At 64.0% G+C, this 57,671-nt stretch carries 47 protein-coding genes (2 of these 47 running past the window's edge); 13 read left to right on the top strand and 34 right to left on the bottom strand.

The window, feature by feature from the left end:
* Positions 1-659, top strand: partial view of an ArnT family glycosyltransferase gene (locus SLT36_RS12585; protein WP_432287856.1) — the 3' portion only. 1,030 nt of this gene lie to the left of the window's left edge; only the last 659 of its 1,689 coding nucleotides appear in the window; its start codon lies beyond the left edge, outside the window; it ends in the stop codon at positions 657-659.
* Positions 660-914: 255 nt separating this feature from the next.
* Here the strand turns inward: SLT36_RS12585 and SLT36_RS12580 are convergent, their stop codons facing one another.
* From SLT36_RS12580 to SLT36_RS12545, 8 genes are all read right to left on the bottom strand, one after another.
* Positions 915-1,889 carry an ABC transporter substrate-binding protein gene (locus tag SLT36_RS12580; protein WP_432287855.1) on the bottom strand — a complete coding sequence of 325 codons (975 nt, stop codon included), beginning with the start codon at positions 1,887-1,889 and terminating at the stop codon, positions 915-917.
* 51 nt (positions 1,890-1,940) lie between these two features.
* On the bottom strand, positions 1,941-3,074 hold the full coding sequence (locus SLT36_RS12575; protein WP_432287854.1) for an ABC transporter permease: 1,134 nt from the start codon (positions 3,072-3,074) through the stop codon (positions 1,941-1,943).
* On the bottom strand, positions 3,071-3,949 hold the full coding sequence (locus SLT36_RS12570) for an ABC transporter permease (protein ID WP_432287852.1): 879 nt from the start codon (positions 3,947-3,949) through the stop codon (positions 3,071-3,073). The genes SLT36_RS12575 and SLT36_RS12570 overlap by 4 nt, the downstream gene beginning before the upstream one ends.
* A gap of 6 nt (positions 3,950-3,955) precedes the next feature.
* Positions 3,956-4,777: an ABC transporter ATP-binding protein gene (locus SLT36_RS12565; RefSeq protein WP_432287850.1), complete on the bottom strand. Its 822-nt coding sequence runs from the start codon at positions 4,775-4,777 to the stop codon at positions 3,956-3,958.
* 258 nt (positions 4,778-5,035) lie between these two features.
* Entirely contained in the window at positions 5,036-6,487 is a 1,452-nt protein-coding gene (gene hydA, locus SLT36_RS12560) for a dihydropyrimidinase (RefSeq protein WP_432287848.1), read from the bottom strand.
* A gap of 156 nt (positions 6,488-6,643) precedes the next feature.
* A complete protein-coding gene (locus tag SLT36_RS12555; protein ID WP_432287847.1) occupies positions 6,644-7,894 on the bottom strand; it encodes a Zn-dependent hydrolase in 1,251 nt (416 codons plus the stop codon).
* Between the two features lie 11 nt (positions 7,895-7,905).
* Positions 7,906-8,205: a cupin domain-containing protein gene (locus tag SLT36_RS12550; protein ID WP_310317013.1), complete on the bottom strand. Its 300-nt coding sequence runs from the start codon at positions 8,203-8,205 to the stop codon at positions 7,906-7,908.
* The gene (locus SLT36_RS12545) at positions 8,202-9,530 is read right to left on the bottom strand and encodes an aspartate aminotransferase family protein (protein ID WP_432287845.1); all 1,329 of its coding nucleotides are present in this window, start codon (positions 9,528-9,530) and stop codon (positions 8,202-8,204) included. The genes SLT36_RS12550 and SLT36_RS12545 overlap by 4 nt, the downstream gene beginning before the upstream one ends.
* A 239-nt stretch (positions 9,531-9,769) precedes the next feature.
* Between SLT36_RS12545 and SLT36_RS12540 the strand changes: the two genes are divergently transcribed.
* The gene (locus SLT36_RS12540; RefSeq protein ID WP_432288314.1) at positions 9,770-10,405 is read left to right on the top strand and encodes a TetR family transcriptional regulator C-terminal domain-containing protein; all 636 of its coding nucleotides are present in this window, start codon (positions 9,770-9,772) and stop codon (positions 10,403-10,405) included.
* Positions 10,406-10,545: 140 nt separating this feature from the next.
* Here SLT36_RS12540 and SLT36_RS12535 read toward each other — a convergent pair whose 3' ends face one another.
* From SLT36_RS12535 to SLT36_RS12465, 15 genes are all read right to left on the bottom strand, one after another.
* Positions 10,546-10,767 (bottom strand): hypothetical protein, encoded by a 222-nt coding sequence (locus SLT36_RS12535; RefSeq protein ID WP_432287844.1) that lies wholly within the window; start codon positions 10,765-10,767, stop codon positions 10,546-10,548.
* Positions 10,740-11,141: an EF-hand domain-containing protein gene (locus SLT36_RS12530; RefSeq protein ID WP_432287842.1), complete on the bottom strand. Its 402-nt coding sequence runs from the start codon at positions 11,139-11,141 to the stop codon at positions 10,740-10,742. Before SLT36_RS12530 ends, SLT36_RS12535 begins: the two co-directional genes overlap by 28 nt.
* Before the next feature lie 408 nt (positions 11,142-11,549).
* Positions 11,550-11,927: a DoxX family protein gene (locus SLT36_RS12525; RefSeq protein ID WP_432287841.1), complete on the bottom strand. Its 378-nt coding sequence runs from the start codon at positions 11,925-11,927 to the stop codon at positions 11,550-11,552.
* A 70-nt stretch (positions 11,928-11,997) separates the two neighbouring features.
* Entirely contained in the window at positions 11,998-12,456 is a 459-nt protein-coding gene (locus SLT36_RS12520; RefSeq protein ID WP_432287840.1) for a carboxymuconolactone decarboxylase family protein, read from the bottom strand.
* Positions 12,457-12,460: 4 nt separating this feature from the next.
* On the bottom strand, positions 12,461-12,979 hold the full coding sequence (locus SLT36_RS12515; protein ID WP_432287839.1) for an RrF2 family transcriptional regulator: 519 nt from the start codon (positions 12,977-12,979) through the stop codon (positions 12,461-12,463).
* A 91-nt stretch (positions 12,980-13,070) separates the two neighbouring features.
* Complete coding sequence (locus SLT36_RS12510) at positions 13,071-13,478, bottom strand: AprI/Inh family metalloprotease inhibitor (RefSeq protein WP_432287838.1); 408 nt, start codon at positions 13,476-13,478, stop codon at positions 13,071-13,073.
* An 89-nt stretch (positions 13,479-13,567) separates the two neighbouring features.
* Complete coding sequence (locus SLT36_RS12505) at positions 13,568-13,957, bottom strand: nuclear transport factor 2 family protein (protein WP_432287837.1); 390 nt, start codon at positions 13,955-13,957, stop codon at positions 13,568-13,570.
* Between the two features lie 12 nt (positions 13,958-13,969).
* Positions 13,970-15,283 (bottom strand): NAD-dependent dihydropyrimidine dehydrogenase subunit PreA, encoded by a 1,314-nt coding sequence (gene preA, locus SLT36_RS12500; protein WP_432287835.1) that lies wholly within the window; start codon positions 15,281-15,283, stop codon positions 13,970-13,972.
* Positions 15,284-15,294: 11 nt separating this feature from the next.
* Positions 15,295-16,647 (bottom strand): NAD(P)-dependent oxidoreductase, encoded by a 1,353-nt coding sequence (locus tag SLT36_RS12495; RefSeq protein ID WP_432287834.1) that lies wholly within the window; start codon positions 16,645-16,647, stop codon positions 15,295-15,297.
* 639 nt (positions 16,648-17,286) lie between these two features.
* The gene (locus tag SLT36_RS12490) at positions 17,287-19,422 is read right to left on the bottom strand and encodes a dipeptide ABC transporter ATP-binding protein (RefSeq protein WP_432287832.1); all 2,136 of its coding nucleotides are present in this window, start codon (positions 19,420-19,422) and stop codon (positions 17,287-17,289) included.
* Between the two features lie 11 nt (positions 19,423-19,433).
* Entirely contained in the window at positions 19,434-20,591 is a 1,158-nt protein-coding gene (locus SLT36_RS12485) for an ABC transporter permease (RefSeq protein ID WP_432287830.1), read from the bottom strand.
* A 12-nt stretch (positions 20,592-20,603) separates the two neighbouring features.
* A complete protein-coding gene (locus tag SLT36_RS12480; protein WP_310316974.1) occupies positions 20,604-21,638 on the bottom strand; it encodes an ABC transporter permease in 1,035 nt (344 codons plus the stop codon).
* Between the two features lie 101 nt (positions 21,639-21,739).
* Positions 21,740-23,392 (bottom strand): ABC transporter substrate-binding protein, encoded by a 1,653-nt coding sequence (locus tag SLT36_RS12475; protein WP_432287829.1) that lies wholly within the window; start codon positions 23,390-23,392, stop codon positions 21,740-21,742.
* Positions 23,393-23,666: 274 nt separating this feature from the next.
* Positions 23,667-27,836 carry a translocation/assembly module TamB domain-containing protein gene (locus tag SLT36_RS12470; RefSeq protein WP_432287827.1) on the bottom strand — a complete coding sequence of 1,390 codons (4,170 nt, stop codon included), beginning with the start codon at positions 27,834-27,836 and terminating at the stop codon, positions 23,667-23,669.
* Between the two features lie 11 nt (positions 27,837-27,847).
* On the bottom strand, positions 27,848-29,782 hold the full coding sequence (locus SLT36_RS12465) for an autotransporter assembly complex protein TamA (protein ID WP_432287825.1): 1,935 nt from the start codon (positions 29,780-29,782) through the stop codon (positions 27,848-27,850).
* Positions 29,783-30,116: 334 nt separating this feature from the next.
* Here SLT36_RS12465 and SLT36_RS12460 point away from each other — a divergent pair, with 334 nt between their 5' ends.
* From SLT36_RS12460 to SLT36_RS12420, 9 genes are all read left to right on the top strand, one after another.
* Positions 30,117-35,552: an alpha-2-macroglobulin family protein gene (locus SLT36_RS12460; RefSeq protein ID WP_432288312.1), complete on the top strand. Its 5,436-nt coding sequence runs from the start codon at positions 30,117-30,119 to the stop codon at positions 35,550-35,552.
* A gap of 165 nt (positions 35,553-35,717) precedes the next feature.
* Positions 35,718-37,814: a penicillin-binding protein 1C gene (pbpC, locus tag SLT36_RS12455; RefSeq protein ID WP_432287824.1), complete on the top strand. Its 2,097-nt coding sequence runs from the start codon at positions 35,718-35,720 to the stop codon at positions 37,812-37,814.
* A gap of 129 nt (positions 37,815-37,943) precedes the next feature.
* Entirely contained in the window at positions 37,944-38,675 is a 732-nt protein-coding gene (locus SLT36_RS12450) for a YadA C-terminal domain-containing protein (RefSeq protein ID WP_432287823.1), read from the top strand.
* A gap of 11 nt (positions 38,676-38,686) precedes the next feature.
* The gene (locus SLT36_RS12445) at positions 38,687-39,289 is read left to right on the top strand and encodes an invasion associated locus B family protein (RefSeq protein ID WP_432287821.1); all 603 of its coding nucleotides are present in this window, start codon (positions 38,687-38,689) and stop codon (positions 39,287-39,289) included.
* Positions 39,290-39,382: 93 nt separating this feature from the next.
* On the top strand, positions 39,383-39,775 hold the full coding sequence (locus SLT36_RS12440; protein ID WP_432287819.1) for a DUF7674 family protein: 393 nt from the start codon (positions 39,383-39,385) through the stop codon (positions 39,773-39,775).
* A 218-nt stretch (positions 39,776-39,993) separates the two neighbouring features.
* Positions 39,994-41,022, top strand: a complete 1,029-nt coding sequence (locus tag SLT36_RS12435; protein ID WP_432287817.1) for a sulfate ABC transporter substrate-binding protein — start codon at positions 39,994-39,996, stop codon at positions 41,020-41,022.
* A 16-nt stretch (positions 41,023-41,038) separates the two neighbouring features.
* The gene (gene cysT, locus SLT36_RS12430) at positions 41,039-41,890 is read left to right on the top strand and encodes a sulfate ABC transporter permease subunit CysT (RefSeq protein ID WP_432287816.1); all 852 of its coding nucleotides are present in this window, start codon (positions 41,039-41,041) and stop codon (positions 41,888-41,890) included.
* A complete protein-coding gene (gene cysW / locus SLT36_RS12425; protein WP_067960211.1) occupies positions 41,883-42,767 on the top strand; it encodes a sulfate ABC transporter permease subunit CysW in 885 nt (294 codons plus the stop codon). Before cysT ends, cysW begins: the two co-directional genes overlap by 8 nt.
* Before the next feature lie 13 nt (positions 42,768-42,780).
* On the top strand, positions 42,781-43,830 hold the full coding sequence (locus SLT36_RS12420; RefSeq protein ID WP_432287814.1) for a sulfate/molybdate ABC transporter ATP-binding protein: 1,050 nt from the start codon (positions 42,781-42,783) through the stop codon (positions 43,828-43,830).
* 136 nt (positions 43,831-43,966) lie between these two features.
* Here the strand turns inward: SLT36_RS12420 and SLT36_RS12415 are convergent, their stop codons facing one another.
* From SLT36_RS12415 to SLT36_RS12365, 11 genes are all read right to left on the bottom strand, one after another.
* The gene (locus SLT36_RS12415; RefSeq protein WP_432287812.1) at positions 43,967-44,260 is read right to left on the bottom strand and encodes a DUF1236 domain-containing protein; all 294 of its coding nucleotides are present in this window, start codon (positions 44,258-44,260) and stop codon (positions 43,967-43,969) included.
* A gap of 496 nt (positions 44,261-44,756) precedes the next feature.
* Positions 44,757-45,149: a hypothetical protein gene (locus tag SLT36_RS12410; RefSeq protein WP_432287810.1), complete on the bottom strand. Its 393-nt coding sequence runs from the start codon at positions 45,147-45,149 to the stop codon at positions 44,757-44,759.
* A 111-nt stretch (positions 45,150-45,260) separates the two neighbouring features.
* Entirely contained in the window at positions 45,261-46,355 is a 1,095-nt protein-coding gene (locus SLT36_RS12405) for an amino acid ABC transporter permease (RefSeq protein ID WP_432287808.1), read from the bottom strand.
* A 1-nt stretch (position 46,356) separates the two neighbouring features.
* Positions 46,357-47,505, bottom strand: coding sequence for an amino acid ABC transporter permease (locus SLT36_RS12400; RefSeq protein WP_432287807.1), 1,149 nt, complete (start codon positions 47,503-47,505; stop codon positions 46,357-46,359).
* Between the two features lie 88 nt (positions 47,506-47,593).
* Positions 47,594-48,616: an amino acid ABC transporter substrate-binding protein gene (locus tag SLT36_RS12395; RefSeq protein WP_432287805.1), complete on the bottom strand. Its 1,023-nt coding sequence runs from the start codon at positions 48,614-48,616 to the stop codon at positions 47,594-47,596.
* 198 nt (positions 48,617-48,814) lie between these two features.
* Positions 48,815-49,303, bottom strand: coding sequence for a universal stress protein (locus SLT36_RS12390; RefSeq protein WP_432287803.1), 489 nt, complete (start codon positions 49,301-49,303; stop codon positions 48,815-48,817).
* A 108-nt stretch (positions 49,304-49,411) separates the two neighbouring features.
* Positions 49,412-51,715 (bottom strand): right-handed parallel beta-helix repeat-containing protein, encoded by a 2,304-nt coding sequence (locus SLT36_RS12385; RefSeq protein WP_432287801.1) that lies wholly within the window; start codon positions 51,713-51,715, stop codon positions 49,412-49,414.
* Between the two features lie 149 nt (positions 51,716-51,864).
* On the bottom strand, positions 51,865-53,037 hold the full coding sequence (locus tag SLT36_RS12380) for a Gfo/Idh/MocA family protein (RefSeq protein WP_432287800.1): 1,173 nt from the start codon (positions 53,035-53,037) through the stop codon (positions 51,865-51,867).
* 94 nt (positions 53,038-53,131) lie between these two features.
* Positions 53,132-54,190, bottom strand: coding sequence for a sugar phosphate isomerase/epimerase family protein (locus tag SLT36_RS12375; protein WP_432287798.1), 1,059 nt, complete (start codon positions 54,188-54,190; stop codon positions 53,132-53,134).
* 94 nt (positions 54,191-54,284) lie between these two features.
* Complete coding sequence (locus SLT36_RS12370) at positions 54,285-54,539, bottom strand: DUF2087 domain-containing protein (RefSeq protein WP_432287797.1); 255 nt, start codon at positions 54,537-54,539, stop codon at positions 54,285-54,287.
* Entirely contained in the window at positions 54,527-55,837 is a 1,311-nt protein-coding gene (locus tag SLT36_RS12365; RefSeq protein ID WP_432287796.1) for an amidase, read from the bottom strand. Before SLT36_RS12365 ends, SLT36_RS12370 begins: the two co-directional genes overlap by 13 nt.
* A 134-nt stretch (positions 55,838-55,971) precedes the next feature.
* On the opposite strand from SLT36_RS12365, the gene SLT36_RS12360 reads away from it, so the two are divergent.
* The gene (locus SLT36_RS12360; protein ID WP_432287795.1) at positions 55,972-57,072 is read left to right on the top strand and encodes an NADH:flavin oxidoreductase/NADH oxidase; all 1,101 of its coding nucleotides are present in this window, start codon (positions 55,972-55,974) and stop codon (positions 57,070-57,072) included.
* 119 nt (positions 57,073-57,191) lie between these two features.
* Positions 57,192-57,671, top strand: partial view of a peptidase M14 gene (locus tag SLT36_RS12355; protein WP_432287793.1) — the 5' end (the start) only. Its footprint extends 579 nt past the window's final position; only the first 480 of its 1,059 coding nucleotides appear in the window; its start codon is at positions 57,192-57,194; its stop codon lies beyond the right edge, outside the window.

Here is a 57,671-nt window from a genome sequence, read left to right as displayed (position 1 = left end):
TGATCCTGCTGATGGCCTGGCTGCTGACCTCCAAATCGGCCGCCAGAATCGAGCTGTCGCGCTGGCAGCTCTGGCTGCGCCGCGCTTGCGCCTTCGGCATGTTCGGCATCAGCATCGGCCTCGCGGCAATCGCTTTCGGCATCACGCCCTACTTCCTCGGCTATGTCTCCTGGTGGGGGCTGCTGGCCGCCGTGCTCGTCCTGATCGCCGCCCGCTACGGCATCGGCGCGCCTGATGGCATGGATCCGGTCAAGCGCATCGCCTTCGCCGCGGCGGCGGCTGCTGCGGTCTTTGGCGTGCTGACGCTGAAGATCCTGCCGCCGCTCAAGCCGCTCTGGCTCAGCCCTGAGATCGCCGAGCGCTTCGAGAGGCTGAAGCCCTGCCCGAATTCCGTGCTGGCCTCGGCCGGCTATGGCGAGCCAAGCCTCGTTTTCCTCGCCGGCACGAACACCCAGCTGACCGACGGCAAGGGTGCGGCAGCGGCACTCATCGCCGATCCCGCCTGCGCCATCGCCGTCGTCGCAGAAGCCGAGAGCAAAGCCTTCCTCGCCGCCATTCCCGGTGGTGCCGACGCGCTCCGGCAGCGCGGTATCATAGAAGGCATGAACTATTCCAAGGGCGAGCCGCGCACGCTGACCTTCTACACGCTGGCGAAGTAGCGTCCGGTTGCCCGACGGGCGCACCTTGGTCGTGCGCGGGTCCTTCGAGGCCCGCTTCAAAGGCACTCAGGACGCGGGAGTTGGCCCCGCTCTCCTGACGGCGCTACGCCCTTCCGAGAAGCGCCTCTGCCACAACGGTCCACGTCCTGAGGTGTTCGCCTGAAAGGCGACCCTCGAAGGACGCACCTCGAGCGCCAACCTCAAACAAAAAAGGGGCGGTCGCCCGCCCCTTTCCGATTTCGATCAGCCCAAAGCTTACTTGATCGCCTTGTCGGTGATTGCCGAAGTCCAGGCGCCCGAAGGCTCCTTGGTGATGATTTTCTGTGCCAGCAGCGCCTCGGCGGTGCGCTTGTAGGCCGCCTCGATCAGCTTGCCGTCGGCATTGTCGATCAGCTTGGCCACCTCGCCCATCATGCGCTTCTGGTGGTTTTCGTCCTGGCCGCCATTGTCGACGACGATACCGGCAGCCTCGTCGGGATTGTCGACGGCATATTTCCAGCCCTTCATCGAGGCGCGCACGAAGCGAACCATCTTGTCTTCGAAAGCCGGATCCTTGAGCTTGTCTTCCATGGCATAGAGGCCATCCTCGAGCAGATCGTTGCCCATGGCGGTGTAGTTGAAGACAGTCAGCTCTTCCGGCTTGAATCCGGCGTCGATCAGCTGCCAGTACTCGTTGTAGGTCATGACCGAGATGCAGTCGGCCTGCTTCTGAATCAACGGCTGCACGTCGAAGCTCTGCTTCAGCACCGTCACGCCATCGGCGCCGCCCTCGGTCTTGAGGCCAAGTTTGTTCATCCAGGCGAAGAACGGATATTCGTTGCCGAAGAACCAGACGCCCAGCGTCTTGCCCTTGAAGTCGGCTTCGGTCTTGACCGGGCCGTCCTTCGGGCAGACCAGCTCCATGCCGGCCTTCTTGTAGGGCTGGGCGATGTTGACCAGGCCGACGCCCTTTTCGCGGGCAGCGAGCGCGCCGCCCATCCAGTCGACGATGACGTCGGCGCCGCCGCCGGCGATCACCTGCTCGGGCGCAATGTCGGGACCGCCCGGCTTGATGTCGACGTCGAGGTTTTCCTCGCCATAGAAGCCCTTCTCCTTGGCGACGTAGTAGCCGGCGAACTGCGACTGGGTCACCCATTTGAGCTGCAGCGTCACCTTGTCGGCGGCGAGTGCCGCTTGTGCTGCGGCCAGCGACATCGCTCCCGCCATCAACGATACCATCAGTCTTTTCATCTTCTTCTTTCCCTCTGAAGTTGGACCGCGGCCCCGCCCAAGGAGCTCAGGTCACGCCCGCCCACCACGGACAGACGGATGCCAGAAAGTGGTGGCCCTCTCGATCAGGGCGACCACGCCATAGAAGACGGAACCGGCCAGAGCCGCAACAGCGATCTCCGCCCAGACCATGTCGACATTCATGCGCCCGATCTCGGTCGAGATGCGGAAGCCCATGCCGACGATCGGCGTGCCGAAGAATTCGGCGACGATGGCGCCGATAAGCGCCAGCGTAGAGTTGATCTTCAACGCATTGAAGATGAAGGGGGCGGCTGCCGGCAGGCGCAGCTTGAACAGCGTCTGCCAGTAGTTGGACGCATAGGTGCGCATCAGGTCGCGCTCCATGTGGCCCGAGGCAGTGAGGCCGGCAACGGTGTTCACCAGCATCGGGAAGAAGGTCATGATGATGACCACGGCGGCCTTCGACTGCCACTCGAAGCCGAACCAGATCACCATGATGGGCGCCACGCCGATGATCGGCAGCGCCGATACCATGTTGCCGATCGGCAGGAGCCCGCGGCGCAGGAACGGCACGCGGTCGGCCAGGATCGCGACGACGAATCCCGAGGCGCAGCCGACGACGTAGCCGAACAGAACCGCCTTGAAGATCGTCTGGCGCACGTCGGCGGCAAGGGTCGGCAGAGATACGCCGATGCGCGCGGCAATTGCGCTCGGCGGCGGCAACAGGATGAAGGGGATGCCCGCTCCGCGGGTCACCGCCTCCCATATGATCAGAATCCACGCCCCGAAGATTGCCGGGATCAAAAGCCTGAGCAGCGTCTTCACCTGTTTCGACACCGGGCGGATCGCCGACAGCACGGCGACGCAGCGCCAGGCCAGCAGCCAGGCGGCGGCAAGCAGCAGGAAGTATGGCAGCCGCGCCATGCCTTCATTGCCCGCAATACCCGCGATCAGCAACCAGGCAGCGCCATGCGCGCCGACGAACAGCACGGCGGCACTGGCGATGCCGGTAAACATGGCGAAGGAGGCAACGCCGCTCAATGCGATCAGCCCGATGACAAGTGACGTCGTACCTCTCGACATCGGTGCGGTAGCCTCGGTGGCGAGCATCGGCATCGTCGCCATGGCCACGGCGCAAAGCAGCACCGCCAGCCCGACCTGCCAGGACGGCTTAGAATTCATCATGCTGGCCTCCCGCCCATCGAGCGTTCGACAATCTTGCCGACGATCCCCACCAGCACCACCAGCAGTGCCGCCACCACCGAGCCGGCGACGAGTGCCGCCCACATGTCGATGGTCTGGCTGTAATAGGAGCCGGCGAGCAGTTTGGCGCCGATGCCTGCCACCGCCCCGGTCGGCAGCTCGCCGACGATGGCGCCGACCAGGCTTGCCGCCACCGCCACCTTCATCGACGCGAACAGGAACGGCACCGAGGCCGGCACGCGAAGCTTCCAGAAGGTCTGCGACGCACTCGCATTGTAGGTATGCATCAGGTCGAGGTGCATGAGATCGGGCGAACGCAGCCCCTTCACCATACCCACGGCGACAGGAAAGAACGACAGATAGGTCGAGATCAGCGCCTTCGGGATCAGCCCGGTGACGCCGATGGCCGCCAGAACGACGATGATCATCGGCGCGACTGCAAGGATCGGGATCGTCTGCGAGGCGATGATCCACGGCATCAGGCTGCGGTCGAGCGCGATCACATGCACGATGCCGACGGCGATCAAGATGCCGAGTGCCGTGCCGAAGGTGAAGCCGAGCAGCGTCGAAGACAGCGTCACCCACGAGTGGTAGACGAGACTGCGGGCGCTGGTGACCTTCCTGAGAAAGGTATTTTCGAAGAAGTTCTGCGCCACCTGGTGCGGCGCGGGCATCGTCGGCTTGGGCTGCGACAGCGTCTTGCCGATGAATTCCATTGTCGTCGGCGTCTCGCCCGCCCGTCGGTCGAGATCGCGCTGGAACGGTGCGTTCATGAAGACGGCGAAGGCATACCAGGCGACGACGATGACCGCGAGGATGGCGATGACGGGCACGACCCGGTCTCGAACACGATCCATTGTGGCTCAATCCTCGTAGGAATGGCCGGCGCGCAGCCCGTCGCGGACGCGCGCGGCGATCGCCAGGAATTCCGGGCTCTCGCGGATGTCGAGCGGCCTTTCCCTGGGCAGCGTCGACTCGATCACGTCGGTGACCCGGCCCGGGCGTGGCGACATGACGACGATGCGGGTCGAGAGGTAGACAGCCTCGGGGATCGAGTGGGTGACGAAGCAGATCGTCTTGTTGGTCTGCCGCCACAACCGGAGCAGCTGTTCGTTGAGATGGTCACGCACGATCTCATCGAGTGCGCCGAACGGCTCGTCCATCAGCAATAAGTCGGCGTCGAAGGCGAGCGCGCGTGCGATCGAGGCGCGCTGCTGCATGCCGCCGGAAAGCTGCCAAGGGTACTTCTTCTCGAAACCCGAGAGGTTGACGAGGTCGAGCGTGCGCTTGATGCGCTCCTGCTGCTCGGCCTTGGGCAGGCCGATGATCTCGAGCGGCAGGCCGACATTGCTCTCGATCGTCCGCCACGGGAAAAGTGCGGCCGCCTGGAACACGTAGCCATAGGCACGCGCCTCGCGTGCCTGCTCGGGCGACATGCCGTTGATCGAAATCTTGCCTTCGGTCGGCTGCTCGAGATCGGCGATGACGCGCAGAAATGTCGTCTTGCCGCAGCCCGAAGGCCCGATGAAGGAGACGAACTCGCCCTTGTTGATGGTCAGATTGACGTCTGACAGCGCCCTGACCGGGCCGTCATTGGTCTGGAAGGTCAGCCCCAGTTGTCTGGCTTCGACGACGGCGTTCTGATCGACACGCGTCGCCGTGGCTTGATTGACTGTCATGAGCATTGCCCGACTTTACCCCACATCATGCCATCCTCTCCGAAGTTGAGGTAGGCGTCCACTTGATCGGGATGTTTTTCCTGGCACGGGAGACCGCTCGTCTTCTGCCGTCACCCTTGCAACCGCGAGGCGCGGCAGCCATCCCTGTTCGGTACATTAGGAAACCGCCCGCGCATCTACGCGGGCCTATTGCAGCCACCGCAAAAGACGGCAGCAGCCGCAGGCATAGCCCGACGGCCATAGAAGCTGGCCGCCTCAAGCCGCTCACACCCCCGTAGCCGGGATGCCCGTGCGTTCGACCTTGCGCGGCGCGGTGATCTCCTTCCACTGCGACAGCGCTCGGTTGACCGCCGCATGCGGCTCGCGGGCGACGAATTCGCCATGGCCGGGATGCACCTTGACCTCGTGCTCCTGGATCGCCAGTTCGCCGCGGGTGAAGACGAAGCGCGGCAGGCCGGTCAGCTCGATGCCCTCGAAGACATTGTAGTCGATGACCGACTGCTGGCTCTTTGCGGCGATGGTCTTCTTGCGCTTGGGATCCCAGACGATGACGTCGGCGTCCGCGCCTTCGACGATGGCGCCCTTCTTGGGATACATGTTGAGGATCTTGGCGATGTTGGTCGAGGTCACTGCCACGAACTCGTTCATCGTCAGCCGGCCGGTGTTGACCCCCTTGGTCCACAGGACCGGCATGCGGTCCTCAAGACCACCGGTGCCATTGGGAATCTTGGTGAAATTGCCGACGCCGGTGCGCTTCTGCGCCGTCGTGAACGAGCAATGGTCGGTCGCCACCACCTGGAGAGAACCCGCCTGGAGGCCGGCCCACAGCGAATCCTGGTGCAGCTTGTTGCGGAAGGGCGGGCTCATCACCCGGCGTGCGGCGTGATCCCAGTCCTTGTTGAAATATTCGGTCTCATCGAGCACCAGATGCTGGATCAGCGGCTCGCCATAGACGCGCATGCCCTTCTGGCGGGCCCGGCGGATCGCCTCATGCGCCTGCTCGCAGGAGGTGTGCACGACATAGAGCGGCGAGCCCACCATATCGGCGATCATGATGGCGCGGTTGGTCGCCTCGCCCTCGACCTCGGGCGGACGCGAATAGGCATGCGCCTCGGGGCCGTTGTTGCCTTCGGCCAAAAGCTTGGCCGACAGCTGGGCGACGACGTCGCCGTTTTCGGCATGGACCAGCGGCAGCGCGCCGAGCTCGGCGCAACGCTTGAACGACGAGTACATCTCGTCGTCGTCGACCATCAGCGCGCCCTTGTAGGCCATGAAGTGCTTGAACGAGGTAATGCCGTTGTCGACCACCTGAGCCATCTCGTTGAACACCTGTTCGCCCCACCAGGTGATCGCCATGTGGAACGAGTAGTCGGAGCAGGCCTTGGAGGTCTTGTTGTCCCACATCTGAAGCGCTTCGAGCAGCGACTGGCCCGGCGACGGCAGGCAGAAATCGACGACCATGGTCGTGCCGCCGGACAGCGCCGCGCGTGTGCCGCTCTCGAAATCGTCGGCCGAATAGGTGCCCATGAACGGCATTTCGAGATGGGTATGCGGATCGATGCCGCCGGGCATGATGTAGCAGCCGGTCGCATCGAACTCATGATCGGCATGCAGATTCTCGCCAATGGCGACGATCTTGCCATGCTGGATCAGCACGTCGGCCTTCCACGTCCGGTCGGCCGTGACGATGGTGCCGTTTCGGATGACTTTGGTCATTTGTCAGTTCCCCTATTTTCGTGCCGCGCCTCTTTTGTGCGCTTTGGCATTGTTCAGATCAGTTCAGCAGCGCTACCCCGCATCGGCCGTGCCACGCAAAGCACCCCTCCCCGGCAAGGGGAGAGGCCAGATGCGCAAGGGTATGAGCGCAAAAGCTCACGCAACGATCTCCGCCGTCTCGACCACGGCGTGGAACAGCACGTCGCAACCGGCGGCGGCCCATTCCGGATAGATTTCCTCGTCTTCGTTGTGGCTCAAACCGTCGACGCAAGGACAAAACACCATCGCCGTCGGCGCCACCCGGTTGATCCAGCAGGCGTCATGACCGGCGCCCGAGATGATATCGCGATGGCTGTAGCCGAGCCTGTCGGCAGCGTCGCGCACCGCCTTGACGCAATCCTCGTCGAAGGTGACCGGGTCGAAATGACCGACCTGCTCGATCTCATAGGAGATATCCAGCGCCTCGCAGATCAGCGCCACGCCCTCTCGGATGCGGCTGTCCATGGCGTCGAGCACTTCCTTTTCCGGCGAGCGGATGTCGATGGTGAAGACGGTGCGCCCGGCAATGATGTTGCGCGAGTTTGGGTAGACCTCCATGTGGCCGACCGCGCCGACGGCGTCGGGCTGGTAGTCCATGGCGATCTCATGCACCAGCTCGGTCACCCGCGCCATGCCAAGGCCGGCGTTACGGCGCTTGTACATCGGCGTAGAGCCGGTATGCGCCTCGGTGCCGGTCAGCGTTACCTGCAGCCACTTCAACCCTTGCCCATGGGTGACCACGCCGATTTCGATCTCTTCATCCTCTAGGATCGGGCCTTGCTCGATATGCAGTTCGAAGAAGGCCCTCATCTGGCGGGCGCCGACCTTTTCGGTGCCCTTCCAGCCGATGCGCTCCAACTCGTCGCCAAAGCGCGCGCCATGCGCGTCCGTGCGGGCATAGGCGAAATCCTGCTCAAGCACACCGGCGAACACGCCCGATGCCAGCATGGCCGGGGCAAAACGGGTGCCTTCCTCGTTGGTCCAGTTGGCGACGACGATCGGATGCCTGGTCTTGATGCCGAGGTCGTTGAGCGTGCGCACAACCTCAAGACCGCCGAGAACGCCCAGCACGCCGTCGAACTTGCCGCCCGTCGGCTGGGTGTCGAGATGGCTGCCGACATAGACCGGCAGCGCCTCGGGATCGGTGCCTTCGCGACGGGCAAACATCGTGCCCATCTCGTCGACGCCCATTTCAAGCCCGGCCGCGTCGCACCACTTCTTGAACAGGTGGCGGCCCTCGCCGTCCTCGTCGGTCAGGGTCTGGCGATTGTTGCCGCCGGCAATGCCGGGGCCAATCTTCGCCATTTCCATCAGCGAATCCCACAAACGCTCTGAATTGATTCGCAGATTTTCGCCTGGTGCGGACATGGTTCGGACCCTTATGCTTTCAACTCGACTTCAACGAACGACATAGGCTTGTCGCCGGCATTGACCACATTGTGCTCGACGCCCTCGTCGCGCCTATAGGCGACGCCGGCAGCCATGTCGACGCGTCGCGTGCCTCCGCCGGGCTCTTCCAGCAGGAAAGCGCAAGGCGTGATCGTCGTCACGACATAGTCCATGCCATGGCGGTGCCAACGTGTTTCCGCGCCGGGATCGAAATCCCAGCGCGTGACGCGGACCTTGTCGTCGTCGACGAGCACTTCGCTCGTCGCCTGCTGCCGCGCCTGGTAGGTCAATCCACCATCCTCAGCACTTCGCGGACGTGGTCGATCAGCTCATTGATCTGGCCCTTGGTGATGATCAGCGGCGGCGACAGGGCGATGATGTCGCCGGTCGTGCGGATCAGCGCGCCACGCTCGAACGCCTTGACGAAGGCCGAGAAGGCACGTTTGGTCGGCGCGCCAGCCATCGGCTGCAGCTCGATCGCGCCGATCAGGCCGATGTTGCGGATGTCGATGACATGCGGCTCGCCCTTGAGCGAATGCAGCGCATCCTCCCAGTAGGAGGCAAGCTCCGCGCCGCGGGTCAAAAGGCCCTCTTCCTTGTAAGTGTCGAGCGTGGCGAGTGCCGCGGCCGAAGCAATCGGATTGCCCGAATAGGTGTAGCCGTGGAAGAACTCGATCATATGCTCGGGGCCGGTCATGAAGGCGTCGTGAATTTCCTTCTTCACGAACACAGCACCCATCGGGATGACGCCGTTGGAGACGCCCTTGGCGGTGGTGATGATGTCGGGGATGACGCCGAAATAGTCGGCCGCGAACGGCGTGCCGAGACGGCCGAACCCGGTGATGACCTCGTCAAAGATCAACAGGATGCCGTGTTTGGTGCAGATGTCGCGCAGCTTCTGCAGATAACCCTTCGGCGGGATCAGCACGCCGGTGGAGCCGGCGACCGGCTCGACGATGACGGCGGCGATTGTCGAGGCATCATGCAGCGTGACGATGCGCTCGAGTTCGTCGGCCAATTCTGCGCCATATTCCGGCTCGCCCTTGGTAAAGGCGTTCTTGGCCGGCAGGTGGGTGTGCGGCATGTGGTCGACGCCGCCAAGCAGCGTGCCGAACATCTTACGGTTGGTGACGATGCCGCCGACCGAGATGCCGCCGAAATTGACGCCATGATAGCCGCGTTCGCGGCCGATCAGGCGGGTGCGCGCGCCGTCGCCCTTCACCCGGTGATAGGCCAGCGCCATCTTGAGCGCGGTTTCGACCGATTCCGAACCGGAATTGGTGAAGAAGACGTGGTCCATGCCCTTGGGCGCGATGTCGACGAGGCGGTTGGCCAGCTCGAAGACGATCGGGTGACCCATCTGGAAGGCCGGCGCATAGTCGAGCTCTGCCGCCTGCTTCTGGATCGCCTCGGTGATCTTGGGCCGGCAGTGGCCGGCATTGACGCACCAGAGACCGGCGGTGCCGTCGAGAATCTTGCGGCCGTCGCTCGAGGTGTAATGCATGTCCTTGGCCGCAACCATCATGCGCGGCGCCTGCTTGAACTGCCGGTTCGAGGTGAACGGCATCCAGAATGCGCTGAGATCGTTGGGCGTAACTTTGAGCCTGTCCGACATGACCAAGCTTTCCTTTCTTCCCCTGTTTAGGTACGGCCAACGCTTGGTCTTCGGTGCGTTTTCATGCTACGCAATTTTTTGACCGAATGGACAAACGTTAGCACCGCCGCATTGGCGGTCAAGGGATTACTACCGGAAATGCGGCTTCTGAGGCGCGCTCCACAGGTCGGCAAGAACTGGTCCAGCGGATTGGTCCAGATGCGATCTCCGTCCACCCTCAAATGCGGGATGTCATGACCATGGAAGGCTCGACACCGCGCGGCCGCACCCGCATCCAGAAAGAGAAGCGCGAGGTCATCCTCGAGGCCGCCCTGGAGGTGTTTTCGACCAACGGCTTCCGTGGCTCGACCATCGACCAGATCGCCGAGGCGGCGGGCATGTCGAAGCCCAATTTGCTCTATTACTTCAGGCGCAAGGAAGACATCCACGAGACGCTGATGCACCGGCTGCTCGACACTTGGCTCGCGCCGCTGAAGGAGCTCGACAACATCGGCGACCCGATGACCGAGTTGCGCGGCTACATCAGGCGCAAGCTCGAAATGGCGCGCGACTATCCGCGCGAGAGCCGGCTCTTCGCCAATGAAATCCTGCAAGGCGCGCCGCGCATCATGCCGATGCTGGAGGGTGAGTTGAAGGAACTCGTCGACGAGAAGGCCGAGGTCATCAAAGGCTGGATGCGGGCCGGCAAGATCGCCAGGACAGACCCCTGGCACCTGATCTTCTCGATCTGGGCGACGACCCAGCATTATGCCGATTTCGACGTCCAGGTCCGCGCCGTGCTCGGCCCGGACCGTGGCGGCGACGGCCGCTTCGAGGATGCCGCCCGGTTTCTCGAACAGCTGTTCCTCGAAGGGCTCAAGCCGAAGGCTGGCTGACAGCGTTATCACGCCACTTCCGTGTCGTTTCCAGCGATCCTGCTCGAACACAAGGCCGGGGGTCTTCTCTCGGAGGCGCGATTGCGCGTCCTTGGGACGGTTTGGCACTCCAGCCACGGCGGCCGGAGCGCAGTCACCCACTACTCCTTCGGCGCCATGAACTCCGGGGGCGACAACCTGCCGTCGGCGTCGCGGTCGAACGCGGCAACGAGATCAGCGCGATCGCCGTCACCACCGACCTCTCCCGGCGACAGGAAGCCGTCCTTGTCAGCGTCGACGGCAGCGAAGGCCCGGTCGACCAGCGCCCGGTGATGCGCCTCGAACTCCTCGAAGTTCAGCTTGCCGTCGCCGTTGAGATCCATTGTCCTGAACTGGCCGGCGCGATCCTTGGCGCCGCCGCTGTCGGGCACGCGCACCGACATACCACCGGCTTGTCCCCCGTCTCGGGTGCCGCACGCATGACGAACATCAGTCCCGGCTGGGCCTTGTCAGCCTTGGGCGGTGCCGGCGGTTCGGCCGTATTGGCCGCTGGCCCGATCCGGAAGGTTCTTGACAATGTTCCGCCGAACTCGTCGGGGCTGAGCGCGCCATTGCCATCGGCGTCGGCTTCCTTGAAAGCGGCCTGCAGGTCCGGCAGTGCGGTGGCTGGCGAGACGGCGAGGCCTATGCCGCCTACGGTGACGAGGGTGGCAAAAAGGGCCATGGATGGCCGGGCGTAGAGGCGAAGTCTGGTCATGTTTCTGTCCCATGCTGAGGGGATTGAACATGCCGCCTCAGTCAGATAGGCGTCGATGAAACCGCGCACGACCTCGCTGGTCGGCCTCCCCTCGGCCCGACTGCGGGCCATCAGGGCCTGCTTGGTGTCGTGCGGAATCCGGATTTCCAGCGTTTCGCTTTTCTTGGGCGTTCTGGGTGTCTCGTCTTCGCCGTCGGCTTGGCGGCTCGCCAATGAGGACAGGCTGCAGCGTTCATTGAAACATGAGAGGCGTCCCGATGCAGGCGTTTTCGTGTCCGGACAAGGTGATTTCACCTTGTTTGAAGAGCGCAACGCCGCTGACCACAGGCCTCTCTCAAATCAGGAAAGCACTTTTTCTGGCATGACTTGGCAGCACAGGTTGAATCTGTTCCTTTGCTGCAAAGCGGCTTAACCACCTGTTGCGATCACCAGCAGAAAACTGCCGGCAAGCGCCACATTGCTGACCACGCCATTGATCCGCGAGGCGCGATCCGGGCCCTGATGATCCCAGAAATTGTTGAACATCAGCGTCCCGGCAATTAGGAACACGATCAGGGCCGCGGCCGCATAGGCGGCGTGAAAGCCGACGACCAGCATCAGGCCGGCGACGATCTGCAGCACGATCCCTGCCCACAGCACCAGGTCTGCCTGCGGCACGCCTCGCGCCGTCATGATGCCCGACAACAGCTTGGTGTTGGCAATGTTGCGCAGACCGGCAAAGACGAAGGCACCACCAAGCAAAAGGCGGCCGATGGCGGCCAATGCCGAAGCATCCGTATCGAACATGAACAGCTCCTTGCGCGGCCGCCATCGGCGACCACTGATAATGCTTTTGATTTTGGGAGAGTTGGTAGGGTTAGGCGGCCTTGGTGGCCTCGACCGGATGGATGGCGTGGAACGTCACGCAGAGCCGGTTCCAGGTGTTGATCATGCCAACGGCCAAGGTCAGCTTGACCAGTTCCTCGGCCGAGAAGTGCCGGAGCGCCTCGGCGTAAAGCTCGGCTGACACGCCGGCATCGGCGATGCTGGTCACCGTCTCGGTCCATTTCAAGGCCATGCGCTCACGCTCGGAAAACAGCGGCGATTCTTTCCAGGCGGCGACCAGCCACAAGCGCTGCTCGGTCTCGCCATCCTGCTTGGCCTCGCGGCTGTGCATGTCGACGCAATAGGAACAGCCGTTGATCTGCGATGCCCTGAGCTTGATCAGGTGCAGCAGCATATGGTCGAGCCCGCAGTCGTTGATGGCGGTGTTCAAGGCCACGACCTGCTTCATCAGATCGGGAGCGGTGGCGAAGAAATTCAGTCTCTGTTTCATGGTCTCAGCCTTTCATCTTGGGTCGGGAATTCTGCGGCCGCTGGTTCTGGGCCACGAAGGCGCAGCTGGCGGCAACGATGCGTTGGTCGGTGTTCTCGGTGAAGTCGGTGACGATGTCGGAGAGACGCGTTCCGGCAAGCGCCATCCGGTAGGCGCGCTCAGCCTTGAGCATCGCGACATTGATGCCGCAGGGTTTTACATAGGCCGAGGGGTCGAGCGCATATTTGCCCTTCTGCCTGATCTCGCCGCAGCGGAACGCCGGCTCCCTACCCTCGATCGCCAGCACGATGTCGAGCAGCGTGATCTGGTCGGCCGGCCGCGCCAGCCTGTAGCCGCCGCTCGGACCCGGCACCGATTCCAGCACCTTTGCCGCCGTCAGTGCCTTCAGGTGCTTGAGCAGGTAGCTCGGGGACAGGCCGAAGGCTTCCGCCATGGCGTTCCCAGGCAGCGTGCCGTCGCCATCGACGCCGGCCAGCATCGCCGCACAATGGATCGCCGCCTCCACGCCATCACCGAGCTTCATCGTGGTCTCCTTATCGTGGATATTTGATATCATGGATAAATCTTATCCGCAATAGGCGCATGCGAACAATCTGGGAAAAACCGTCCACGGCTCACTTCTTCGGCAGTTGCTCGATGGTGAAGATGCCATCGATCTCCTGTGCCGCGATGTAGGTCACGTCGGGTGTGTAGAAACGCAGGCGCATCTGCCTGACGGCGTCGACGAGGTCGATGGCCCAGCCTTCCTTGAGACGCCAGGCGGCAATCTCGTCCATAACAGGAAAGGCTTTGGCGCAGGCCGGGTCGACATCGATCTGCATGCCGCCGATGGTCATCTCGCGCTCGAGCACGACATCGCAGCTCCTGTCGCCGGCCTCGTTGCGGATCCGCCATCTGCCGAGAAAGCCGTCAACCTCGGCCTTGTCGAGCGCATCGAGGTCGAGCGACTGAAGATCGTCGGCCCACGCCCCACGCGAAAGCAGGCTCGCAGCGACCATCACCCCAGCCCCGATCAGACGCATCGCCTGTTCCCTCTCGCTCGCCGCGACGATATCGACACAAGCGCGCCTCTGTCGAGCAGGGCACTCAGCCGGGTTGGCCGGAGCGAGAGTCAGTCGATGTCGGCCGGGCCTTGCGCTGCCGGCGTCACGTGGCTGAGCACGCATTTCCAGCCGGTTCCGTCGTGGACAAAGAAGTCGCTCGTCCATTCGTCGGCATTAAAACGCTGTCCGCGAATATGACCGCTGTTGACCACCCGGGCGGTGTAGACCGCAGTCGCACCGTAAAACGCGACCCTGGCATCGCCGACCGTACGCATCATGTCGTGGGTGAGATCGCCCGAGGCGACAAGGCCAAGAAAATCCGCCCTGTCGGTCGCGCCGTCGGGGCCGATGATCACCCAGTCGTCGGCCATGAAGCGGCCGATGGCGGTAGCATCGTTGGCAACGATCGCCTCCGCCCAGGCAAGAGCGAGTTCAACGATCTCGCTCCTGTCGTCCATGGTTTGCCGCCCCTACTCCGCCGCCACCTTGGCCATCGGATTGTTGGGGTGCGTCGTCCAGTTGGCATAGTGCGGCGACACCGGCTTTCCGGTGCGCTTGTCCATGGCGCCCACGGCCAGCGGTTCCATGGTGATGCAGCCGTCGACCGGGCAGACATTGACGCAGAGATTGCAGCCGACGCACTCTTCCTCGATCACCTCGAAATGCCTGATACCGTCGAGCATGCTGGTAATTGCCTGGTGCGAGGTGTCCTCGCAGGCGATGTGGCAGCGGCCGCACTTGATGCAGGCGTCCTGGTCGATATGCGCCTTGGCGACGTAATTGAGGTTGAGATACTGCCAGTCGGTGACATTGGGCGTGGCGCGGCCGACGATGTCGTCGAGCGACTTGTGGCCCTTCTCGTCCATCCAGTTTTCGAGGCCGGCGATCATCTCCTGCACGATCTTGAAGCCATAAGTCATGGCGGCGGTGCAGACCTGCACGTTGCCGGCGCCCAGCGCCATGAATTCGGCCGCATCGCGCCAGGTGGTGATGCCGCCGATGCCGGAGATCGGCAGGCCCGCCGTCTCGGAATCGCGCGCGATCTCGGCCACCATGTTCATGGCGATCGGCTTGACCGCCGGGCCGCAATAGCCGCCATGCGAGCCCTTGCCGTCGATGGTCGGTTGCGGTGCGAAGCTGTCGAGATCGACGCCGGTGATCGAGTTGATGGTGTTGATCAGCGACACGGCGTCGGTGCCGCCGGCAAGGGCTGCCCGCGCCGGCTTGCGCACATCGGTGATGTTGGGCGTCAGCTTGGTGATGACGGGCATGCGGGTGTTGGCCTTGCACCAGCGCACCACCATCTCGATATATTCGGGCACCTGGCCGACGGCTGCGCCCATGCCGCGTTCCGACATGCCGTGCGGGCAGCCGAAATTGAGCTCGATGCCATCGGCGCCGGTCTCCTCGACGACAGGCAGGATCGCTTTCCAGGCCTCCTCGATGCAGGGCACCATCAGCGACACGACGATCGCCCGATCGGGCCACTCCATCTTGGTCTGCTTGATCTCGCGCAGATTGGTCTGCAGGTCGCGGTCGGTGATCAGTTCGATGTTGTTGAGGCCGAGCAGGCGCCGGTCGGCCCCCCAGATCGCGCCATAACGTGGACCGTTGACGTTGACGACAGGCGGGCCTTCCTCTCCCAGCGTCTTCCAGACCACGCCGCCCCAGCCCGCCTTGAAGGCGCGGACGACGTTGTAGGCCTTGTCGGTAGGCGGCGCGGACGCCAGCCAGAACGGGTTGGGCGACTTGATGCCGACGAAATTGTTGCGGATGTCTGCCATCTTGTCCTCCCTCAGCCGACCAGGGCGCGGTGGATGGATTCAGCCGCGTCGCGCCCTTGCGCCACGGCCGAGACGGTCAGGTCGTCGCCTCCTGCGATACAGTCGCCACCGGCCCAGACCTTGGCGAGCGAGGTACGCCCTTCGCCGTCAACCTTGATGCGGCCGCCTTCCATGGCAACCGATGGGCCGCTGCCGTTGAGCGCCGAAGGCTCGAAACTCTGGCCAATCGCCTTGAACACCTGATCGGCGGCAAGCCTGACGATCTCTCCGGTGCCGGCGAGCTTGTCGCCCTTCATGGCGGTGTATTCGAGCTCGATGGCGACCACCTTGCCGTCTTCGGAGATGACCTTCTTCGGCTGCAGCCAGTGGCGGATGACGACGCCGTTGGCAGCCGCCAGATCCTGCTCGAATTCCGATGCGTTCATATGCTCCTGGCCGCGGCGGTAGCAAATCGTCACCTCCTCGGCGCCGAGCAGCTTGGACTGCACGGCAGCATCGACCGCCGTCATACCGCCACCGATGACGACGACGCGGCGCCCGACCGGCAGGCCGGCGAGATCGCTCGACTGGCGAAGCACAGAGATGAAGTCGACGGCATTGGAGACGCCGGAGGCATCCTCGCCTTCGGCGCGCAGCGCGTTGACGCCGGCGAGGCCGAGGCCGAGGAACACTGCGTCGTAAGAAGCAGTCAGGTCGGCGAGATGGTAGTCGCGCCCAAGCGCCTTATCGTTCTCCGTGTTGATGCCGCCGATCGCGGTGACGTAGTCGACTTCGGCCTGGGCGAAATCGTCGGTGCTCTTGTAGGCGGCGATGCCGTATTCGTTGAGGCCGCCTGACTTGGGCCGCGCCTCGAGGATTGTCACGTCATGCCCGTGACGCGCCAGCCGGTGCGCGGCGGCAAGGCCGGCCGGGCCGGCGCCGACGATGGCGACCTTCTTGCCGGTCGGCTCGGCACGACTGTAAAACTGCTTGCCCTGCTGCATCGCCACATCGGTGGCGTAACGCTGCAGGCGGCCGATCTGCACCGGCTTGCCTTCGGCAACCTCGCGGACGCAGACCTCCTCGCACAACGTTTCGGTCGGGCAGACGCGCGCACACATGCCGCCGAGGATGTTCTGGTCGAAGATCGTCTTGGCCGATCCGATCGGATTGCCGGTCGAAATCTGGCGAATGAACATCGGGATATCGATCGATGTCGGGCAAGCCTGCATGCAGGGCGCGTCGTAGCAGAAATAGCACCGATCGGACTCCACCAGCGCCTCGTGATGGTCGAGCGCGGGGTGCAGGTCGGAGAAATTGTCGGTGTATTGTGCTGGCGCAAGGCGGCCGCCGACGATGCCTTCCTTGAAGTGACCTTCTGCCATTCCAGTTCCCCAATTTATTCTCATTTTGAGGAAGCGTAGCACGTTCTATTTTTTATCAATTGGTCAATTTTTTGCGTAAGTATCTGATTTTACACAAAAATAATATGAATATTTTGGTCAGGATTTGATGGTTCAGGGGCCTTCGCTTCCGTAGGGATAGGTGAGGCGTTGGCGAGACTTTCATCCGATGCGGGAGAAGGCAGCTCATCCGGGCGCGCGAGCGCGGCCGGGCTATCCACGCCGTTTGGACGTGTTGGCCGTGCCTCTACGCAAACCTTCAGCTTTGCGATCCTTCGCACCCCCTCTGCCCTGCCGGGCATCTCCCCCACAAGGAGGGAGATTAGCCGCGCCGCCGGCGGCACCCCTCCTGCGGCGTCAGATAGGACAAGCCTTGCTACATTGGCGATTGGCCGAGGCGGCGATGCAGCTTGATCTCCCCCCTTGTGGGGGAGATGCCCGGCAGGGCAGAGGGGGGGTGTGACGGATCGCGGCCAAGGCGATCTTCGGGAGTTCCGCTTGGCGATTGTTGTTCAAAAATTGGGCGTGGAGAACTTCTCCACGCCCTCATCCGTTCAAGCCAACGTAACCTGCCCTCATATTCCGGGCATCACGCGGCTCAAGCCTCCAACCGCCCGCCCCTCACGCCTCCGGCGTAATGTCGTGCGCGCCTGGTGCCGCGCCTTTGCCGAGGCTGATGACCGGCTCCATGGCGTCGAAGGCGCTCGGCGGGAGGTGGCATTTGATCTGGTGGCCGTCGCCGAACTCGCGCATCGGCGGCACCTGGGTTTCGCAGAGATTGCCCGGCACCTGGCTCTTGTAGCGGCAGCGGGTCTGGAATGGGCAGCCGGACGGCGGGTTCATCGCCGAGGGAATGTCGCCTTCCAGCACGATGTGCTTCTTGACGACGGACGTGTCGGCGATCGGGATCGCCGAGAGCAGTGCCTCGGTATAGGGGTGATAGGGCGGGGAAAAGATCTGGTCGGTGGTGCCCTGCTCGACGATGTGGCCGAGATACATGACCACGACGCGGTCGGCGATATAGCGCACGACGGAGAGATCGTGGCTGATGAACAGCATCGTCGTCTTCGACTTGCGCTGAATGTCCATCAGGAGCTCGGTGACGGCCGCCTGGACGGAGACGTCGAGCGCTGAAACCGGCTCGTCGGCAACGACGACCCTGGCCTGTCCGGCGAAAGCGCGAGCGACGCCGATGCGCTGCTTCTGGCCACCCGAGAGCTGGCGCGGCATGCGCTCGGCGAAGGCGCGCGGCAGCTTGACGAGGTCGAGCAGTTCCAGCATGCGTTGCTTGCGGTCGCCTGCGGTCTTGCCGACCTTGAACTTTTCGAGTGTACGAACGATCTGCGAGCCCACCGAATGGCTGGGATTGAGCGTGTCGAACGGGTTCTGGAACACCATCTGGATCGACGCGACGGTGCCGACGTCACGGTCTTCGATGCCAGTCGACTGGATTTCCTTGTTGCCGAGCAGCACCTTGCCGGAACTGGCGGTTTCGAGGCCGAGCAGCACCTTGGCGAGCGTCGACTTGCCACAGCCACTTTCGCCGACGATGGCGACGGTTTCGGATTCGCGCGCCTCGAAGCTGATCGTCTCGTTGGCCTTGACCACCCTGCCTTCGCTGGAGCCGAAGACCTCGCTGCCGCCAACGCGGTAATATTTCCTCAGGTCGTCGATCTTGAGCACCGGGGCTCCCGGCTTGACCGGCTCGTGCTTCTTTTCGGCGCCCGGCGGCATCGCTGCCCAGTCGATCTCGTTGAAGCGCACACAGCGGCTGAAATGGCCCTCATGGCCGGCCACAGGGATCATCGGGATCTCGGCGGCGTTGCAGACGCCTTCGACGAAATGGTGGCAGCGCGGGCCGAAATTGCAGCCCTTGGGACGCTGGTGCGGCAAGGGCAGCTGGCCGGGAATGGCAACCAGCGGGCGCGAGTTCTTGTCGGCGCCGGGCAGCGGGATCGAGCGGAACAGCCCTTGCGTATAGGGGTGGCGCATCCGGTCGAAGACGTCCTTGATCGAGCCGGTTTCCACTGCCTCGCCGGAATACATCACCGTGATGCGGTCGCAGGTCTCGAGGATCAGGCCGAGATTGTGCGACACGAAGATCATCGAGGTGCCGAACTGCTTGCCCAACCCCTTGACCAATTGGACGATGCCGGCCTCAACGGTGACGTCGAGCGCTGTCGTCGGCTCATCGAGCAAAAGCAACGCCGGATTGGACAGCAGCGCCATGGCAATGACGATGCGCTGCTGCTGGCCGCCGGACAGCTGATGCGGGAAAGAGCGCATCATGCGCTCGGGGTCGGGCAGCTTAACGGAGCGGACCATTTCGAGTGCGCGTTTGTAGGCCTCCTCCTTCGACACCTTGTCGTGGATCATCGGCACTTCCATCAGCTGCTGGCCGACCTTCATCGCCGGGTTCAGGCTGGCCATCGGCTCCTGGTAGATCATGGCGATCTTGTTGCCACGGATGGAGCGCAGCTCGTCCTCGGACATGTCGCCCATGTCCTTGCCTTGGAACCTGATGCGGCCGCCGACGATCTTTCCGATGTTGGAAAGGTCGCGCATGATGCCGAGCGACACTGTCGACTTGCCGCAGCCGCTTTCGCCGACGATGCCCATCGCCTCGCCCGGCATGACGGTGCAGGAGAAGTCCATAACGGCGGGGATCTCGCCGCGACGGGTGAAGAACGAGATCGACAGGTTTTCGATCTCGATGATCGGTTCCTGGGCGGTGGCGTTTCTGACGGTCTCGTTCATGACGCTCTCCTTCAGTCCTTCATCGATTGTTCGCGCAGCGCATCGGCAAGAAGGTTGAGGCCGAGCACGAAGGACATCAGCGCGATTGTCGGCGGCAATGCCGGGTGGATGAAGGAGCGCAGCAGGCGGCTGGCGTCCTTGATCGCGGTACCCCAGTCCGGGCTTTCGGGTGCCAAGCCGAGGCCGAAATAGCCGAGCGTGCCGAGCAGGATGGTGGTGTAGCCGATGCGCAGGCAGGCATCGACGATCAGAGGGCCGCGCGCATTGGGCAGGATCTCCCACAGCATGATGTACCACGGGCTCTCGCCGCGGGTCTGGGCGGCGGAGACGTAGTCGCGCGTCTTGATGTCCATGGTCAGGCCGCGGACGATGCGAAACACGCCCGGGCTGGAAGCGAAGACGACGGCGACGAAGATGTTGAGCTGGTTGGGATCGATCGAGATGATGCCGAGCGGGTCTGCGTTGAAGACCAGTCCGACATAGACCCAGCCGCCGAGCAGCAGGGTGAGCCCGAGCAGCAGATAGATCCGCTCTGGCCGGCTCTTGAAGCGGGTGTAGAACAGCACCGAAAAAAAGATGATCGGGAACAGGAAGAACACGCCGGCCATGGCATAGGGGATCGGCGTGTCCATGATGCCGGGGGTGACCAGCAGGTAGAACAGCAGGATCACCGGGAAGGCGAGCACGAGGTTGGCGAGGAAGGACAGGAACGAGTCGATACGCCCGCCATAATAGCCGGCCGGCAGGCCGAGCGTGATGCCGACCATCAGCGCGAAGGCGGTGGCGGCAGGTGCGATAATCAGCACGATCTGGCTGCCATAGACCATGCGCGAGAACACGTCGCGGGCGAGCTTGTCGCCGCCGAACAGATAGACCTGCTTCGACGCGGGTTCGATGGCACCGGGCAGCGCGTCCTTCATGACAGGGATCTGGCTGAGCGGATCGAAGGGCGCGACCTTGGCCGCGAAGATCGCCGTGAACAGCCAGAAGAAGCAGATGCCGACGCCGGCGATGCCGACGCCACTGTCGAAGAGTTGGCCGTAGAGGCCTAGATGTTTGCGGAAGTTGAAGCTGGCGACCAGCACGATGGCCATGGCCAGCCACACCGGCCAGAAGCGGGCGAGCACGCCGAGGAAGGTCTGGAAGGCGCCGATATATTCGATCTGCATGCGGCCGTCTCCCTACTGAACGCGGATGCGTGGATTGAGGTAGGCATAGCCGACATCCGAGATCAGCTGGGTGATCAGCACGATGAAGACCGAGACCAGCGAGCAGCCGAGCAACAGGTCGATGTCGTTGTTGCCGGCGGCTTCGACCAGCGTGTAGCCGAAGCCCTGGTAGCGGAACATCACCTCAACGATGACGACGCCGGTGAGCAGCCACGGGAACTGCAACATGATGACCGTGAACGGTGCGATCAGCGCGTTGCGCAGCGCGTGCTTGACCACGACATTGCCGAAGGACAGGCCCTTGAGGCGGGCGGTGCGGATATATTGCTGGGTCATCACCTCGACCATTGAGGCACGCGTCATGCGAGCGATGTAGCCGATGCCGTAGATGGCCAACGTCATCACGGGCAAGGTGAAGTTGTAGAAGGTGATGCCCTGGCTGGCTGAAGCAGCCGAGCCATTGAGCCAGCCCAGCCACGAGGCGAAGATGACGGTGAAGATGACGCCCGAGACATATTCGGGCGTCGCCGTCGTGGCGATCGATGCGACGGACAGGGTGCGGTCGGTGCGCGAGCCCTCGCGCATGCCGGCGAGGATGCCGATCAACAGCGATATCGGCACCATGGTGACGAGCACCCAGAACATCAGGATGCCGGTGGCACCGAGTGCCGGGAAGAGCTTGGTCGCGACGGGTGTCTTGAACTTGGTCGAGCAGCCGAAATCGCCCTGCAGGATGCCGGAATAGGTCGGCTCCGCTGCCTCGTTGCAGAAGCGGAAACGCGGCACCGCCTGGCCGGTGGCCGGGTCGATATTGGGCTGTTTCTGGACGACGCCGAGCCACTGGCCGTAGCGGATGAAGAAGTTCTGGCGATAGCCGTTGCGCTGCAGCCAGCTTTCGAGCTGGTCCGATGTCGTGCGCATTTCGGTCTGGCTGATCGCCAGCTTCTTCAGGTTGGGCTCGAGATTGATGAGGAAGAACACCACGAGGGTCAGGCACAGCATGGTCAATGCCATGGTGCCGAGGCGGCGCGAGATGAAGGATAGCATTGGCGTCCCCTGCCTTTGTGGGTTTGGGGTCCGTGGCGATCAACCCGGTTGCGGAAGGCGGGAGGGGTGCAGGACACCCCTCCCCGAATTGCGGCCCTGGCTCAGGCCTCGTCGAGCCACACCTTGCCGTAATCGTGCTCGAAGGTCGGGTGCATGCCGCCGCCCTTCACCGCGGCGACCGAGTGGTTGTAGAGCTTGCGCCAGAACGGCTGGATGATGATGCCGGAATCCTGCAGCGTCTGCTCGATGTCCTTCATCATTTCCTTGCGCTTGGCGACGTCGGCGACGGCAAGCGCTGCATTCAGCTTCTTGTCCCACTCCGGGTCCGACCAGGCGCTTTCGTTCCAGGCTTCGCCGGTGCGGTAGGCCAGCGCCAGAACCTGCACGCCGAGCGGCCGCATGTTCCAGTTGGTCATCGAGAACGGGTACTTGGTCCAGTCGTTCCAGAAGGTCGAGCCCGGCAGAACGGTACGCTTGACCTTGATGCCGGCCTCGCGCAGCTGGGCGGCGATCGCGTCGCCGGTGTTCTTGTGCCAGTCCTCGTCGACGGTGATCAGCTCGTGCTCGAAGTCGGCCTGGCCGGCTTCCGCCATCATCGCCTTGGCAGCTGCCGGATCGCGGGTCTGCTTGGGCAGCTCGAAATACTCCGGATGGATCGGCGCGACGTGGTGGTTTTCGGCGACAGCACCGGCATTGCCGTAGCCGAGCTGCAGCACGACGGCGTTGTCGACAGCCTTGTGCAACGCCTGGCGCACCTTCTGGTCGTCATAAGGCTTGTTGGCGACGTTGGTGCGGGCAACGATGGTGGCAGCGGTGACGACTTCCGACTTGACCAGGCCGAGGCCGTCGAGGATCGAGACGTAGTCGGCCGAGGTTTCGAAATTGGTGTGGACTTCATTGGCCTCGAAGGCGCTGACCATGGCAGCCGGATCGGTGCCGTAGTCGATGAGCTCGACGCCGTCGAGATAGACCTCGCCGTTCCACCACTTGTTGTCCTCGCGGCGCTTGTAGACCACCTTCGAACCGACATCGTAGGAGACGAGCTCAAACGGGCCGGTGCCGATCGGGCAGGCTTTGAAGTCGCCGCCCTTCTCGTCGAAGGTCTTGTGGACGATGAGGCCGGGGTAGTCGGTAAGGTTCGGGATGATCGAGATGTCCGACGTGGTCAGCTTGAGCTTGACCGTCATGTCGTCAACCTTCTCGATCGACCCTTCGCGCAGCTTGCCGGACTTCTCGTCGACCAGGCTACCCAGGCGGCCCGGCATCGAATTGCCTTCGGCGCTCTTGTCGGCCCAGCGGGTGAAGTTGAAGATCACGTCGTCGGCGTTGAACGCGTCGCCATTCGACCAGGTCACGCCCGGACGGACATGCAGGACATATTCGGTGGCGTCGTCATTCACTTCCCAGCTGGCCAGCAGATAGGGTTCGAAAGTGTACTTGTCGGTGTACTTGACCAGCGGCTCGATCGCCTGGCGCTCGGCGTTGGCGATCTCGGACCAGTCCGCCTTGCGCGGATCTTTCGGGTCCTTGATCCACTGCGCGACTTTCAGGATGCCGCCTTTCTTGGCTTCCTGCGCCTGAGCCTCGACGGGCATGGCGAGGCCGATCATGCCATAGGCCATGGCCGCCGATGCGCCGAAGGTCGTTGCCATCGCGAGGAACTCGCGACGGTCCATCTTGCCGTCTACGACAGCATCGGCCAGCTCACGGATGTGGCCGGGAACAAGATCAGAGTTGCTCTTGTAGAATGTCATTTCCGTCTCCCATTGAAGCTGTAACGTTACCATTTCGCATCCGATTGCCGTTGTCAAAACGGTCGGACGTCATCGTTCCCATAGGTAAGTCTGCAATTTTGAACGGAGAGCAGTTCGCGTGATAGCGACAGAGTTGGCGCAAAAATGGTAGTGCGCAGCGGATTCGTCGGAATCTTCGCTCCGAGCTGATATGCCCGGGTTCCGACAACCGTCGGCAGTGCCACGACACATCGCCTGATATGTCAGTGCAGGGGTTACCCGAGCGGCAGCCCGCTCAGTATTCCTTCTCGTAGAAGATACCGCCCTTGGCCTCGCCGGCGTCGGTGGCCGTGCCACGCAACTTGACGCCGCGGCCGACATTCAGGTCGATCGTCGCTTTGCCCGAGCCGGGCTGGTCGCCTGCCTCGATCGACAGATAGGTACGGTCGTTCAGATACTTGCCGACGGCAACTGAAGTGTCGCCCTGCTCGTTGGTCTTGATGTCGAGGTCGTCGACGCCGAGCGTCGCGCGCAGGCTCGACAGCAGCGACGTCGAACCGCCGATGCCGGCCATCTGGGCGGCAGCGTCGGCGAGCTGGGCGATCTGCAGCGGCGACAGGTTGGACATCGACCTGCCGAAGATCAGTCGCGCCAGCACTTCATCTTCAGGCAACGCCGGCACTGACGAGAAGGCGAATTTCGGATTGTTGGCTTCGCCGGTAATGCCGATGGTGACGGTGGCGTCGCCGGCTGTCGTCTCGGCGGCGAAGTTGATCGTCGGCACGAGCGAGCCCGAGAAGCCGACCGAACCCTGTGTGAAGTTGAGTCGCTTGCCGAGGATGGAGAGACGGCCACGGCGCAGCGTGAACTCGCCCACCGCCTGCGGCGATGCCGACGAGCCCGACAGGCGCAGCGAACCGCCAAGCTCGGCGTCAAGACCACGGCCCTGGACAAAGATCTGGTTGGGCGCGTTGACGGTGACGTCGAGCATCAGCGCGCCGCTGCCGCCGCTGGCCTTCGCCGGCGGACGCATCGCGTCCTGCTGGGCGACGACCGCCTTGGGCGCGTTCTTGTGCTTGACGTCGACGGCGGTCAGTGCGCCGGGGAACTTTTCCGGAATGCTGATGACGGTGCGCGCCAGATTGATCGTGCCTGACAGCACCGGCGCCGAAACCAGCGGTCCTTTGATCGCGATGTCGCCGCCAAGATTGGCGGTGACGACGCGGCCGTCGGTGTAACGACCGTCGGTCAGCTTGATGGAGATGTCGGCCGGGAACCCCTGCGCCGCATTGGTGCCGACAGTACCACTCGCGGTGAGCTGGCCGCCCGTCGACAGCGCGCCGGTCAGGCGGTTGATTCGGGCAACGCCGGCGGTAATGCCGATGTCGAGATTGATGTCGTTGATGGCGATGCCCGACTGGGCAATCAGAAGCCGCGCGCCGGAAGCGCGGATGCTGCCGCCGATGACAGGTGACGTGGCGGGGCCGCGCACCTGGACGTTGACGTCGGCGGAACCGTTCAGCGCCATGCCCTGGGCGGCCAGCGTGCGGCCAAGGAACTGGAATGGCACAGGCCCCGAGAAACTGAGGTCGAGCGCCACCGGCTTGGCAGTGGTGACGACACTGCCGCCCCCCTTGATCGCGAGGCCCGCCCCTTCGCTGATCGTCGACTGGAAGGTGAGCTTGCCACCGGCGAAGGTGCCGGTCGAGCCGATGTTCATGGCACCGAAGCCGGCCCCCGTGGTCTGTGCGGTCGCGGCACCCGCGACCTTGAGGTCGTAGCCGACCGTCGGATTGGCGGCAGCGCCCGAGACCTTGACCGTACCCGAGATCGAACCCGCGGCACCAAGACCAGGCGCGAAGGAATTGGCAAGCGAAGCCGGCACATTGGCCAGCGTGGCGTTGAGGTCGAGCGCCGAGCCCGCCGTGCCGGAGACCGTCGCCGTGCCGCCGCCGAGATTGAGCGCAAGCCTGTTGAGCGTCGTCGTACCGCCTGATATCGAAACCGTCGTCGGCCGCGCGATGGCGGCCTTGATGCCGCGCATGACGGCTTCGCCCGAGGCGAGCTCGATGGTGGTGGTGCCGCCAGCGAGCTTGACGCGACCGGCGGCCTTGGCCGGAATGTCGGCAACGGTGGCGCCACCGGAGAAGCCGGTCCATTCGCCATCACGCTTGAGGTCGACATCGATGCCGGAAATGACCGTCTTGCCCGAGGTCACCGACTTGGCCTTGATCGTACCAGAGATAGCCGGCGCCTTGAGGTAGTTGAGGATGTCGGCGTTGATGGAAACGCCATTGGCGGCGAGATCGCCACGCTTGAGCAAAGCGGTGCCCAGTTCAAGGCGCGCCTGCGGGACATCGCCTGAACGCGTGAAGTCGATCTTGCCGCGCAGATCGCCTTCGGCCTTTTCGAGCGCAAGTGCTGCAAGTGGGCCGATATCGGGCATGTCGATGGTGACCGTGCCGAGCGGCGCGAAATCCTGGTCGAGGACCAAGTCGCCCGACAGCTTGTTCTCGCCCAGCGACAGCGACAGGCCCTTGATCTCGCGCTTGCCGTCTGATGTGGCGAGCACGGCACTGCCCTGGAGTGGTTGACCGGCGACGTTGCCCGAAAGTGCCACATTGGCGGCCGGGTTGGCCGGGTCGACCTTGCCTGTTGCCTTCAGACTGAGCCCAGTGATTTCGCGCGCCGCCGCTTCGATGCGGTCGCTGGTGACAGTCAGTGAGATGTCAGGGGCGGTGCGCGCGCCCTTGGCGGTCAGGGCGAAATCCACCGCACCCTTGGCATCCTTGGACAGAAGCGAGATGTCGGCGAAGGAACCCTTGAGGTCGGCATCGACATCGGTGCCCTTCATGCGCGCAGTGCCGCTGGCGGTGAGCGCGCCCGAGGTGAATTCGATGGCGTTGGCGGCGAAGCTGCCTTCGGCATCGCGGCTGGCTGTGGCCGAGAACTGGGTGCGTTCGGCAAGTGCGATGCGGACGCCTGCCGGCAGCGCGCTGGAAGCGACGTCGGCCCTGACGCCGAGCTCGAGCGACAGGTCAGCCAGGTTGAGCTTGGCGTTCAGCGCGCCGTTGAGCGTGTCGCTGCGGATCGTGCCTTCGTCGACGGCGACCTGATCCTTGCTGATGGAGCCCGCCATGTCGACCGCGACACGGCCGGCGACCAACGGTGCAAGCGTAGCGACATCGGTCTTGAGTTCGGCGACGCCGAGCTTGATCGACAGCGGGCCGCTGCGGTTGGCAATGTCGAAGCCGTCGGAATGGGCGGAGGCGGCGATGTCGCGCAGCTCGGTGTTGCCGGCGATGACCGACAAAAGCGAGGCGCTGAAGTCGACCGCCGGCTCCTTGCCGTCGCCGAAGGCGCGCAAGCTTGCGGCGTTGATCGCCACCGTCACCGGCTGGGCATCGCTGCCGAGGCTGAGCACGATCGGCCCTTCATTGGCCTTGACGTCGAGCGACAGGTCAGCGGCACCTTCCGGATCGAGCGAACCGGCGGCAGTGGCGGTGAGCGCGCTGCTGGCGACTGTCGCGCGCTCGATGTCGAGGCCGCCTGTGGTCGTCCGGGTGCCGGCGACGTCGAAGGTGGTGTTGCCGGCGAGCAGCGGCTTCAGCGCAGCGGGCAGGAAATCCTCGAAGGCGCCGTCGCCTTTGGCCGAAATGACGTTGCCATTGTCGGTCAGCTGATGGGTCCCGGAAATGCTGGTGATGACCTTGCCGTCGACGGCGAAGGTGCCGTTGCCGCTCCAGTTGGCGGCGGGCCCCTCGCCCGATACGACGAGTTCGACCGCCGGTTGGTTGGGCAGCTTGAGGATATTGGCGATGATGCCGCCGGCGGGTTCGGCGGCGCGGATGTTGAGCGCGATGCGGTTGTCGGCAGGCGCGAAAGCGATGTCGGCGTCGACGACGCCTTGCTTGCCGTCGCTGCGCGAGACGTTGAGCTTTGTCTCGATGCCGAGTGGCGACCGGTCGGCGCGGACCATGCCTTTGGCGGCGAGTTCGGCGATGCCTGCGCCGGCCAAGGCTTCGCCGAGCGCGATCTCGGGCAGCTCGATCGCCTTGATGTCGACGGAAACCGGCAGCGACAGGCCAGCGCCGCTCCCTTCTTTCTTGGTGCCACCCTGGGGCAGTCGGGCAAGCTCGATGCGGTTGGCGGCTACCCTGTCAGCGCGGAAGGTGCGCGACAGCAAAGCCAGCGGCGACCAGTCCACAGAGACGCCGCGCAGAGCGAGCCAGGCGCCCTGGGCGTCTTCGATGACCACGTTGTCGAGCCGGAGATTGCCCGACCAGATGCCGTTGAGCCCGCTCAGCCTGATCTTCTGGTCCGGCGTCGAGGCGACGCTGGAGATCAGCCCGGCAAGGTTTTCGCGACCTTTGGACGTCAGCGTGAACACGGCAGTGGCGCCGATGACGAAGGCCAGCACGACTGCTATCGCGATGCGGAGGATGCGCAGGATTTTCTTCAGCATAACCATCGCGGTCAGAACGCCTGGCCGACGCCGGCGTAGAAGCCGTAGCTGGGGTCGCCCGGCCCCGGATTGAGCGGCACGGCGACATCGACGCGCAGCGGTCCGAATGGCGTGAGATAGCGGACGCCGATGCCGGCGCCGACCTTGACGCTGCCGAAATCGGGGAACTGCCTGGCGGAAACCGTGCCGGCGTCGATGAACGGAACGATGCCGATCTTGTCGTTGTAGTTGTAGCGGATCTCGACCGAGGTCTCGGCATATGACAGACCGCCCGTCGGCTTGCCGTTGATCTCCGGGCCGATGCCCTGGTAGGCGTAGCCGCGCACCGAGCCGCCGCCGCCGGAATAGAAGCGCCGGTCGGCCGGCACGTCGTCGAGGCCGGCGCCCAGGATCGAACCCATGGCGACGCGGCCGGCGAGAACGAACCGGTTCTGGTCGCCAAGGCCGTAATAGGCCGAGCCCTCGCCCTTCAGCTTGACGAAGGCGTTGCCGTTCAGCGCGTCATAGGTCGGCTCGACATAGGCGAGCGCACGGAAACCGCGTGTCGGGTTGAGCTTGTCGTCGCGATTGTCGAAGGCATATTGCAGCGGTGTCGAGACCAGCAGGTAGCGCTTGCCATCGGGATTGAGTGCGTCCTCGATGTCGGAATAGTCGACCGCGAGCGAGGCCGAGACGGTCTGCTGCCTGGTCAGCTCGTAGGAGACGCCAGCATTGCCCTTGACCGAGAAGATGTCATAGGCATCAGGGTGCTCATAGGACGCCTTGAGGTTGGCGAAGAACTTCGAGGCAGGCCCGATGACGCCAGGCTTCTCGAACATGATGCCGGCATTGTAGTTGAGCTTGCCGAGTTCGGTGGTGTCGCTGATGCGGCCGATCGAACCGCTGATGCGCAGCTTTTCGGCACGGCCGAACAGGTTTCGGTGGCCCCAATAGCCTTCGACCCCGGCACCTTCGGTGTTGGAATAAGTGGCGCCGGCACCGAAGTAACGCATCTTGCGCTCGCTGACGCGGACATCCATCGGGATGTTGCCGGTCGGATCGAGCGCCAGTGCTTCGTTGATCGACACCGAGCTGAACACTTCGAGCGCCAGGAGGCGGTTGCGTGCCTCCTCGATTTCCTTGGGCGAGTATTTCCGGCCGGGTTCCAGCCCCGTCATGTAAACGGTGAAGTCGCGATCGACCGCCTCGGTGCCTTCGACCGTCGTTTCGCCGTAGCCGGCGATCGGGCCTGCGGCAACGTCGAGGGTGACGTCGAGCGTGGTGGTAGCGTGATCCGCAACGATGGTCCGGCTGGTCACCTTGGCGAGCGGCCTGCCCTCTTCCTTGAGCGCGCGCACGATGCCGGCCTCGGCCTTAAGGATGGCGTCGGAGGCGGCATTGCCGCCCGCGATCAGGCCGAAATCGGCGCCCCTGATGTTGGCGGCATCGCCCTTGAGCACAATATCGCCGAGCGTGAACATCGAGCCGGGCTGGACCGTAACGCTGACCGGCACGGGCTGTGGCCCGTCGAAGACGGCGTCAGGAGCGAGGTCGTCGAGATTCTTGCCGGCGATGGAAATGGTGACGACGCCATCATAGTGCGCCTTGGAGAACAGTGCGGCGACAAGGCGCTCGCGGTCGTTGCGCGCCTTGGCGAGCAGGCCGAGCGAGCCGGAGACCGGCCGATCCTCCTCGCCCTTCAGCAGCGAGGCGTTCTCGATCGCTTCCTTCAGGTCATCGTCAGTGGTGTCGACTTCGAAGGTAACGGCATAGTCGAGCGGGTCGACGACGTCGGCGTCGTCTTCCTTCGACGAGCCCCACAGCTTGATTCCGAAGATCTCAAAAGCTGAGGCGCGCTGGGTATCCACGGCCAGGATGCCTGAAGACAACAGCATCGCAATCGCCGCGCGCGGAAGCGCACGGGCGATCGTTGGTCTGTCGAATCCACGCAAACGCCGCACAAACATCAAGGCACCGTAACCTCCAATCCTAAAATTGGAATGAAGTTTCTGGCATTTCGTAAAGCAGCCACATTCGATATGTCAGAATTCATTGGGCAAATGAACGACAGCCGGGCGAGGGATTCGGGTGTTGTCATCGGAGCGAACCGCATGGGCGGGCAATACCATGCACGGCGTCCAAGACAAGTATTAACGTAGCAGGCGATGCCTGCGTGGCTGCAGTATTGACTGGACTGTGGCAAGCTTAACATGTCGTCTAGGGCGACGATCAGGGTGGTGGAGGGAATTGGCGATGCGTGCGCTGCGGGCTTTTCCGGTATTCGTTCTTCTCGTTTTGGCCATGGCATTCGGGCTGGCCAACACGTTCGAGGCTGGGGCGGTCGAAGCCCGGCGCGTCGTGACGACCGACAACTCCGACTATTTCGGTTTCGACTTGCGCTCGGAGCAGAATGTCAGCCTCGACCAGTGCCAGACCTCGTGCATGGGCGACCAGTCCTGCCGCGCTTTCACCTACAACACCAAGGCGAAATGGTGCTTCCTGAAATCCGACTTCGCCACGATCAAGCCGTTCACCGGCGCGGTCGCCGGCAAGGTCGTGCCGGTCAGTGGCGAGCCTGACATCGGCGCGCCGGCCGAACTTACGTTCTTCCCGGCGTCGATGGTGGACGAGGCGCGCCAGTACCGCAGCGCGCTGACCACCAATGCGACCGTCGATCCGGCGCTCGGCCTCGCCGCGCTGATCGATGCCGGCGAGCAGGCGCTCCTGGGCGGCGACGGCCGCACGGCGATGCAGAAGTTCCGCGCTGCAGCGATCATCCTGCCCGACGACGCCGCGATCTGGACGCGCCTCGCCCGCGCCACGCCGATGGTGTCGCCGATCAACGGCGAAGAGACAGCGTCGCTGCAGCGCGACACGACGTCGACCGCCTACAATGCCTATCTCTTGTCGCGCTCGGCCAGCAACCGCGCCGAGACACTGGCGCTTTTGGCGCGCGGCCTCGACAAGCGCGACCTGTTCCGACCCTCGCTGCAGGCTTATGAAGCGAGTCTCGCACTCGACAACTCGGCCTCCATCCGCGCCGAATATGAAGACCTCAAGGCACGAAAAGGCTTCCGCGTCGTCGAGCACAGCATCGACGCCGACACGACCTCGCCGCGCGTCTGCGCTCAGTTTTCCGAGGCGCTGGTCAAGACGGGCGTCGACTACGCCCCCTTCGTTACGATCGACGACCAGGCGCCGAAGAGCGTCGAGGCCAAGGACCAGCAGATCTGCGTCGAGGGTCTGCAGCACGGCCAGCACTACCGCGTGACCTTCCGCTCCGGCCTGCCGGCAGCGCTCGGCGAGGTGCTGGAAGCACCCGTCGTGCTCTCTGTCTATGTCCAGGATCGCGGCCAGTCTGCCCGCTTCACCGGCGACAGCTTCGTTTTGCCGTCGACCGCCCGCCGGGGCATCCCCGTCGTGACGGTCAACATGGAAGCTGCCGACATGAAGCTCTACCGCATCGGCGACCGCTCGCTGGCGCAGTTGCTTTCCGGCTATCAGTTCCTGCGCCAGCTCGACGGCTATGACCTGTCCTCGATCGCCGACCAGATGGGTGAGCCGGTGTGGGAAGGCCAGCTGGCGATCACAAACGAGCTCAACAAGGAAGTGACGACCTCCTTCCCGGTCGACGAGGCACTGCCCAACCGCAAACCCGGCGTCTATGTGCTGACCGCCCAGCCTGTCGACGACAAGAGCGACACCTGGGCGACCAAGGCGACGCAGTGGTTCGTCGTCTCCGATATCGGGCTGTCGACCTATACCGGCCAGGACGGGCTCAACGTCTTCGCCCGCTCGCTCGCCTCGGCCAAGCCTATCGCCGACGCGGAACTGACGCTGCTTGCCCGCAATAACGAAATCCTCGGCACCGGCAAGACCGACGCCGAGGGCCGCGCCACCTTCAATCCGGGCCTGACCCGCGGCAATGGCGGCCTGGCGCCGGCTGTGCTGATGGCCAGGCAAGGCGACGCCGATTTCGTCTTCCTCGACATGACCCGCGCAGGTTTCGACCTGTCCGACCGTGGCGTCACCGGACGCGCCGCACCGGCTGCGCTCGACATTTATGCCTGGACCGAGCGCGGCATCTACCGCGTCGGCGAAACCGTGCATGCGGCGGCCCTTGCCCGCGATGATGCTGCCAATGGCGTCGACAACCTGCCGCTGACCTTCATCTTCACCCGTCCCGACGGCGTCGAGGACCGGCGCGTCGTCAGTCAGGGCGGCAATTCAGGCGGCCATAGCGTCGACCTGCCGCTGTCGTCAGCCGCCATGCGCGGCACCTGGACGCTGGCCATCCACACCGACCCGAAACAGCCGGCAGTGTCGAGCCAGATGTTCCTGGTCGAAGACTTCGTGCCCGATCGCATCGAGTTCACCCTGACCTCCGACCGCAATGAAATCGCTGCAGGCGAGACGGCAGAAGCCACCGTCGACGGCCGCTTCCTCTATGGCGCACCCGCTGCAGGCCTGGCGCTCGAAGGCGAGCTGACGCTGTCGACCAAGCGCCAGTGGGAGAGCTTCAAGGGCTATTATTTCGGCCTCGCCGACGAGCAGGAAGGCGAAGCCACCCGCATTCCGCTGACCGACCTGCCTGTCGTCGGCGACGACGGCAAGGCGACCTTCCCCGTTTCCGTGGACCAGCTGCCGTCGACGACCAGGCTGGTCAATGCAGCGCTCAGCGTGCGCATGCGCGAGACCGGCGGCCGCGCCGTCGAGGAAAAACTCGACATAGGCATCCGCCCGCAGGCAACGATGATCGGCATCCGGCCCGACTTCTCAGGCGAGGAGGTGCCGCAGGGTGGCACCGCCAAGTTCAGCCTGATCGCCGCCGAACCCGGCGGCAAGCGCACCGAGCTCAAGGGCGCGCAGTGGTCGCTGGTCAAGGTCGAGCGGAACTACCAGTGGTACCGCTCCGGCAATTCGTGGAATTACGAGCCGGTGACCTTCACCAAGTCGGTGGCATCAGGCCAAGTCGATCTCACCGCTGGTGCCGAAGCAACCGTTTCGCTGCCCGTAGACTGGGGCCGCTACCGCCTCGAAGTCGAGACGGCCGATCCGGCCGGCCCGGCGACAAGCTATGAGTTCGACGCCGGCTGGTATGTCTCGGCGACCTCGACCGAGACGCCCGACGGCCTCGAGGTCGCGCTCGACAAGGAAAAGTATGTGGCTGGTGAAGTCGCCAAGTTGCAGGTTTCGCCACGCTTTGCCGGCGAGCTTTTGGTGACCATCGGCGCCGAAAAGCTGCTCAAGACCGTGACCGCCTCGATCCCGGCGGAAGGCGGTACCGTCGACATCCCTGTCGGCGAGGACTGGGGCGCAGGCGCCTATGTGACCGCAACGCTCTACCGGCCCGGCGACGCGCAGGAATCGCGCATGCCGGCCCGCGCCATCGGCCTGAAGTGGCTGGCGGTTGATCCTGCCGACAAGAAGCTCAACGTTACACTTGCGCTGCCCGAGAAGACCGAACCGCGCAAGGCGCTGTCGATCCCGGTTTCGGTGACCGGCGCCGCAGCAGGCGAAAAGGCCTATGTCACGGTCGCGGCCGTCGATGTCGGCATCCTCAACCTGACCAACTACAAGGCGCCGGACCCGGAAGGCTGGTACTTCGGCCAGCGCATGCTGGGGCTTGAACTGCGTGACCTCTATGGCCGCCTGATCGACGGCTCGCTGGGTGCCATGGGCAAGCTGCGCACTGGCGGCGACGGTGCGGCACTGACCTCGCAAGGCAGCCCCCCCAAGGAAAAGCTCGTCGCCTTCTTCTCAGGCATCGTCGAGCTCGACGCCGACGGCAAGACGACGGTCGATTTCGACATTCCGCAGTTCAACGGCACGGTGCGCGTGATGAGCGTGGCCTGGACCAGAACTGCTGTCGGCCACGCCACCGGCGACGTCATCGTGCGCGATCCGATCGTGCTGACGGCGGGCATGCCACGCTTCATGGCACCGGGCGACTTCGCCGAAATGACGCTCGACATCGCCAACACCGACGCGCCGGCGGGCGATTACAGCCTGTCGGTCGCAACGACTGGTGATCTTTCGACCGGCGACGCCGCCCTGCCCGAGAAGCTGACGCTCGAACCAGGCAAGCGCCAGACGATCAGGATCCCGCTGATGCCTGTCACCGCCGGCACCGCCGGGCTGACCGTCAAGCTCGCCAATGGCGACGGCCTCAAGGTCGAGCAGGAGCTGTCGCTGCCGGTGCGCCCGGGCCAGCTGCCGGTGACCACCCGTATGGTCGTCGACCTCAAGCCCGCCACCTCGCTGCGCGTCGACAAGGAGCTGCTGGCGGCTAGCCTGCTCGACGACGCCCATGTCAGCGTCGGTGTGTCTCTGGCCTCGGCCTTCGACGTACCGTCGCTTTTGATGACGCTCGACCGCTACCCCTATGGTTGCGCCGAGCAGACGACGAGCCGGGCGCTGCCCCTGCTCTATGTCAGCGAGCTCAGCGCCGAAAACGGCATGGCCGAAGACCCCGAGCTGCGCGAGCGCATCCAGGGCGCGGTCTACCGCGTGCTCAACTACCAGTCCTCGTCGGGCAGCTTCGGCCTGTGGGGTCCGGGCTCGGGCGATCTGTGGCTCGACGCCTATGTCACCGACTTCCTGACCCGGGCACGCGAGAAGAACTTCGACGTGCCGCAGCAGGCGATGATGCAGGCGCTCAACAACCTGCAGAACGCGATCGGCTATGACGTCGACGTCGAGGACCGAGGCTCCGAGATCGCCTATGCGCTCTATGTACTGGCGCGAAACAAGAAAGCCTCGGTCGGCGATTTGCGCTACTTCGCCGACACCAAGCTGGAGGCCTTCTCCAGCGCGATGGCAGTGGCCCAGCTCGGCGCGAGCCTGGCGCTCTACGGCGATGCCCAGCGTTCGGAAAGCCTGTTTGGCGCTGCGCTGCAGATCGCCAGGACGACCACCGAACACGACTGGTACCGCTCCGACTATGGCTCACGCCTGCGCGACGGCGCCGCCATGCTGGCGTTGGCCGCCGAAAGCAAGCCGTTGCCTTCGGTGGTGCCGGCATTGGTCAAGATGGTGGCGGCCGACCGTGCCGCGGCACGCTGGACCAGCACCCAGGATGATGCCTGGATGCTGCTTGCGGCACGCGCGCTGAAAGCCGGCAACGAGGCGATCTCGATCGACGTCAACGGCACGGCCCATAACGGCGCCTATTCAGAGCGCGTCGACGGGGCCGAGCTTCTGACCAACCCGATCGTCATCGCCAACACCGGCAAGGACGCATTGCAGGCCGTGGTGACGACGGTCGCAGCACCAGCCCAGCCGCTGCCCGCCGGCGGCGACGGCTTCACCATCGAGCGCACCTACTACCGGCTCGACGGCAGCGAGGCCAACGTCACCGAGGTCAAGCAGAACGAGCGCTTCGTCGTCGTGCTCAAGATCAACGAGCTCAACGACTGGCCCTCGCGCGTGGTGGTGGCCGACATGCTGCCGGCAGGCTTCGAGATCGACAATCCGGGGCTGGTCAACAGCGCCAACCTGTCGAACTTCTCCTGGCTGGAACAGACGGAAGCCGCCCATCTCGAATTCCGCAACGATCGCTTCGTCGCCGCCATGAACAGCGGCGAGGGCTCGGACCAGGAATTCACGCTGGCCTATGTCGTGCGCGCCGTGACGCCCGGCACCTATGCCCATCCGGCGGCCAATGTCGAGGACATGTACCGGCCGCAATATTCGGCACGAACGGCGACCGGCATGATGGAGGTGAAGGCGGAATAGCATGCCTGCTTTCATCTCAGCAGTGACTTCTGCGGAGGCCGCCCCCCTCATCCGCCTGCCGGCACCTTCTCCCCGTCATGACGGGGAGAAGGAAGACGGTCGCGACGTCGACGCCCCCCTCTCCCCGTTGTTCACGGGGAGAGGGTAAGGGTGAGGGGCAGAGCCATGCTCTCCGCAAAGACCACGCGCAGGATCGCTCTCTCGGCGATAGGCGCTGCCAGTCTGGCCGCCCTCGCCTTTGGCGGCCTGTTCGCGCTCGACCGCACCTTTCCGCCGCCTTTGCCCGAAAAACTGACTGTCTCGGCCGAAGTGCTCGACCGCGGCGGACAACTGCTACGCGCCTATGCGACACCGTCGGGTCACTGGAGGCTTGGCACGGACCTCGACCAGGTCGACCCGCAGCTGGTGAAGATGCTTGTCGCATATGAGGACAAGCGCTTCTGGGACCACGAGGGCATAGACGCGCTGGCGCTCGGGCGCGCCGCCTGGCAGTTCCTGAGCAACGGCCGCATCGTCTCCGGTGGTTCGACGCTGTCGATGCAGCTGGCACGCCTGATCGAGCCGCGCGAAAGCCGCAGCCTCAGTTCCAAGCTCAAGCAATTGGCCCGCGCCGTCCAGATCGAGCGGCGGCTGCCCAAGGAAGAAATCCTCGAGCGCTACCTGACGCTGGCGCCTTATGGCGGCAATCTCGAAGGCGTGCGTGCGGCGGCGCTTGCCTATTTCGGCAAGGAGCCGAAGCGGCTGACAGTTTCCGAAGCAGCCCTTCTTGTCGCCCTGCCACAATTGCCCGAGCGCCGCCGGCCCGACCGCAATCCCGCAAATGCCCGAGCCGCGCGCGATCGCGTGCTCGACCGCATGGTTTTGGCAGGCCTGCTCGGCGAGACCGAGGCGGCGCGGGCATCCTTGGAGACCGTCGCCGCCACCCGGCTTGCCTTGCCGCAGCTTGCGCCGCACGCCTCGGACACTGCACTTCGCAGCCAGCCGGGCCTCGTCAGCCATCGCCTGACCTTGCGCAGAGACGTGCAGCAAGGGCTGGAGGTCGTGGCGCGCGAGGCCGCGAGCCGGCTCGGCCCGAAAATCTCGGTCGCCATGGTTCTGGCCGACGCGATGACGGGCGAAATCCTCGGCGAGGTCGGCTCGGCCAACTTCTTCGACGCCTCGCGCTCTGGCTGGATCGACATGACGCGCACCGTGCGCTCGCCCGGGTCGACGCTGAAGCCCTTCATCTACGGCCTTGCTTTCGAACAGGGGCTGGTGGCTCAGGAGACGATGATCGAGGACCGGCCGGCCGATTTCGGCGGCTACCGGCCCAAGAATTTCGACATGAGCTACCAGGGTGACGTGTCGGTGCGCCAGGCGCTGCAGCTGTCGCTCAACGTGCCGGCGATACGGCTGCTCGACGCGGTCGGGCCCCAGCGGCTGACGGCGCGCTTCCGCCAGGCCGGCGTTACCCCGCAGCTGCCGCCCAACGAAGTGCCGGGCCTCGCCATCGGCCTCGGCGGCGTCGGTGTGACGCTCCGCGACCTCGTCCAGCTCTACACCGGGCTCGCCAATGGCGGCCGCGCCAAGATTTTGCGCGACGGAGCTGAGGCGGCCGTCCCTGCCCCGCTTGCCAATGGCACCATCCTGGAGGAGCAGGCCGCCTGGCAGATCGCCGACATCCTTGCAGGCGTCAAGCCGCCCGAGGGTGCCGCGAAACGCACAATCGCCTACAAGACCGGTACCTCCTACGGCTACCGTGACGCCTGGTCGATCGGCTACGACGGTCGCTACGTTCTCGGCGTTTGGGCCGGCCGCCCCGATGCCGGTGCGGTGCCCGGACTGTCGGGTTATGTCTCGGCAGCCCCCATTCTGTTCGAGGGCTTTGCCCGTTCCAGCCTGCCGTCGATGCCGCTGCCGCGCCCGCCGGCCGGAACGCTGCGCACCGCCCGCGCCGACCTGCCGGTAACACTGGAGCGCTTTTCGACCGCGACCGAACTGCCGATGGTCGCGGCCGCCATCACCGAACCCGCGCCACAGATCGTCTTTCCACCCGACGGCGCCCGCGTCGAACTGGGTGCCGCCACGTCAGACGCCTCGCCGCTGGTACTCAAGCTGCAAGGCGGCCGCGCGCCATTCCGCTGGCTCGCCAACGGCAAGCCGCTGGAAACAGTCGCCCGCCGCCATGAGGCGACCTGGCAGCCAGACGGCACCGGCTTCTCCACCCTCACCGTCATCGACGCCGCGGGCCGCGCGGCGAGTGTCAGGGTGTTCGTGGAGTAGGCCCAAGCTTTCGTTGCATGCAAATTTACCACAACCTGCAACCGAGCAAGTTGATCACTCCACCGGTTGTTGACTTGTCCGTTAGCTTCCCAACATAAACCAGTTGTTAAGTTTCAGGGTTGGGGAACCATGGGCAGGGAAAAAGTACTGAAGGCGGCGTTCGGCGCGGCCGCGGCGTTGATGGCGTCGCAGATCCACGCAAACGCGGATCAGGTGATTGCCGACGATCTCATCGTCCAGGGCAGCACTTGCGTCGGGCTCGATTGCGTCAACAACGAGACCTTCGGCTTCGACACCATCATGCTGAAGGAAAACAACACCCGCATCTTCTTCAACGACACCAGCACCTCTCCCGGTTTTCCGGCGAATGACTGGGCGATCGAGATCAACGATTCGGCATCCGGCGGCAGGTCGCATTTTTCGATCGTCGACCGTACCGCAGGCCAGACCCTGCTTCGCCTCTGCGCGGTGGCCGATACCAACTGCACGCCGATCCTGCCCGGTGCCGGCCTGGACCCGCAGACCGCGATCAACACCGCCGACATCGCCACCAACACCGCCAACATCGCCTCGAACACGGCCCGCATCGGCTCGCTCGAGCAGACCGTCAGCAACCTGCAGGAAGAAAACCAGACCAACAAGGAAGGCGTTGCCATGGCGCTGGCCATGGGCGGCGGCGGGTTGGCCTCCGACGAGAATTACGCGCTGAACTTCAACTACGGCAATTTCGACGGCGCCAGCGCCGCCGCCATGTTCGGCAGCGCCCGTCTCGACGACCGCTGGTCGCTGAACGGCGGCATCGGCTACGGCTTCGGCAACCAGTCCGTCGGCGGACGCCTCGGCGTGCGCGTCGGCTGGTAATCTTGTCTCGCATGCACGGGCGCACACTCACCCTGGCTTCGCTCGGCCTGTGCGCCATGCTGCTGCAGGCGGCAGCACAGGAAAAGGCGGATCCGGTGGCGGAGACGCCGGCGACAGCGGCACCTGCGCCGTCGGCCTCGGCTCCGGCCGGCAAGGCCGAGGACGTCAAGCCGAAGGCCGAGATCGTGACCGAGCCCAAGGCAGCATGGGACGTATCGTGCAAGCCGGACGCCGCAGGCGTCAGGATGGCTTGCGTCATGTCGCAGGCGCTGACCCTCGCCGACACCAGCCGCCGCCTGCTGCGTGTCGAGATCGTGCCGCCGAAGACGATCGGCAATGACAACGCGCTGATCAAGCTCAGCCTGCCGCATGGAACCCTGCTCCAACCCGGTGCTGAAATTCGCGTCGATGGCGGCCAGAGCTTCCGCGTGCCGTTCCAGGTCAGCGACGCCGACGGCGTCTACACGACACAGCCACTCGGCAGCGACCTGATCGCCACGATGAAGCGGGGCTCAAAGCTATTCGTCTCGGCAACGTTTTCGGACGGCAAGAGGCGAGAGATTCCCGCCTCGCTCGCAGGATTCAGCCTCGCTTATGCTAAGATCGCGGAGTAGGAAGGCCAGAGTCCTGCCGCACCGGCTTCCATGGCTGTCATCGGCGCCGCAGGCTCGGCGGCAAGCGTCAGGGTCTTCGTGGAGCAAATGAAAATGATCTCGCGGCAGGACATGTTCGACGTGCTTCTTGAAGTCGATCCGACATTCCAGCCGGTCTGGGACGCGTTTGCCGACAAATGGCGCGACCAGATCGAACTGCCGCTTTACCTGGTCTTGGGAGACCTTGCCCGACATGTGATCGGCAAGCTGAAGGATGGCAAGGTCGGCGAACTTCAGCACATCTTCGCAGTCATCGAGCGTTGGCTCGCCGATGGCGACGAGCTGGTAAGGGAAGCCACGACGATCGGGCTTCTGGAAGACCTGCAAAACCTGTCCCTTCACAAGACCACATCTCCGGATCACCTGAAGCAGTGGCTGGGCCCGCTCGCCGCGACGCAATGGATCGAGGTTGAACGCTACTGGTCGGGGAAAATCACCAGGGCCTGACCGCCCTTGCCTCCCTCCCGAACTCGCCTACCTCTGATCGTTCGTAGCGAACGTTTCGATCACAGCTGCGGCGCAGGAGTTCTTAAGCGAGCAAAAAAATTTCCAGCGCTTCGGCAGGTCGCACGAAATTTGCCCATGCGGGGTGAAATTCGGAACATTCGCCGCATCTAATTTCTACCAGTTCGATAGAGTAGAACCATATTCGAACGGAGGCGGAAATGACGACTTCACGCAGAACCATCCTGCTTTCGGCCGTGCTGGCCGGCGCAGTTCAGCTCGGCGGCCTGGGCCTTGCCCATGCCGACACGACGCTCCTCAACGTCTCCTACGACCCGACCCGCGAGCTCTACAAGGATTACAACGAGGCCTTCGCCAAGCATTGGAAGGCGGAGAGCGGCGAGACGGTGACGATCCAGCAGTCGCATGGCGGCTCAGGCAAACAGGCCCGCGCGGTGATCGACGGCCTCGACGCCGATGTGGTGACGCTGGCGCTCGAAAGCGACATCAACGCCATCGTGGAGAAGTCAAAGAAGATCAATCCCGACTGGCGTTCGAAGCTGCCCAACAATGCCTCGCCTTACACCTCGACCATCATCTTCCTTGTGCGCAAGGGCAATCCCAAGGGCATCAACGACTGGGGCGACCTGATCAAGGACGGCGTCCAGGTGATCACGCCGAACCCAAAGACCTCGGGTGGCGCGCGCTGGAACTACCTTGCCGCCTGGGCCTGGGCCAACGGCCAGTTCGGTGGCGACGAAGCCAAGATCAAGGAGTTCGTCGGCAATCTTTACGCCCATGTGCCGATCCTCGACACCGGCGCCCGCGGCTCGACGGTGACTTTTGCCGAGCGTGAGCAGGGCGACGTGCTGCTCGCCTGGGAAAACGAGGCCTATCTAGCCCTCGACGAATTCGGCGCCGACAACTTCGACATCGTCTTCCCGCCGCAGTCGATCCTGGCCGAGCCGCCGGTCGCCGTGGTCGACGCCAATGTCGACGCCAAGGGGACCCGAAAGGTCGCTGAGGCTTATCTCAATTACCTCTATTCGGCGGAAGGCCAGACCATCGCCGCCAAGCATCACTACCGTCCGTCCAAGCCCGATCTGGTGCCTGCTGCCGACCTGCAGAAGCAGCACGAGCTGAAACTGGTTTCTATCGATGACCCGATTTTCGGCGGATGGCAGAAAGCACAGCCCTATCACTTCGGAGATGGTGGTATATTCGACCAGATCTACAAGCCGGCCCAGTAGGTAAGACCAGGACGATATGATCACAGCACCCGCCAAGGCGGGGTGGCGGTTCAGACAGCCGAGCGTCATTCCGGGTTTCGGATTGACGCTCGGCTTCTCGCTTGCCTACCTCACGCTCATCATCCTCATCCCGCTCTCGGGCCTCGTCTGGCGTTCGGCATCGCTGGGCTGGACCGACTTCTGGGCCATCGCCACCGACCGCCGTACCGTCAAGGCACTGGAGATCAGCTTCGGCACGGCCTTCATTGCAGCAAGCATCAACGTGGTGTTCGGCACCATCGTCGCGTGGGTGCTGGTGCGCTACCGCTTTCCCGGCCGCCGCGTCATCGACGCGATGGTCGACCTGCCCTTTGCACTGCCGACCGCAGTGGCGGGTATCGCGCTGACGACGCTTTATTCACCCAAGGGCTGGATGGGCGCGCTGTTGGCGCCGCTCGGCATCAAGGTCGCCTACACCCCACTCGGCATCGTCATAGCACTTGTCTTCATTGGCTTGCCCTTCGTCGTGCGCACGGTGCAGCCGATCATCGAGGAGATCGACAAGGAGGTTGAGGAAGCCGCGGCCACCCTGGGTGCCAACCGCTTCCAGACCATCTTCCTGGTGCTGTTTCCGGGGCTGGCGCCCGCCGTCGTGACAGGCTTCGCGCTCGCCTTCGCGCGCGGCGTCGGCGAATATGGCTCGGTCATCTTCATCGCCGGCAACCTGCCCTACATCTCGGAAATCGCACCGCTTCTGATCGTCATCCGGCTTGAGGAATATGACTACGCGGCTGCCACGGCGATCGCCACGATCATGCTGGCGCTGTCGTTTGCAATGCTGCTCGTCATCAACCTCATCCAGTCGTGGACCCGCAAGCGTTATGGCTGATCCAGAGCTTTACCCCGCCGATATCCATCACGAGCACGCCTCGCTTGCCGTCACCGAACGCCCGCTGGCGCGCGCGGCCTTGATGCTGCTCGCCTTCGGCTTCCTCGCCATCTTCCTGCTTCTGCCGCTGGTGGTAGTGTTCGAGCAGGCGTTCTCACGTGGCATCGGCGCCTTCCTCGGCGCCATCAACGAGCATGACACGATTGCCGCGATCAAGCTGACACTTCTGGTCGCCGTCATTTCGGTGCCGCTCAACCTGGTGTTCGGCGTCGCCGCTGCCTGGGCGATCGCCAAGTTCGAGTTCAAGGGCAAGGCTTTCCTGATCACGCTGATCGACCTGCCCTTCTCGGTCTCGCCTGTCATTTCGGGCCTGGTCTATGTGCTGTTGTTCGGCGCATCGAGCCTGCTCGGGCCCTGGCTCAAGCTGCACGGCATCGTCATCCTGTTTGCCGTGCCGGGCATCGTGCTGGCGACTGTCTTTGTCACCTTCCCCTTCGTTGCCCGCGAATTGATCCCGCTGATGCAGGAACAAGGCACCGGCGACGAGGAGGCAGCCCTTTCGCTCGGCGCCAATGGCTGGCAGACCTTCTGGCATGTGACGCTGCCCAACATCAAATGGGGCCTGCTCTATGGCGTCTTGCTGTGCAACGCCCGCGCCATGGGCGAGTTCGGTGCTGTGTCGGTGGTCTCGGGCCACATCAGGGGCCTGACCAACACCATGCCGCTGCATGTCGAGATCCTTTACAACGAATATAATGCCGTCGGCGCCTTTGCCGTGGCGTCTGTGCTCGCCGGCCTCGCGCTTGTGACGCTTGTGCTCAAAACTCTTCTCGAGCTCCGCTACGGTGCCGAGATCGCCGCCACGCGCGGACACTGACAGAGGTCGACTGATGGAAGTTCGCGTTTCAAATGTGCGCAAGGAGTTCGACCGGTTTCCGGCGCTGCGCGACGTCTCGCTCGACATCAGCTCCGGCGAGCTGATCGCGCTGCTCGGCCCCTCGGGCTCGGGCAAGACCACGCTTTTGCGCCTCATCGCCGGCCTCGAGCGGCCGACGCGGGGCACGATCTTCTTCGGCGACGAGGATGCCTCGAACCGGACGATCCAGGAGCGCAATGTCGGCTTCGTGTTCCAGCACTACGCTTTGTTCCGCCACATGACCGTGGCAGACAATATCGGCTTCGGCCTGAAGGTCAGGCCCTCGGCCAAACGCCCGACCAAGGCCGAAATCCGCCGCCGTGCCTCCGAACTGCTCGATCTGGTGCAGCTCGGCGGGTTGGAAAAACGCTATCCGGCTCAGCTTTCGGGCGGCCAGCGCCAGCGCGTCGCCCTTGCCCGCGCCATGGCGATCGAGCCCAAGGTGCTGTTGCTCGACGAGCCGTTCGGCGCGCTCGACGCCCAGGTCCGACGCGAACTTCGGCGCTGGCTGCGCGAGATCCACGACGCCACCGGCCACACCACCATCTTCGTCACCCATGACCAGGAAGAGGCGCTCGAACTCGCCGACCGCGTGGTGGTGATGAGCCAGGGCCGCATCGAGCAGATCGGCACCGCCGACGAGGTCTACGACACGCCGAACTCGCCCTTCGTCTACGGCTTCATCGGCGAGTCGAGTTCGCTGCCGGTCAAGGTCGAGGACGGCCAGGTGTGGATTTCGGACCGCCCGATCGGGCTTGCGACGCCCGAGCTCGCCGATGGCGAGGCCACCCTATATTTCCGCCCGCACGACATCGAGCTGCTGGACGAGTGCAATGGCTGTATAGCCGGCACGGTGGCGGCCAGCCGCCGCGTCGCCGGCACCCGCCGCGTCGAGCTGGAAATCGGTGGCAGCCGCGAGCGCATCGAGATCGAGCTGCCGGTCGGGCACCCTGCGGCACAGAAGAGCCGCGTGGCGTTCAGGCCGAAGCGCTGGAAGGTGTTTCCCAAGGCCGTCGAGGGTTGAGCAAAGGGCTGCTGTCCCTGGCCCTGCCTCCATAGGTCTCACGAAATGCGAGGTGTCACCGCCCGGCGGCGACACCTCGACGATCACAAGATAGGGAGAACTGAAATCGCCCGACGCAACTCCTGCATCAAGGCCGTCAGTCCATGATGTAGACGACCTTGCGCGTCTGCGGATCGATGAGAACAGTACGGCCGTCCATCACGACATACTGATACCTGTTGTCGGCAAGTGCGCCTGGCTTCAGAATGTCCGGAATGATCGCGCCAACGACCAATTCAAAGTTGGACGGACGTTCGACGATCACCGGATTGGTCTTCACATACTCGCGGACGATCACTTGTTCTTCGGGAGTAACGACCACAGTCTGGGCAGCGGCGAACGCGGTGCCGGCGAGCAGCATGGTTACAGCAAGTGTGCTTCGGAAAGTCATATCACTATCCTCCTCGGTTGATGGATTAACAACCGGTGGGGAGCGGAACGGTTCCGTGATTTGTGCGGCGACGCCGCCGCAGCTGGGATGAGCTGGCGGGCGTCGGGCGTGATTGGACATTCGAAAAGCTGGTATCAGGTCTGAAAGATCGGCGCCGTGATGCAGGTCATGGCAACCCTGTCGTCGTCAGTCGTCATTCGGGTAGAATACGCTATGTCTCGGTTGTCGAAGTCAGCTCTGTGGCGGTGGTGGAGATGGGCGCTAGCAATAGTCGTCCTTGCTGGCATTTGCTGGATTTGGCTGGAAGCAGGCCGAACAAACGACTACATCGACCGATGCTTGGACGACTCTTCACCTGCCTACATCAAAAACGATGTTGAGCGCTCTGCAGCATGCAGGGTTGAGCCGGCGGAAGGCAAAATGTCCGGCGCCACACTCCTTGGTTCCGGCTGATGCAGGTACGACACATACTCAACTCCAAACGAGATGGCGACCACTAACCGCCTTTCGGCAAGAAGCTACCCACCTCAGTCGACAGGCGTTGGAGGGCAACGGCCAGAACGCCGCTTTCGAACGCTTCTACCAGCGCCCCGTCTATCCAGCGTTCGTCAGCCAGGTTTTCACCCAACCGGCAGTATATCTCCATGGCGCTCATCGGCCCCAGAAGCTCCGGGGTGCCTGGCAGCCAGCATTTGCGGGCCACCGGCTTGCGCGCCAGCACCTCTGAAAGCGCATCACGATTGATCTCGAAGGCCGTCGCGAGTTGCTCGATCTCGCCGTAGATCGGGTAATAGCTGTAGTCCCGCTCGTCATAGAAGCTGTCTGTGTCCAAGCCGTGCAGCGTCTCGATGACGTTGTTGATGCGCCCGCGCCATTGTTCGTTGTCCATGATCCCACCGGCAGTCAGCAGTTGGTTGCCGGCCACTATGGGCAGAGCTTGTCGTAGCCACAATATTCCTGCCGGGACGACTTCACGCTGTCCCGGCGTAATCGCAGGCTTTTACCGATACGACGTGTTGAAATGCCGCTCAAGGAACCGGCTGTAAGCTCCCATCAGGGCGCTGAACAGAAAGTAGACCGCAGCGGCAAAGACATACCCCTCAAGCACGGCGATGCCTTGCCAGTCGGGGTCGCGGAGCGCGGTGCGAACCGTGTCGAGGAAGTCGAGCAGGCCGATGATGGTGACCAGCGTGGTGTCCTGGAAGAAGGCGATGACCAGGCTGACCAGCGCCGGGATGACCTTCTTCAGCGCCTGCGGCAATATGATCTTGAACATCACCTGCCAGTAATGCAGCCCAAGCGCGCGGCCGGCTTCGAACTGGCCCGATGGCACGTCCTGCAGGCCGCCGCGCACGATCTCGGCGATGTAGGCGGCGGCAAACAGGATGATCGCCACCTGCGCGCGCAACAGCTTGTCGATGGTGACGCCGTCGGGCATGAACAGCGGCAGCATGACGGCGGCCATGAACAGGATGCTGATCAGCGGCACGCCGCGCACAAGCTCGATGAAGCCTATGCCAAGCACGCGGATGGCCGGCAGATGTGAGGCGCGCGCCAGCGCGAGGCCGATGCCGAGCGGAAGCGCGAAGGCGAGACCGACGAAAGACAGCATGAAGGACAGCGGCAGGCCGCCCCATTTCGACGTCGGCACGGCAGACAGGCCGAAGAAGCCGCCGGCCATCAGCACATAGAGACCGGGCAGAATGACGACCGCCCAGGCGATCAGCAGGCCCCTGCCCCAGACGCGCGGCACCATCGACACGCCGCAGGCGCCGAGGAACAGCACAAGCGCCACCAGCGGGCGCCATTGCTCCTCGAACGGGTAGAAGCCGAACAGCATGTAGCGCAGCTTATCAGTGAGGAACGGCCAGCAGGCGCCGGAGCTTTGCTTGCAGGCATCGGCGCCGCCGTCGAAGACGGCATCGAGGAAGAGCCAGCCCAGCGCGAGCTTGGCCAAGAGCACGATGAGCGCGCCGCAGACGAGCGTTACGAGCACATTGCCCGGCGTGCCGAAATAGGCGCTGCGCCACTCGGAGCGCCGCGTAGGGCGGACGGTGGGGTTGATGGCTGCGGGAATGACCTGGGTGTCGCTCATGTCAGCGCGCCTTCAGCGCGACACGCGCATTGTACCAGTTCATGAACAGCGAGATCGCCACCGACAGGCCGAGATAGATGCCCATGAAGATGGCGATCGTCTCCATCGCTTGGCCGGTCTGGTTCATGATGGTGTTGGAGACCATGACGAGGTCGGGGTAGCCGATGGCGATCGCCAGCGAGCTGTTCTTGAACACGGTGAGATAGGTGTTGGTCAAAGGCGGGATGATGACCCGGAGCGCCTGCGGCAGCACGACGAGGCGGAGCGTGCGCGAGCGCGGCAGGCCCAGCGCCTGGGCGGCTTCCCACTGGCCCTTGCTGACCGCCTGGATGCCGGCGCGAACGATTTCGGCGACGCTGGCCGACAGATTGAGCATCAGGCCAATGAGCAGTGCCACGAACTCGGGCCGTATTTGCAGCCCGCCGGTGAGGCGGAAGCGCCCGACCTCGGGCGCGCTCCAGCTCAGCGACACGGCGCCGCTGGCCCAGACGGCGAGCACAGGCATCACGAGCAAGACAAGTGCCAAGATCCAGCCCGCATTGGCCTTGCCGCTGATGACGCGGCGGCGCTGTGCAACGGCGCGCACAACGAATGCTGAAGTGATACCAAGACCGAGGGCAGTGACGGTCAGCCCGAAACCGCTCTGCCACTCGACCGCAGGCATGGCCAGGCCGCTGTTGGAGATGAAGAAGCCGGGAAACAGCTGGATCGCCTGGCGAACCGGCGGGAACACCAGGATGATGAGGAAATACCACAGGAACAGATAGAGCAGCAGCGGCACGTTGCGCAGCAGCTCGACATAGGCAAGCATCAGCCGGCTGAGCAGCGGGTTCGTCGACATGCGGCCGATGCCGACAAGCACGCCGATAATGGTGCCGAACAGGGCGGCGAGGAACGACACCTTGATGGTGTTGACCAGCCCGACGAGGATGGCGCGGGCCACCGTGTCAGTCGGCCCGTAGGCGATCGAGCTTTCGCTGATGGCGATGCCGGCTTGTCGCGACAGAAAGTCGAAGCCGGTGGCGATATCCTGCTTGGCAAGGTTAGCGCTCGCGGTCGCATACATGGCCCAGGCGGCGAGCAGCACCAGCGAAATGGCCAGAAATTGGTAGAAGATCGCGCGAAACCGCGCGTCGTTCAAAAACAGCATGGGCGCGCCGATGTCAGAAGGCCGATAGCCGGAGTCAGGGGCAAGAAAAAAGGTCCGCGCCGGGTGAAGGCGCGGACCTTGCATCTTCTTAGCGGACCGGCGGCGCGTAGAGCAGGCCTCCGGCATTCCACTGCGTGTTGGGCCCACGCGTCATGCCGAGCTTGGTCTTTTCGCCGAGATTGCGGTCGAACACCTCGGCATAATTGCCGACGCCCTTGACGATGTTGTAGCCCCACTTGTTGTCGAGGCCGAGCATCTTGCCGAGTTCGTCCGCACCACCCAGCATGCGCTGGATCTCGGGATCCTCGCTCTTGGCCATCTCGTCGACATTGGCCTGGGTGATGCCCTTCTCCTCGGCCGCCATCAGCATGTAGACCGACCATGAGACGATGTCGCGCCAGTTGGAATCGTTCTGACGCACGGCGGGCGCCAGCGGCTCCTTGGAGATGGTTTCGGGCAAGAGCACATAGTCGTCGGGGTTGTTGGCGACCGCGCGGATCGAGGCGAGGTCGGAACGGTCCGACGAGATCGCCTCGCAGCGGCCGGAATAGAAGGCGGCGCGGTTTTCGTCGGGGCTCTCGAAGACAACCAGCTCGAACTTGCCGCCGACGGTGCGGAAGAAGTCGGTCAGGTTCTGCGAGGTCGTGGTGCCGGGCAGCGTGCAGATCGCGGCGTCGGTCAGTTCCCTGGCGGAGGCGACGCCGAGCGACTTGGGCACCAGGAGGCCCTGGCCGTCATAAAACACGGTCGGGCCGAAATCGATGCCGAGCGAGGCCTCGCGCGAGAAGGTCGCCGTGGTCTGGCGCGACAGCACGTCGATCTCGCCCGACTGCAGCGCCTGGAAGCGCGTGTTGATGTTGGTCAAAACGAAATCGACCTTGTCGGGATCGCCGAACACCGCAGCCGCGATCGAGCGGCAGATGTCGGCGTCGAAACCCTGCATGCGGCCCTTGTCGTCGGCGGCGGCGAAGCCCGGCGTGCTGAGCGAGACGCCACAGATCAGCTTGCCGCGCGCCTTGACGGTTTCGAGCGTGGTAGCGGACTGGGCCGCGGTCGCGCCGACCATGAGCGCGGCGGTTGCGGCGCAAAGCGCCAGGAAATTACGTTTCATGCTTTCCCTCCCTTGATGTGACCGCAGGCCGCCATGCCATGTCTCCCCCGGCATGGGCACCGCCCCGGTCAGTCGCGGGACCATGTATGCATATATTGTGTACGATTTGGAAGATTAATGTTGTCCAATATGTATACAATTATTCATGTATGTGGATTGCGCTCCGCCAGACCAGCGGAGCGCGGCAACGAATGTCGCCTAGCGAACGACAAGCACCGGTGTATGGGCGTATTGGACAACTTTGGCCGTCTGGCTGCCCAGCAGCAGGCGGCCCACCCCGCGACGACCGTGAGAGGCCATGACGATCAGGTCACATCCAAGCGTCTGAGCCTTTTCCACGATGGCTTCCGCGGCAGAATCGGCCGTAACCTGAACAAGGTCAGGGGCGATGCCGATATCGTCGGCGACTTGTTTGGCCGCCCGCAGGATTGTCTCGGCAAATTCCTTCTGGCTGGCGTCGTAACGGCGAATGTCGTTGTCCCCTGCGACCCAGCCCGTCACTGTCGTGCCCTGCAGCGGAAATGGCTTTGTCACGATGACGACAGTCACCTTGCTTCCGACGCTCTTGGCGAGCTTGAGGCCGTGCTCGACACCTGTTTGTGAGATGATTGATCCATCGGTCGCAACAAGAATATGGCTGTACATGCAATTCCCCTTTCTCGATGACTTCGAGACAAGGTGTAGCACTCACCGCCATCGCAGTTTTGACATAGGTCAAACGGCGGTGCAGGTCGCGTGACCAAAGGCTGGTCCGGTCGCCTTCTTCGATGAGCGCGGAGCCTTCGACGAAGGCACCTATGGCGTGTTTCCGGTGATGATGGTGTCGCCTGCCGTCGTCAGCACGCCGCTGTTGCCTCGCCCGACAAGGCGATTTTCGCGCACGGCCACGCCAGAGGACATGCTGACATAGACGCCATGTGGAGCAGCTGACGCCACGGTGTTGTTCTCCACCACCGCGTTATGGCTGTAAAACCCTATGGATACGCCATTCGAATAGGTCGGGTTCGTCGTCGTCAGAGTGTTGCCGCTGATGACGTTGGAGGTCGCGCTGATCAGGGCGATGGCGGCAGCGTTCTCGCCATTGGTCGTCACACTATTGCCGGAAACGCTGCTGTTGGCACCGTAGCGCAGGAGGATGCCGGTAGCGCCTTTCGCGCGCGTCGTCACCGAATTGCCGCTGACGGACAGGTTGTCACTTCCTTCGGCCCAAATGCCAAAGGCCGCCGTCAGAAGTGACACGTAGCTTTCGTTCATCGTGTTGGTGGCTACGGTGTTGCCTGAAATGGTGGCGCCGTCGCTGTCGATCAGGCGGATGCCCCGGCTCATGTAGTTGTTGGTGGTAACCTTGTTGCCGGAAATAGCGATGCCGGCACTGTTGGTGACGTGGATGCCATTGGCCAGCTCGCCATTGATGGTGATGACATTGTTGGCAATCGTCAAGCCGCCGCCGTTGGTGACCTGCAGGCCATGGGCCGGGCGTGCCGACGAATGAGTATCGTTGTAGCCGCTGCCATTGCCATTGGTGGTGATGGTGTTGCCGTCGATACGGCCCGCGACATTATCCGCGACGATGCCGATGCCGCTGGCGCCGTTCTGGACGATGGTTGCACCGCTGATGCCGACCCCGGTGCTGTTGGTGATCGCGACAGCACTGCCCTTGGCTGCGGTGATGCTGCCGCCTTGAAGGGTAAAATTGGCGGTGTTCTCCACTTTCAGGCCGTTGGCGGCCGAAACGATGGCCATGTCGCGCAGGCTGGCGCCGCTGGCGCCTGATATGGCCCAGGAGTTTGCGCTCGACGAGGTGTTCTCCACCGAGATGCCGCGCATCGTGCTGTCCGCGGCCATCCTGACCAATGCGTCGCCGGCCGCACCGGAAATGCGGCCCGAACTGCCCGATGCGGTGAAATCGACGGCGACACCGCTGGTCGCGCCCTTGAGCTTCAGCACCGTGCCGCCACCCACGAGAAATTGCTTGTCGTTGAGCGAAATTGCGCCTGCAGCAGTGAGGTTGCCGTTCAACAGCACGATGCCTTGGGCGCCGACGCTGTCGAGCGCGGCCTGGAGAGCGGCCTGGTCCTGCGTCGTCCCGTCGACCCGCACGAGCGATGTGATGATCTTGCCGTTCCACGCATTGACCGCGTCTTCGGTGGAGGTCAGCGTATCGTTCCTGGACCTGGCCCCGTTGCGGGTGTTTGAGACGATATCGACGTCGCGTACCACGGTGTCGGTCATGCGCCTTTCCATGTAGGAGAGCGGCTCGCGCCCGGCGGATGAGGCAGCCTGCAGGGGAATGCGCAGCCGCGCCTGGGTGATCCACTGTTCGCCGCGTGCATCGTCATGCTGGAAAGTCAGCCCGGCGGTCAGCTTCACGCCGGGCAGATCGGCGAAGTCGGCGGCGGTGAATTCGAGCCGCGCGCGTGGACCTGATATAGCCTCCACGTCGGAGCCGCCGAAATAATAGCCGCCGACGAAAGCGCGCATGTCGAAACCCGAACCCTTTTCGAACACAGGCAGCCTGATGCCGATCTCGGCGTCGGCGCCGGCCAGAGCCTTCTCGACCCTGTAGCTGGTGGTCGTCGTCTGCACCGCCTGGTGCCGGATCGCCAGCGACGTGCCGGTCAACATGGCCTCACTGCTCCACGGACCAACGGCAGTCGTTGCACCGAGGTCCGTTCGCCTCTCGGTCTCGCCGACCGGCAGATAGGCGTTGGCGCGCAGGTCGAAGACCTCGCCCAAGGCTTCCGCGCCAAGCGTTAGTTGGTGGAACGTGTTGCCATAAGGCGAGCGGCGGATGTCGTAATAGCCGTAAGCTCCCAGGTTCCAGCCCGACGGCAGCATGTGCCTGATACCGAGGCCGAAATTGCCTTCGACGGCATCGTTGTTGTCGAACTTGCCGCGCAGGTCGGCAAAGACAAGCGTATCGCCGTTCTGGACCAGCGGGACAAACAGGTTCACCTCGCCGAGCGACCGGCCCTTGCCGAACTGCCCGCCGGTTTCGACCCACGGCCCCCATCGCTTGGCCAGGAGATCTTCCGCATGGGCAGATGTAACGGCGCAGATCGCCAATAGGGACGCGGAAAGAGCCCATCTCGAATGCATGAATACATGTCCAGCAGATGCAAGGAACTGCTGGTTGCCACGCGACGCGGAGCGCGGCTAGCCGGTCAGAGTGATGATACCAAAGTTGGTTCGGGAGCATTGCCAGCCGGTTGGGTCGGCAATGTCCCCAGATTGACCAGAGCCTGTCCCTACAGCTTCGTCCACGCGGCGTTCTTCTTCGACGAGCGCACGCAGGCCTCGACGAATGCCACGCCCTCAACCCCATCCTGCACCGTCGGGTAGATGACGTCCTTGGCCGGCTTGCCACCCTTCTTGCGCGCGGCGCGGATGGCACGGGCGGCTTCCTGGTAGATATTGGCGAAACCTTCGAGATAGCCTTCCGGATGGCCGGACGGCACGCGGGTGACGCGGGCTGCGGCGGGGCCAGCGCCGACGCCGCCGCGGGTGATCAGCTGCCTGGGCTGACCGAAGGGCGTGTACCAGAGGTAGTTCGGATCGGCCTGCACCCATTCGATGCCGCCCTTGGAGCCATAAACACGCAGCTTGAGCCCGTTCTCGTGGCCCGGCGCCACCTGGCTTGCCCAGATCATGCCCTTGGCGCCGCCCTTGAAGCGCAGCATGACATTGACGTTGTCGTCAAGCAGCCGGCCCGGCACGAAGGCGTCGAGATCGGCCGACAGGCTGTCGAGCTCCAGGCCGGAGACGAAGCGGGAGAGATTGTAGGCATGGGTGCCGATGTCGCCGGTGGCGCCGCCGACGCCCGACTGTTTCGGATCGGCGCGCCAGGAGGCCTGCTTCTGGCCGGTCGCAGCGAGATCTTCGGTCAGCCAGTCCTGTGGGTATTCGGCCTGGACGACCCTGATGTCGCCGAGCTGCCCCTTGGCGACCATCTCGCGCGCCTGCCGGATCATCGGATAGCCGGTGTAGTTGTGGGTAAGAACGAAGACCTTGCCGGACTTCTCGACGAGTGCCGCGAGCTTCTTCGCCTCTGCAAGCGTCGCCGTCAGCGGCTTGTCGCAGATGACGTGGATGCCAGCTTCGAGGAAGGCTTTGGCGGCGGGATAGTGTACGTTGTTGGGCGTGACGATGGCCACCGCCTCGATGCCGTCGGGCCGTTTCGCCTCGGCCTTGGCCATCTCGGCATAGGAGGTGTAGCTGCGCTCGGGATCGAGGCCGATGTCGGCGGCGGAGGCCTTGGCGCGCTCCGGATTGGACGACAGCGCGCCCGCGACAAGCTGGAAATCGCCGTCCATGCGGGCGGCGATGCGGTGGACTGCACCGATGAAGGCGCCCTGCCCGCCACCGACCATGCCGTAGCGGATCGGGCCGGCCGACTTGTCACCGCGTCCTTCGATTGTCATGCTTTCCTCCTGGTTGTTCCCCGACTGCGCTCCACGCCCTCTCTGACCTGCCGGACAGAGGAGGTGCCGTCCCTCGGCACCTCCGGTGGTCCACTTACTCGATCCCCATCATCTTCCGCAGCATCGCCGGGTCGCTCGTCCCGCCGGCGAAATCGTCGAACGCCTTGTCGGTGACGCGGATGATGTGGCTTTCGATGAACGGCGCCCCTTCGGCAGCGCCGTCTTCCGGATGCTTGAGGCAGCATTCCCATTCGAGCACGGCCCAGCTGTCGTAGCCATACTGCGCGAGCCTGGAGAAGATGCCGGTGAAATCGACCTGGCCGTCGCCGAGCGAGCGGAAGCGGCCGGCGCGGCCGAGCCAGCCCTGGTAGCCGGAGTAAACGCCCTGGCGGCCGTCGGGATTGAACTCGGCGTCCTTGACGTGAAACGCCTTGATGCGCTCGTGGTAGATGTCGATGAAGGCGAGATAGTCCAGCTGCTGCAACAGGAAATGCGACGGGTCGTAGTTGATGTTGCAACGCTTGTGGCCGCCGACGGCGTCGAGGAACATCTCGAAGGTGGCGCCATCGAAGGCGTCCTCGCCCGGATGCAGTTCGAAGCAGAGGTCGACGCCAGCCTCGTCATAGGCGTCGAGAATAGGCGTCCAGCGCTTGCCGAGCTCGGCAAAGGCCTCTTCGATCAGGCCGGCGGGCCGCTGCGGCCAAGGGTAGAGATAGGGAAACGCCAGCGCGCCGGTGAAGGAGACGCAGGCCGTGAGCCCGAGATTCTGCGACGCCTTGGCGCCGAGCTTCATCTGCTCGACCGCCCATTGCTGGCGCGCCTTGGCATTGCCGCGGACCGCATCGGGCGCAAAGCCGTCGAACTGCGCGTCATAGGCCGGGTGCACGGCCACCAGTTGCCCCTGCAGATGGGTCGACAATTCGGTGATCTCGACACCCGCATCGGCGCAGATGCCCTTGATCTCGTCGCAATAGGTTTTCGACGTCGCAGCCTTCTGAAGATCGAACAGGCGCGCGTCGGGCGTCGGGATCTGCACCCCCTTGTAGCCGAGACCACCTGCCCACGATGTAATCGATTTCAATGAATTGAACGGCGCAGCGTCGCCAGCGAACTGGGCGAGGAAGATCGCGGGACCCTTCATTGTCGATGGCATGGCAAACTCCTCGTCCGATTCCGGCCTGCAACGTTGTAGGGGCCAGATGACCATTATTCAGGCCAGCTCCGCAAGAGGCCAGAAAACCGCCGGCTTAACGGGCATCGGCACGGCGATAGATGGCGGTGACAGGGTTGCGCGAAAAGCGCCCGCTCTCGAACAATTCGCGCCTCAAAAGGGCCCAGTCGCCGAAGCTGTGGTGGCGCTTGAGGACGTCGTTGACCTCGCGCTCGCTGTAGTCGCGTCCTGTCTCGAATCTTGCGATGAGGAAATCGAGCACCACCAGCCGGTCGGCGGCCTTGGCCGGCCAGCGCGTGATGACGCCGTCGTCGGTAATCAAACCGGCCATGGCCTATCCTTAAGCACTGCCTCGACGGCAAGGCCAGCGGAAAGCAGTCGGCGGTCGTGGCCATGGCGCGCCATGAGCATCAGGCCGGACGGCAGCGCCGCACCGGCCATCGGCAGCGACAGGGCGCAGAGGTCGAACTGGTTGGCGACCTGGGTATTGCGCAACAACAGCCCCTCGATACGGTTGGCGTGCGCCCCGTCGGCCAAAAGTTCTGATATCGGCTGTGCCGGCACGGGCGTCGTCGGCAGGACGAGCATATCATGCGCCGACAGCCGCGCGTCCATGGCGGCGGCAAGCTCGACGCGGCGATTCATCGTCCTGATGTAGCTGACCGCCGGCACCTGCATGGCGCGGCCAAGCGCGCCGCTGACATTGGGGTCGATGGGCACAGACACACCATTGGCCAGCCAGTCGGCGTGGATCGCCGCCCCTTCGATCGCGGCAATTGTGCCGGTCCGTGTCGCGGCACGGAAATCGGCCAACAGGTCGCCGATCTGGCAGTCGCCGACCACTGCACCGGCAGCCTGGAGCTGGCGCAGCGCGCGCTCGAAGCTGGCCGCCAGGCCGGGCGCCACATCGTCGAGCAGGCGGCCACGCGGGATGGCGAGGCGCAGGCCGGCGAGCGACAGCGGTGGCAGCGAAAAATGCTCCTTGCCTGATATGACCGCATCGCTGGCGATGCATTGCGCCACTGTGTTGGCGAGCGGGCCGATGGAATCGAGCGACGGCGACAGCGGGAAAGCGCCATCAAGCGGAATGCGCCGTGCCGTCGGCTTGAAGCCGACGACACCGTTGAGGGCGGCGGGCACCCTGACCGAGCCGCCGGTGTCCGAGCCGATCGAAATGTCGGAGCTGCCTTCGGCCACCGACACGCCGGCGCCCGAGGACGAGCCGCCCGGGATCAGCCTGGGATCGGCGGCGTTTCCCGGCGTGCCGTAATGCGGGTTGATGCCGAGCGCGGTGAAGGCGAACTCGGTCATATGGGTCTTCCCGATGATGACAGCACCGGCGCGGCGCAAGCGCTTGACCACCAGCGCGTCGTCCCGTGCCGGTTCGGCATCGCGCCGCAGCACCGAGCCGGCCAGCGTCGGCTCACCAGTGACGTCGAACAGATCCTTGATCGAGACGATCGTACCATCGAGTGGCCCGAGCATGAGCCCTGCCCGGCGGCGTGCATCAGCGGCGTCGGCGGCGGCGCGCGACACATCGGCATAGAGCTTCATGAAGACGCGTTCTTCGCCAGCGCGCTCAGCAAGCCGCGAAAGGATCGCCTCCAGCCTGTCCCTGGTCGTGGTCATGCACCCTCCGATTCGCCATTGCCGCCGTTGGGCCGCGGCAGGGTCGCGACTGTTAGCACGGTCTGGCCCCATGCAACACGGTTGCCCGCCCGGCCAAACATCTTACAGTCGCCCTACCAAGCCCAGGAGCCGTCATGACCGCCCATCTGTTTTCGCCGATCAAGCTCGGCACGCTCGATTTCCCCAACCGCATCGCGGTTGCGCCGATGTGCCAATATTCCGCCGACGACGGCTCCGCGACCGACTGGCACCTGCAGCACTGGATGAACCTCGCCATGTCCGGCGCCGGCATGGTCACCGTCGAGATGACCGACGTCGAACGGCGCGGTCGCATCAGCCATGGCTGCATGGGGCTCTATTCCGATGCCAACGAAGCGGCTGCGAAACGCGCCCTCGACGCAGCGCGGCGGGTGGCGACGCCGGGCGTGAAGTTCGGCGTGCAGCTTGCGCACGCCGGCCGCAAGGCCTCCAATCACAGGCCATGGGACGGCTTGGGCCCACTCAAGCCGGAAGAGGATGCATGGCCTGTGGTATCATGCTCGGCGCTTGCCTATGCCGATGGCTGGCAGGTGCCGCATGCGCTTGATGAAGACGAGATCGAGCAGACCATCGGCCATTTCGTCCAGGCGGCACAGCGGGCCAAACGCGCCGGCTTCGACTTCATCGAGCTGCATTCGGCGCATGGCTATCTGCTGCACCAGTTCCTGTCGCCGCTGTCCAACCACCGCAGCGACCGCTGGGGCGGTTCGCTCGAAAACCGCATGCGTTTTGCCATGACGATCGCCCGCCGCGTCAAGGAAGCGGTGCCAAGCCTGATGCTCGGCGCCCGCATGTCCTTGACCGACTGGGTCGATGGCGGCTTCACCCTCGAGGAGGCGGTCGAAGTCGCCAAGGCCTATCGTGAGGCGGGCGTCGCTTACCTATGCTGTTCGAGCGGCGGTAATTCCCCACACCAGAGCCTGCGCACCGGCCCCGGCTACCAGGTCCACCTCGCCGAGGCGGTGAAGAAGGCGACCGGCATCCCGGTCCGCGCCGTCGGCATGATCGACCAGCCTGAGCAGGCCGATGCCATAATCCGCGAGGGCCAGGCCGACATGGTGGCGCTGGGCCGCGCATTGCTCGCCGATCCGCGCTGGCCGTGGCGTGCCGCAGCAAGGCTTGGCCACGAATTCCATCCTGCCCCGCAGTTGGCCCGCTCGGCGGCGCTGATGAAGCAATGGGGCTCGGCGGCCTGAGGAATGGCGACACGTCTGGAGCTGCGGCTGCGGCGCGCTGGACCATGACACACCACCACGGCTCTGGTGAATCACCAGCCGAGCGGTTAGGCAGCAGTCGAAGCCTCGAGGGACATGGCATGGAAAAATCGGTCGAGACGATCAGGGGCGACAGCGAGGGCATCGCCTACGAATTTGCGCTCTACCGCATTTCGGGCACCTCGTCCGAAGCGCCCTCGGCCTACATCCAGGCGGCCCTGCATGGCGACGAACTCCCCGGCGTCGTCGCCATCGACGCGCTGATGCCAAAACTGCGCAAGGCGGAAAACGAAGGCCGCGTGCGTGGCAATGTGACGATCGTGCCGCGCGCCAACCCGATCGGCGCCAACCAGTTGCTGTTCGGGGCGTCGCAAGGCCGCTTCGACCTCGGCACACGTGTCAACTACAATCGCGATTTCCCGTTGCTCGACAGGCCCGACACAGCGCTGTTGCCGGGTGACGAGGTACCGATGTCGTCGGACCGGCGGCTGAAGGCGCGCCTGCTCAAGCTGTCGCTTGGCCACGACATCGTGCTCGACCTGCATTGCGATGACGAGGGTGTCGCCTATCTCTACGTGCCC

This window comes from Aminobacter sp. BA135, assembly GCF_050859125.1.
GTDB lineage: Bacteria > Pseudomonadota > Alphaproteobacteria > Rhizobiales > Rhizobiaceae > Aminobacter > Aminobacter ciceronei.
This window is presented reverse-complemented; position numbering and strand designations above follow the sequence as displayed.

Excerpts from the sequence above, each read along its gene's own strand:
- SLT36_RS12485 (WP_432287830.1), bottom strand. The coding sequence starts at position 20,591 with ATGCAGATCGAATATATCGGCGCCTTCCAGACCTTCCTCGGCGTGCTC.
- SLT36_RS12520 (WP_432287840.1), bottom strand. The coding sequence starts at position 12,456 with ATGAAACAGAGACTGAATTTCTTCGCCACCGCTCCCGATCTGATGAAG.
- SLT36_RS12410 (WP_432287810.1), bottom strand. The coding sequence starts at position 45,149 with ATGGACAACGAACAATGGCGCGGGCGCATCAACAACGTCATCGAGACG.
- SLT36_RS12465 (WP_432287825.1), bottom strand. The coding sequence starts at position 29,782 with ATGTTTGTGCGGCGTTTGCGTGGATTCGACAGACCAACGATCGCCCGT.
- SLT36_RS12575 (WP_432287854.1), bottom strand. The coding sequence starts at position 3,074 with ATGATGAATTCTAAGCCGTCCTGGCAGGTCGGGCTGGCGGTGCTGCTT.
- SLT36_RS12470 (WP_432287827.1), bottom strand. The coding sequence starts at position 27,836 with ATGCTGAAGAAAATCCTGCGCATCCTCCGCATCGCGATAGCAGTCGTG.
- SLT36_RS12445 (WP_432287821.1), top strand. The coding sequence starts at position 38,687 with ATGCACGGGCGCACACTCACCCTGGCTTCGCTCGGCCTGTGCGCCATG.
- SLT36_RS12540 (WP_432288314.1), top strand. The coding sequence starts at position 9,770 with ATGGAAGGCTCGACACCGCGCGGCCGCACCCGCATCCAGAAAGAGAAG.
- SLT36_RS12365 (WP_432287796.1), bottom strand. The coding sequence starts at position 55,837 with ATGACCACGACCAGGGACAGGCTGGAGGCGATCCTTTCGCGGCTTGCT.
- SLT36_RS12545 (WP_432287845.1), bottom strand. The coding sequence starts at position 9,530 with ATGTCGGACAGGCTCAAAGTTACGCCCAACGATCTCAGCGCATTCTGG.
- SLT36_RS12495 (WP_432287834.1), bottom strand. The coding sequence starts at position 16,647 with ATGGCAGAAGGTCACTTCAAGGAAGGCATCGTCGGCGGCCGCCTTGCG.
- preA (WP_432287835.1), bottom strand. The coding sequence starts at position 15,283 with ATGGCAGACATCCGCAACAATTTCGTCGGCATCAAGTCGCCCAACCCG.
- SLT36_RS12480 (WP_310316974.1), bottom strand. The coding sequence starts at position 21,638 with ATGCTATCCTTCATCTCGCGCCGCCTCGGCACCATGGCATTGACCATG.
- SLT36_RS12405 (WP_432287808.1), bottom strand. The coding sequence starts at position 46,355 with ATGAGCGACACCCAGGTCATTCCCGCAGCCATCAACCCCACCGTCCGC.
- SLT36_RS12555 (WP_432287847.1), bottom strand. The coding sequence starts at position 7,894 with ATGTCCGCACCAGGCGAAAATCTGCGAATCAATTCAGAGCGTTTGTGG.
- pbpC (WP_432287824.1), top strand. The coding sequence starts at position 35,718 with ATGCTCTCCGCAAAGACCACGCGCAGGATCGCTCTCTCGGCGATAGGC.
- SLT36_RS12415 (WP_432287812.1), bottom strand. The coding sequence starts at position 44,260 with ATGACTTTCCGAAGCACACTTGCTGTAACCATGCTGCTCGCCGGCACC.
- SLT36_RS12525 (WP_432287841.1), bottom strand. The coding sequence starts at position 11,927 with ATGTTCGATACGGATGCTTCGGCATTGGCCGCCATCGGCCGCCTTTTG.
- SLT36_RS12535 (WP_432287844.1), bottom strand. The coding sequence starts at position 10,767 with ATGGATCTCAACGGCGACGGCAAGCTGAACTTCGAGGAGTTCGAGGCG.
- hydA (WP_432287848.1), bottom strand. The coding sequence starts at position 6,487 with ATGACCAAAGTCATCCGAAACGGCACCATCGTCACGGCCGACCGGACG.
- SLT36_RS12440 (WP_432287819.1), top strand. The coding sequence starts at position 39,383 with ATGATCTCGCGGCAGGACATGTTCGACGTGCTTCTTGAAGTCGATCCG.
- SLT36_RS12375 (WP_432287798.1), bottom strand. The coding sequence starts at position 54,190 with ATGCCATCGACAATGAAGGGTCCCGCGATCTTCCTCGCCCAGTTCGCT.
- SLT36_RS12385 (WP_432287801.1), bottom strand. The coding sequence starts at position 51,715 with ATGCATTCGAGATGGGCTCTTTCCGCGTCCCTATTGGCGATCTGCGCC.
- SLT36_RS12460 (WP_432288312.1), top strand. The coding sequence starts at position 30,117 with ATGGCATTCGGGCTGGCCAACACGTTCGAGGCTGGGGCGGTCGAAGCC.
- cysT (WP_432287816.1), top strand. The coding sequence starts at position 41,039 with ATGATCACAGCACCCGCCAAGGCGGGGTGGCGGTTCAGACAGCCGAGC.
- SLT36_RS12435 (WP_432287817.1), top strand. The coding sequence starts at position 39,994 with ATGACGACTTCACGCAGAACCATCCTGCTTTCGGCCGTGCTGGCCGGC.
- SLT36_RS12400 (WP_432287807.1), bottom strand. The coding sequence starts at position 47,505 with ATGCTGTTTTTGAACGACGCGCGGTTTCGCGCGATCTTCTACCAATTT.
- SLT36_RS12370 (WP_432287797.1), bottom strand. The coding sequence starts at position 54,539 with ATGGCCGGTTTGATTACCGACGACGGCGTCATCACGCGCTGGCCGGCC.
- cysW (WP_067960211.1), top strand. The coding sequence starts at position 41,883 with ATGGCTGATCCAGAGCTTTACCCCGCCGATATCCATCACGAGCACGCC.
- SLT36_RS12505 (WP_432287837.1), bottom strand. The coding sequence starts at position 13,957 with ATGGACGACAGGAGCGAGATCGTTGAACTCGCTCTTGCCTGGGCGGAG.
- SLT36_RS12565 (WP_432287850.1), bottom strand. The coding sequence starts at position 4,777 with ATGCTCATGACAGTCAATCAAGCCACGGCGACGCGTGTCGATCAGAAC.
- SLT36_RS12515 (WP_432287839.1), bottom strand. The coding sequence starts at position 12,979 with ATGAAGCTCGGTGATGGCGTGGAGGCGGCGATCCATTGTGCGGCGATG.
- SLT36_RS12570 (WP_432287852.1), bottom strand. The coding sequence starts at position 3,949 with ATGGATCGTGTTCGAGACCGGGTCGTGCCCGTCATCGCCATCCTCGCG.
- SLT36_RS12490 (WP_432287832.1), bottom strand. The coding sequence starts at position 19,422 with ATGAACGAGACCGTCAGAAACGCCACCGCCCAGGAACCGATCATCGAG.
- SLT36_RS12475 (WP_432287829.1), bottom strand. The coding sequence starts at position 23,392 with ATGACATTCTACAAGAGCAACTCTGATCTTGTTCCCGGCCACATCCGT.
- SLT36_RS12530 (WP_432287842.1), bottom strand. The coding sequence starts at position 11,141 with ATGACCAGACTTCGCCTCTACGCCCGGCCATCCATGGCCCTTTTTGCC.
- SLT36_RS12395 (WP_432287805.1), bottom strand. The coding sequence starts at position 48,616 with ATGAAACGTAATTTCCTGGCGCTTTGCGCCGCAACCGCCGCGCTCATG.
- SLT36_RS12380 (WP_432287800.1), bottom strand. The coding sequence starts at position 53,037 with ATGACAATCGAAGGACGCGGTGACAAGTCGGCCGGCCCGATCCGCTAC.
- SLT36_RS12360 (WP_432287795.1), top strand. The coding sequence starts at position 55,972 with ATGACCGCCCATCTGTTTTCGCCGATCAAGCTCGGCACGCTCGATTTC.
- SLT36_RS12510 (WP_432287838.1), bottom strand. The coding sequence starts at position 13,478 with ATGCGTCTGATCGGGGCTGGGGTGATGGTCGCTGCGAGCCTGCTTTCG.
- SLT36_RS12420 (WP_432287814.1), top strand. The coding sequence starts at position 42,781 with ATGGAAGTTCGCGTTTCAAATGTGCGCAAGGAGTTCGACCGGTTTCCG.
- SLT36_RS12580 (WP_432287855.1), bottom strand. The coding sequence starts at position 1,889 with ATGAAAAGACTGATGGTATCGTTGATGGCGGGAGCGATGTCGCTGGCC.
- SLT36_RS12450 (WP_432287823.1), top strand. The coding sequence starts at position 37,944 with ATGGGCAGGGAAAAAGTACTGAAGGCGGCGTTCGGCGCGGCCGCGGCG.